Source organism: Rodentibacter haemolyticus, from assembly GCF_015356115.1.
Taxonomy (GTDB): domain Bacteria; phylum Pseudomonadota; class Gammaproteobacteria; order Enterobacterales; family Pasteurellaceae; genus Rodentibacter; species Rodentibacter haemolyticus.
In genome coordinates this window covers 2,418,606-2,476,276 of the sequence record NZ_CP063056.1, presented here as the reverse complement: position 1 = coordinate 2,476,276, position 57,671 = coordinate 2,418,606, and the positions used below count along the sequence as shown (strand labels likewise).

Here is a 57,671-nt window from a genome sequence, read left to right as displayed (position 1 = left end):
TCCCGTTAGAGGTATAAATATTATATTATCCCATTAAAAGGATATTTCTTGATTTATCCTTCAAGAGGTATAATATATCGAATATACCTCAGGGAGGATAAAATATGATCGTTACAAGCCCCAAAATGCTTTCTCACGTTATTCGTGAATTTCGCTATAAAGATAACATATCACAAACAGACATCGCTAAGCAGGTCGGAATCAAGCAAGCGACAGTCTCAAATTTTGAAAATACACCGGAAAGTACAAAAATTGAAACGTTGTTCAAAATTCTTGCTGCATTAGAATTAGAATTAGTTGTTCAACCTCGTCCTACATTAACAAAACATTCTTCCCCAAGTAGCCACAATCTTATTGAAGAACCAAGTGCAACTTATAACAGTGATGATGACGGAGAAATTTGGTGATGGATAATTCAATACTTAATGTTGCAATGAATGGTATTTTAGTTGGTTGGTGGCGACGTTTAAAAAATGGGGCTACAGAATTTCAATATGCCGAAAAATGGCTTTCGTCTGTCCGATCCCGCCCCATTTCGCTTTCATTGCCGCTTTCATCAAAAATTTATCGTGGTGATGAAGTATATAATTTTTTTGATAATTTATTACCTGATAACGAACACATTCGTTCTCGTATTCAACAGCGTTTTCAAACCAATACGAAAACACCTTTTGATTTGCTGTCCGCAATTGGGCAAGACTGTGTCGGCGCAATACAGCTTTATCAGCACAACACAGATTTTGTAAAAACAGTGTATGCTGAACCATTGTCTGAATTTGAAATTGAAAACACACTAAAAAACTACCGCACTTTTCCACTTGGAATGGAGCAGGAAGAAAACTTTCGTATATCCATTGCCGGTGCACAGGAAAAAACCGCTTTACTGAACTATAACGGGCAATGGATGCGCCCTTTATATACCACCCCAACCAGCCATATTTTTAAATTACCGATAGGAATGGTCGCTCAAAATCAACTCGATCTTTCCAACAGTTGTGAAAATGAATGGCTTTGTTTAAGAATTATGCAAGTTCTCGGATTAAAAGTCCCTTTTTCCGCTATTGAACATTTTGGGGAAATTAAAACGTTAATTGTCGAACGTTTTGATCGCCGATGGTCTGAAGATAGAAAATGGCTCATTCGATTGCCACAAGAAGATATGTGCCAAGCATTAAATACAGCCCCAGCCAGAAAATATGAAAGTGATGGCGGTCCCGGCATTTTACAAATTATGCAATTATTAAATGGTTCAGCAAATCCGAATGAAGATAGAAAACAATTCTTTAAAGCACAAATTGTCTTTTGGTTACTTTGTGCTATTGATGGACATGCTAAAAATTTTAGTATTTTTTTAGAGCCCAAAGGGCATTATCGTTTGACACCATTTTATGATGTCATATCCGCTTACCCTTTGATTAAAGCTCAGGGATTAGCCAAGCAAAAAGTCAAAATGGCAATGGCTTGGTATGGCGAAAATAAACACTATTTGTGGGATAAAATTCAACTTCGTCATATTTTTGCTACCGCTAAATTAGTCGGTTTGTCTAAAACTGTCGTTGAAGATATTCTTCAAGAAATTTTGACTTGTTTGCCGAAAATTGATCTCATTGCAATTTCTCACCTACCAAATGAAGTTAGTGAACCGATTTTAGTCGGGTTAAAAAAACAAGCTCAAAAAATTCTATAAAAATATTTTTAAAATCTTTTCTTGACTTATTTGCATTGTACTAGTTTAATAGTGCAAAAGTTCTTATAAAGGATTTCATTATGCAACACAACGCTTTTATTGCCGTCACCACGCAACCCGTGTCTTACCACTCAGATACCACGGCTATTTTTAACACGCTATGCCGCCATTCGAATACTCTTCTGCTCGACTCCGCTGAAATCGGTAGCAAAAACAGCTTACAAAGCCTTATATTGATTAATGCCGCAGTGAAAATTACTTGTTTAAGTCACAACGTCACGTTTAAAGCATTAAATGCAAATGGTAAACAGGTACTAGAAGAAATTTATCCGATTTTAACCGCACTTGGCAAAGTAAGTGCGGTCAGTTTTAACGATGAATTTTCAGTGAATTTCGCCCCACAGGATAATCAACTTGATGAAGATAGAAAATTGCAATCTCCTACCGTTTTCGATGGTCTGCGTGTGATTTCCAATCTTTATCGGCACAGTAATACACCTGTTTTTTTAGGTGGCTTATTTGCTTATGATTTGGTCGCTAATTTCATTCCGATGGATGGCATTGTACTCAAAGATGATCAAATCAACTGCCCCGATTACAGTTTCTATCTTGCAGAACACCTTATTACGATTGATCATCAAAACCAGCAAGCCACATTGAAAAGTTTCTGTTTCTCACAAGAAGAACAAGTAAATACAGCAAAAACCGCACTTTCTATCGCACAAAAATTAAAAAATATAGATAATGTGCTTTCGATTAAAGCAGCCGATGATGAAATTAAAACCAACTTTGAAGATCCCGAATTCATCAACATTGTGAAAGCATTAAAGCATCATATTAATATCGGCGATGTTTTCCAAATCGTACCATCCCGCCGCTTTTCGCTTGCTTGTCCGAACGCCCTTGCCGGTTATGCCCAACTTAAACAAAATAACCCTAGTCCTTATATGTTCTATATGAATGATGACGACTTTATTTTGTTCGGCGCATCACCTGAAAGTGCGCTCAAATATACGCCTGAAAATCGTCAGTTAGAAATTTATCCGATCGCCGGTTCACGTCCACGTGGATTTAATGCCCACGGTAATATCGATCCGGAATTGGATGCCCGGTTAGAACTTGAACTTCGTCTTGATCATAAAGAACAAGCGGAACATTTAATGTTGGTTGATTTGGCTCGGAATGATATCGCTCGTGTTTGCCAAAGCGGCACACGTAAAGTTGCAGAATTAATGCAAGTCGATCGTTATTCGCATATTATGCATTTGGTTTCACGTGTAACGGGTAAACTTAGACCGGAATTAGATGCGCTACACGCCTATCAAGCCTGTATGAATATGGGAACACTTACCGGTGCGCCTAAAATCAAAGCAATGCAACTGATTTATCAATTTGAGAAACAAAAACGCCATAGCTACGGTGGCGCGGTGGGTTATCTCACTTCTGACGGACGTTTTGATACCTGTATCGTTATTCGCTCCGCTTTTGTTCAAAATGGCATGGCTTATGTGCAAGCCGGTTGTGGTGAAGTATTAGATTCTGATCCGCAAATGGAAGCGGACGAAACCCGTCATAAAGCCGCAGCCGTGCTTAAAGCGATTCGCCAAATTAATACACAGGCCAAATAAGGAACACATTATGGCAAATATTCTTTTTTTAGATAATTTTGATTCCTTCACTTACAATTTAGTGGATCAATTTCGCGTGTTGGGACATCAAGTCAAAATTTACCGCAATGATTGTGATTTAGAACTGATTGTGGAAGCCGCATTGAATACACCGGAAACGATTCTAGCCCTTTCTCCAGGTCCCGGCACGCCTGCTGAAGCAGGGATTTTATTGCCATTAATTGAATGTTTGAAAGATCACGTGCCAATTATCGGTATTTGCTTAGGCCACCAAGCCTTAATTCAAGCCTTTGGCGGAAAAGTGGTTCATGCCGGCGAAGTGTTACACGGAAAAGTATCCAAAATCACTCACGATGGTAAAGCGATGTTTAAAAATCTGGCAAACCCAATGCCGGTGGCTCGTTATCATTCTCTAATGGGACAAGATTTACCGAAAGAGTTTGTTATTAATGCGGAATACAACGGCATCATTATGGCTATTCACCATCGCAATTTACCAATTTGTGCGTACCAATTTCATCCTGAAAGTATTTTAACTGTGCAAGGTTCACAACTGTTGCAGCAGTCTATTGAATGGTTGTTGAACAGATAAGAATTGAGATTTTAATATCAATGGCGGGCTGAAGTTCGCCCTCATATATCAAGGAAAAAACAAAATGATTACTGTATTCGGACTTAAATCCAAACTCATACCACGCCGAGAAATATTGGCTGAAGTTATTTATAACAGCCTTTACTTAGGTTTAGATATCCCAAAAGGCAAACACGCCATTCGCTTTCTAGGTTTAGAAAAAGAAGATTTTTACTACCCTTTCGACCGTAGTGATGATTATACCGTTATCGAAATTAACTTAATGGCTGGTCGTATGGAAGGCACCAAAAAACGTCTAATAAAAATGCTATTCAGTGAATTGGAATACAAGCTCGGTATTCGTGCCCATAATGTTGAAATTACTATCAAAGAGCAACCTGCGCACTGCTGGGGATTCCGAGGAATGACCGGTGATGAAGCGAGGGATTTGGACTACGATATTTATGTTTAGCAGGTAAAAGAGCTGCGTCCAAAAATAATAAAACAAGGAACGAACCATGCAACACGAGCAATTATTAGAGCAACTTTATGACGGAAATCAAATTTCAACCGAAGAAAGCACCGAACTTTTTAATGCCGTCATTCAGGGAAAGCTCTCGAATGAACAAATTTCAGCAATGCTTATTGCCTTAAAAGTACGTGGTGCTACGATTGATGAAATCAGCGGAGCCGTAGCGGCTTCATTACAAAATGCCAAAACATTTCCCCGTCCAAGCTACCCTTTTGCGGATATTGTCGGCACTGGCGGAGACGGACAAAATACCATCAATATTTCTACTGCAAGTTGCATTACAGCAGCTGCAATGGGCGTGAAAGTTGCCAAACATGGCAATCGTAGCGTTTCCAGCCGATCAGGGGCAAGCGATGTATTAACCGCTTTAGGGGTCAATGTGAATACTTCGGCGGAAAGTGCACGCCAAGCTTTAGATGAAATCGGTATATGTTTTTTATTTGCCCAGCAATATCATTCCGGTTTTCGTCACGTAGCACCAGTACGAGCCGCATTAAAAACACGTACAATTTTTAATATTCTCGGTCCATTAATTAATCCGGCACGTCCAAATTATAGCTTGTTAGGTGTTTACGCTCCGGAATTAGTGAAAAACTATGCCGATACCGCCCTAGCCCTTGGTCACGAACATACTTTTGTTGTGTATGGCTCAGGATTAGACGAGGTTGCGTTACACGGCGAAACTCAAGTAGCGGAAGTAAAAAATGGAAAAATTGATTACTTCACCTTAACACCGGAAGATTTCGGTTTAAAAACACAATCATTAGAAAGCCTACGAGGTGGTGAGCCACAGGAAAATGCCAAAATACTGACCGCACTTTTACAAGGCAAAGGCAAAACGGAACATGCCAATGCCGTTGCAGCCAATACCGCATTATTGCTAAAGCTATTCGGGCAAGAAGATCTCAAACAAAATACCCAAAATGTATTGGAAACTTTGGCGAGCGGTAAAGCATTTGAGACATTGCAAAAATTAATCCAATATTAACCTGAATTATAAATTACCGTATTCCCCACTATTAAAAGGCAACATAATGATTATTCAAGATTTCTCAAAACCTATAGATTCCGCCACGGTGCTACAAAACATCGTACTCGACAAAGCCGCGTGGGTAAAAGCGAAAGAAGCGGAATTTCCATTATGTGAATTTCAGCAAAATATCTCAAGATCCGACCGCTCTTTTTATGATGCCCTTGCCAAAGGTTCCCATAAAAAACCCGCTTATATTTTAGAATGTAAAAAAGCGTCACCCTCAAAGGGCTTGATTCGTGCTGAATTTAATTTAACTGAAATCGCCAACGTATATAAGCATTACGCTTCTGCAGTTTCCGTGCTGACTGATGAAAAATATTTTCAAGGTAATTTTGAATTTTTGCCACAAGTACGCCATATCGTGAACCAACCCGTATTGTGCAAAGATTTTATGATCAGCGAATACCAGGTTTATCTAGCCCGTTATTATCAGGCAGATGCTATTCTCTTAATGCTTTCTGTCGTAAACGATGACACTTATCGCGTGTTGGCGGATCTTGCCCATTCCTTAGGTATGGGCGTGCTGACGGAAACCTCGAATGAAAAAGAATTTGAACGCGCGCTTGCGCTTGGAGCAAAAATTATCGGGGTTAATAACCGCAATTTGCACGATCTCAGCGTAGATTTAAGCTGCGTAGTAACACTCACTGAAAAATATGCAGATCGTATTCCCGCCGATGTACGTATTATCAGCGAATCGGGTATCTATAATCATAAACAGATTCGTCAATTACAAAATGTGGCGCACGGCTTTTTAATCGGTAGTAGCCTAATGGGAAACAAAAATCTCAATAATGCGGTTCGTGCCGTTATTTTTGGAGAAAATAAAGTATGCGGTTTAACCCGAACTCAGGATGTTAAAAGTGCCTACGAAAATGGTGCGCTTTACGGAGGCTTGATTTTTGCAGAACATTCAAAACGCTGTGTGAGTTTACGTCAAGCGCAGGAATTAGTCACTGCGGCCCCACTTCGTTTTGTGGGGGTTTTCCAAAATCAAGAAATTGATTTTATTGTAAAAATAGCCCGACAATTACAACTTTATGCGGTACAGCTGCATGGTGCCGAAAATTCGGAATTTATCACTACTCTACGCACTCAACTTCCTGAATTTACCCAAATTTGGAAAGCCATTTCGGTGAATACGGAAGAAAAAAGTGCGGTCAATTTTATTGATGATCTAAATATTGCCCGTTATATTTTCGATAGTAAAACAGCAAATAAACAAGGCGGCACTGGCAAAACCTTTGATTGGTCTGTAATCCCTGAAAATTTGAAACACAAAATTATATTAGCCGGTGGTATTTCACTGGAAAATATCGAACAAGCGATTAAACAAAATTGTTTGGCTGTGGATCTTAATTCCGGAGTAGAAACCTCACCGGGTATCAAAGATGAAACAAAAGTGCGGTTGGTTTTTGAGAAGATTTTATAAATCAATGGACAACTGCACAATGAACACAAGGTCAAGTCAAATACAAAAAAATTGAGTGACATTTGACCGCACTTGGTCATTTACAGTGAATTAAAATGGATATAAAGCTGCAAACTTAAGGAGATAATATGTCTAGAATAGCATTAGTAACCGGTGCCACGGCCGGCTTTGGAGCGGCAATTTGCCGCACATTAATTGGAGCAGGATACCGTGTTATTGGTACGGGGCGCCGAACAGAACGTTTAACCCTTCTTCACACCGAACTGGGGGAGCAATTTCTTCCTCTCGCCTTTGATATTTCTGATCGTATCGCAACACAACAAGCGATCCAATCGCTATCAAAGGAATGGCAACAAATTGATTTATTGGTGAATAATGCCGGGCTTGCGTTAGGCTTGGAAACCGCAGATCAAGCAAATCTTGATGATTGGGAAAAAATGGTTGATACGAATATTAAAGGTTTAATCAATATAACCCGCTTTGTATTGCCGCAGATGGTGGAACGCAATACGGGGCATATCATTAATTTAGGTTCGATTGCCGGTAATTATCCTTATCCGGGCGGTAATGTATATGGCGGAACAAAAGCCTTTGTAAAACAATTCAGCTTAAATTTACGGGCGGATCTCGCCGGTAAAAATATTCGTGTATCCAATATTGAACCGGGACTTTGTGGCGGAACAGAATTTTCAAATGTCCGTTTTAAAGGTGATGATGAACGTGCCGAAAAACTTTATGAAGATGTCTCATATGTAACGCCACAAAACATTGCCGATATTGTGTTATGGCTCAACCAACAACCGGAACACGTGAATATCAATCGTATTGAAGTAATGCCGACAGCACAAACCTTCAATCCATTAAAAGTAACGAAAAATTCAGATTAAAAACAGCAAGGAAACACAATGTCAGAGACAATTTTAAATCCGTATTTCGGTGAATTCGGCGGTATGTATGTACCGGAAATTCTTGTGCCGGTGCTTAAACAACTCGAAAAAGCCTTTATAGAAGCGAAAGATAGTCCGGAGTTTCAACGTGAATTTCAGGATTTATTAAAAAATTATGCGGGCAGACCAACCGCCCTCACCCTTTGTCGTAATCTTGCTAAAGGCACAAAAGCAAAAATTTATCTTAAACGTGAAGATTTATTGCACGGTGGTGCCCATAAAACCAATCAAGTGCTTGGGCAAATCTTACTCGCCAAACGTATGGGGAAAACCCGTATCATCGCAGAAACCGGTGCGGGTCAACACGGTGTGGCCACTGCCCTCGCCTGTGCGATGCTGGATATGCCTTGTCGTGTTTATATGGGGGCAAAAGATGTGGAACGTCAATCGCCAAATGTATTTCGTATGCGTTTAATGGGAGCGGAAGTCATTCCTGTGCAAAAAGGTTCCAGCTCCTTAAAAGATGCCTGCTGTGAAGCAATGCGTGATTGGTCTGCGAACTATGAAACCACTCATTATTTACTCGGTACGGCGGCAGGCCCTCACCCTTTCCCAACCATTGTGCGAGAATTTCAAAAAATGATCGGTGAAGAAACCAAACGTCAGATTTTGGAATGTGAAGGCCGATTGCCTGATGCAGTGATTGCCGCTGTTGGCGGCGGTTCAAATGCAATTGGTATATTCACCGATTTTATTGATGAATCGAACGTACGTTTAATCGGTGTAGAGCCGGCAGGTAAAGGCATTGAAACTGGGGAACACGGCGCACCGCTAGGACACGCCAAAATCGGTATTTATTTCGGAATGAAATCGCCGCTAATGCAAACATCAGATGGTCAGGTGGAAGAATCTTATTCCGTTTCTGCGGGCTTAGACTTCCCTTCCGTTGGCCCTCAGCATGCTTATTTACAAAGCATTGGTCGTGCCGAATATCCATCTATCACTGACGATGAAGCCCTAAATGCGTTCCAAGAACTCGCGAAACACGAAGGAATCATTCCGGCTCTTGAAAGCGCTCATGCGCTTGCCCATGCATTAAAAATGATTCACCAAGACCCCAATAAAGAGCAAATTCTTGTTGTGAATTTATCCGGTCGTGGGGATAAAGATATTTTTACCGTAGATAAGATTTTAACTGAAAAAGGAATGAAATAATGAGCCGTTTTGAAACCCAATTTACTGCTCTCCAAGCAAAAAATGAAGGAGCATTCGTTCCTTTTGTCACATTATGTGATCCAACATTCGACCGCTCTTTTGATATTATTTGTACTTTAGTTGAAAATGGTGCGGATGCCTTAGAACTTGGCTTTCCATTTTCTGATCCGCTTTTAGACGGCCCGGTTATTCAGGCGGCAAACAATCGCGCATTGAATGCAGGTCACAGCACGGAAGATAGCTTTAAATTACTCGAAAAAGTGCGGTCAAAATATCCGGAGATTCCGATTAGCCTTCTTCTCTGCGCCAATCTTATTTTCGCAAAAGGTCTTGATAAGTTTTATCAACGTTGTGCTGAGGTCGGAGTGGATGCCGTACTTGTGGCGGATATTCCCCTGTTAGCAAAAGAGGATTACGTTCAAACCGCCAAAAAATATGGCATTCAACCGGTGTTTATTTGTCCTCCGAATGCGGATGAAAAAACAGTGCAAGGTGTGGCAAAAAATACGGAAGGTTACACTTACTTGGTTTCTCGTGCAGGCGTAACAAGCGCCGAAAATCAAGCCTATTCAACAAATTTAGATGCGCTTATTGAACAACTGAAATCCCATAATGCCCCACCAATCTTACAAGGATTCGGCATCGCACAACCGGCACAAGTAAAAGAAGCCTTAAAACTTGGAGCAGCCGGTGCAATTTCAGGTTCTGCAACTGTAAAAATTATTGAGCGAAATTTGGATAATCACCCACAATGTTTAAATGAATTAGCTGAGTTTGTAAAACGGATGAAAGAGGCGACAATCTAACTATCCATATAAAAAACCGCATATAAAATGTGCGGTTTTTCGTTTAATCTATAAAACTCATCGTATTTAAACTGACTTTACTAGTCGGCTCTTCTAAGAGATCTTTAATTGCCACTAAAAATGGTTGTGATAAATAATGTCTTCGCCGTCAATCGATGCATTGACTTCCAAATAACGTTTTAAGGTTTTGGCCAGCATTTTTACGTAGAAAGAAATAAACCCCAACCGTACAACCGTGTTGTTTTTCAAATTTATCGTCGTATGTTTGCGTAAACGGATCATCGGACAGCAGATAATCGCCACATCATTAAACACCGTTGCGGATAACAAAGATAACGAAAGTGCGGTCAAAATTTTCTTCATTTTTCAGTTTCTAATAACATTTAACGTTGAATAAAAATTGCAGAATTTCACCATAAAGGCGGATAAAAGCTAATAACCGACAGCTTTTATTACTAATTTCAATGCCTTGAAAACCTACCCAATTCCCCGAAAATAGCATATAATCTGCTGCTCATGGTAAATTTAGGCAACGGTTATGTTTGAAATCAATCTGATAAAAAGTAGAATGGACGACAGTGCCAATTTCTATGTGGATCTGTAATCGGGTTCAGTAGGCATAGTTGGACGAAAATGCTGCTAAGATTGTATTTCAGGGCGGAAAGTAAAGGCTTTAAAACCGAATTAATGAAAGCCGAAGCGACGCTGCCGATATTTCCGCCACAATTCATGCCCGACGAATATGCTTTCGGCTGCTTAAGGAACCGAAGCAAGCGTACACCGCTTAGTACGGAAAAGCCTGTTTGATTCCAACAACTGTTGCCATACCTCTTTCAGTGTCGCTTTCGTTTATCTTGAAATTGGAGCGGTGTTGTCATGCAATGCCAAAATGACCTTTCGCAACACAAAAATAAAGATAAATGTATGAAACAGCTTAAAACAAGGCTGTATGAAATTGAAATGATGAAGAAAAATACCGACAAGCAAGCGATGGAAGAAAGCAAATCAGACATCGGCAGGGGCCGCAAGTCCTCTTATGCGTTTTGGACTACAGCCGTACAAAGGTTTCCCCACAGGCGTTGAAAAGCGCAATACACAAACCTTACCGGATGGCGATCTTGATCGTTTTATTGAAACAAGTTTAAAAGTAGGACTATAAGGTGCTTAATTATTCTAATGACACATAAAAACCTAACAAACGTTATGCAACAAATAGATTATAAATCTCTTCGATTACTTGATTTGATTATTAAAGAGCAAGGCTTCGAAAAAGCATCAAATAAATTAAATATTACTCAATCAGCCGTATCTCAACGGATTAAACAACTTGAAAATGATTTTGGCGAGCTGTTAGTCACGCGTACAGTTCCGCCAAAACCGACCGAATTAGGAAAAAAGTTATTAAAACTGCTTTACCATGTTAATTTATTGGAGCACGATATTTTTGATAACGGCGGGTTAAATATTGAGAGTATTCCGCTGTCAATTAATGCCGACTCACTTGCCACTTGGTTTCTACCGGCAATCCAAGACATCTTGACCGATCCAACTTTACGTCTGAATATTAAAATTGAAGACGAAACCAAAACCTTGGATAGTTTAATCTCCGGAGATGTTGTTGCAGCCGTCAGTACTTACTCTAAGCCTATTATCAATGGAAAATGTGATTACATCGGTTCATTAGATTATATTTTGGTTTCTTCGCCAAATTTTGCAGAAAAATATTTTCCTCAGGGGGTTAATAAAGAGGCTTTACTTAAAGCTCCTATTGCAACTTTCTCTCAATCTGTTGATCAACATCATATTTTTTTGCAGGAATATTTTGGCATTAGCCCGGGCAATTTGGTCAGCCATGTTGTCCCCTCATCGGAAGCTTATGTTCAACTTATTTTACAAAATTCTGTTTGTTGTATGATTTCCAAACAACAAATTCGTAATGAATTAGAGAAAGGAAAAATTATCAATTTATTACCTGAACTAGTCCAACATAAAAAACTCTATTGGCACCGGTATAATTTAGAATCAGAACCCATCAAAAAGCTCAGTGTTTGTATTAAAGAAAAAGGAACATTGTTATTACAATAAATAATCACCCGATTGAACCAAACACCAATCGGGCGATTTTACTATATTAAGCTACATCGATAAGACTTTGACTTTATAACGTCCGTCATCTTGCCGATAAGCGCCGTGAATATCCGTTTCAAAGCCCGGATAATGAGATCCGATTTCACACAACATCATTAAGAAATCTAAAATAGATCGGCTTTCTTCGGTAATCATCTCTCCCGGCATAACTAAAGGAACACCCGGGGGATACGGAAGAATCATATTTGCATTGACTTTACCAATCATATTCTCCAAATAGCAGTCTTCTATTTTGCCATTTAATTCAAGTTGGAAAGCATTATTTGGCGTCATTACCATTTTTGGTAACACTTCAAACGCATTAAACATCAAATTTGGTAACTGATGTTTACAGATTAATTGATGAATACCCTGTGCTAATTCTTGAATTGTCATATTCACATAAAAATGTGGATCTTGGGCATAAATTTCTGGTAAAACCTTTTTGACAGATAAATTAGCATCATACATTTCTTTGAACTCATTTAAGCTTTGTAATAACCCCATTGCTTTCGTATCGTCAATACCGAAACTGAACAATACTAATAAATTATAAGGACCAGTTTTTTCAACAATAATCCCCCTTGAATCAAGGAATTTTGACACCAGTGTTGCCGGAATTCCCGTTTCTTCCAATTCGCCATTTTGATTCAACCCCGGCGTTAAAAGTGTTACTTTTATCGGATCAAGATACATATGTTGCGGATCAATATTGCTAAAGCCATGCCACATACTTTCAGGCTCTAGCTCCCAACATTCAATACAATCAATGTTTTGAGGTTGCCAAACATCGAAGTACCACGAATCAATCGCCTGTTTATGATTTTTAATTACTTTTCTAAATTTGACCGCTCTTTCTATTGCATCTCGCATTAAATGCTTACCGTTATTCCCTTTCATCATTGCCGCAGCAACTTCGGTTGAAGCAACAATGCCGTAATTCGGAGAGGTAGATGTATGCATCATATAGGCCTCATTGAAGGTTTCTTCATTAATCTCACCTTTAATATGAATCATTGACGCTTGTGAAAATGCTGCCAATAATTTATGAGTTGATTGCGTTTCATAAATCACTTTATCCGGCACACTTATTCCCCCCATACCGGTTTTTCCATTGTAAATCGGGCTAAAATTCGTATAAGGAACCCAAGCAGAATCAAAGTGAATCGATCTCACTGCTAAATTTTGCTTGATTTTATCAGTGTTATAGAACAAACCGTCATAAGTCGAATTCGTAATCACAGCATGTATAGGCCATTTCGCCCCTTTTATTTCGGCAATTTTTCGCTCAATTGATTGAGGTTCAAACTCAGATTCCGGAATACCACCAAGTAATCCGTAAGCATTACGGGTTGGTTTAAGATAAATCGGGATCACGTCACTCATCATCAGTAAGTGAGTCAAGGATTTGTGACAATTACGATCAATAAGAACCGTTTCCCCTGAAGGAACGGAATACATACCGACAATTTTATTGGCTGTCGATGTACCATTCGTCACAATATAACTGCGATCCGCATTAAAAATGTCAGCAATATATTTTTCCGCTTCCGCATGGGGACCAGAATGATCCAATAAAGAACCCAGTTCATTCATCGATACGGAAATATCGGATTTAAAACTGTTTTCACCAAAGAAATCATAAAAAATACTGCCTATCGGCGAGCGCTGAAACGCTGTGCCGCCCATATGACCCGGTGTACAGAATGTATATTTACTTTCATTAACGTAATGAAACAAGGCTTTGGTGAAGGGAGGTGTGATTTGATCAATATAATGCGAGATAGATTTGTCGATTTGTTTGATGACTTCCGTATGACTATACAAACTACTGTCGATATATTGCACACAATCATCAATGACATCAAAATCAATTTCTATACCACTTTCGTTTTCCTTGAGTACAAAAATCGGTAAATTTTCATTAATTTCAATAATTTTTTTCACCAACTCTTGATTGACAAAATCATCGTAGAAAAAATCCACCGTAAACAGAACCGCTGAAATTCGTGCATTATTTTTCAATAAGGAAAGTAATTCTCCCTGTCCGGTTGTTTGAATAACGGCATAATGGCTGTGTTCAATATGGTGGCTAAGTTCATTAAGATATTTTGTTTCTTTATTGTGCCCGATTAAAATTGTTTTCATAATATGCTCCTTAGATTGATTGTGAATTAGATTGTTGGTGCCCCAGTTTTTTTGCATAAAACGCAAAAATGGCTAATGAAACCAGAATCGTTGCAGTAATTTGATAATGTTCGGCACCAGCTAAAGCGATAAAACAAAATAAAATCGCTAGAATGGAAGCCAATAAACTTAATGTGCTTTTTGTAGTTACGCCTTCAAAACGAATTAAATTTATTGCGGAATAGAAATAAGGGAACATTGTCAGCATAACGGCAATACTTGTCAGTTGAGTAAATAAGTCTGCGGCATTCGAGCCACTTGCACTCATTACCGTGAGTAATAACATAAGAATCGTCATCATTGTTGAAGCGGCAATCAGCCCTTTTCTAGGCACACCGTTACGATCGGTTTCACCAAAGACTTTAGGGAAATTGCCATCACTTGCTGCTCTTAAGCCGGCTTGACCAACCAGCATCATCCACGAGCCCAAAGAAGTTAAACAGGCAATCGCAGTAAAGGCAGAAACAAAAGGTGATGCCCACTCACCTATAATTTTTGAAGCACTTAAAGCAAAAGGCGCCCCTGATGAAGCCACTTCCGCATTTGGAAACATACCGGAAATAACTTGAGAAGCCATAACATACACGATACCAGCCAACCCGGTTCCCAATAACGTAGCAAGCGGAACTGTTCTTTGCGGATCTTTTACCAAGCCACTACTGACTGAAGCGGATTCAACACCGACAAATGCCCATAGGCATAGTAAAACGGAATTAATCACAGCTTTGGAAGAACCCATTGATCCTTCAGCAATCCAGTTGGCTTGATAAATATCACGATCAAACCACGCCCAACCAAAAATCGCTGTACCAATAACAGGAATCAAAACTAAAATCAGACCAATTGAAGTTAATCGACTAACCCAAGCCCCTCCCAGCAAATTCACAAATGTGAACAACCAGACTGCAACAATCGCCGCTATCGCTGCGGGGATTGGTTCATTTAATATAGGAAAGAAAACGGATGAATAAGCAACTGCCGTTATCGCAATCGCTAAATTACCAATCCAATTCGCGTGATAATACAGAATTGAAGTTTGGTATCCCAACATTGGCGAAACTTCGCCAGCATAAGCAATAGGTCCGCCTTCTTGAGGATTTTTTGTACTCAGTCGTGCAAAAACATAAGCTAAAGCTAATGCCCCCAATGTTGCGATAATCCAACCGAAAATAGATATAGAACCTACTTTCGCTAAACTTGCAGGCAGCAATGCAATCCCGCTTCCCATCATGTTACCCGCAACAACCGCTATACAGGTAAAAAGACCTATCTTTTTGGATGGACTCATAAGATCACCTCTTTTAAGAAAAAATTAACCATTTAGATAATCACAAATTCAAATTATCTAATAAGATTATTGATCTAATAAGATAAACTTATATTGATCTATATCATAAATTTTATTTATTTTTGATGAAAAATAATTAATTATTCTTATAATCAAGGAGTATAAACATCATGGAAAAGGAGATAAATAAACAACGATTAAACGGATTTTCCCTACAAAACGCAGGAAATTGATTTATAACCACAAGGCTTCGTACTACTTTGGCCCGAATTTAACCCATGCTTATAATGGTAACCACTAACGATATTTAAGGAGCAACATCAATGGCAGAACAACAAACACCCGAATTAGATTTTCAAGGAGAAATGGCGGTACGCCGTGAAAAACTCGCTGCGTTACGAGCAAAAGGCAACCCATTTCCCAATACTTTTCGCCGCGATGCGTTAGCACTGGATTTACATCAACTTTATGATAACGCTGATGGCGAATTCCTAAAATCCACGGAAATCAATGTCAAAATCGCCGGGCGAATTATGACTCGCCGCATTATGGGAAAAGCCACTTTCGTGACGTTACAAGATGTCAGTGACCGTATTCAACTTTATATCGCCCGTGATAACCTCAACGAAGGCGAATATGCCGACAACGTAGGCAACTGGGATTTGGGTGATATTGTCGGCGTAAGCGGCACATTATTTAAAACCAAAACCAACGAATTGACCGTGCGTTGCAACCAAGTTGAGCTGCTGACCAAAGCACTTCGTCCATTGCCGGAAAAATTCCACGGCTTATCGGATCAGGAAACTCGTTATCGCCAACGTTATCTTGATTTAATTTCCAATGAACAGTCCCGTCGTACTTTTATTATTCGTTCTAAAGTCGTTGCCAGTATTCGTGAATATTTTATCGGTAAAGGGTTCTTAGAAGTGGAAACCCCAATGTTGCAAGCGATCCCCGGCGGTGCCTCCGCACGCCCGTTTGTCACCCATCACAATGCCCTTGATGCGGATATGTATTTGCGCATTTCCCCGGAACTTTATCTCAAACGCCTTGTAGTTGGCGGATTTGAGCGAGTATTTGAACTTAACCGCAATTTCCGCAATGAAGGTGTTTCTATTCGCCACAATCCAGAATTTACGATGTTGGAATACTACCAAGCCTATGCGGATTACCACGACTTAATGGATAATACCGAAGAATTATTACGTAAATTGGCATTAGATATTTTAGGCACAACCATTCTCCCTTACGGTAAATATGAATTTGACTTCGGCAAACCGTTTGAACGTATTACAATGCACGATGCCATTCTTAAATATGGTGCTGATAAAGGCATTGTCAAAGACGATTTATACGATTTCGGGCGAGCAAAAGTCATTGCTGAAAAATTGGGTATTGATATACAAAAATCTTGGGGTTTAGGCAGCTTAGTCAATGTGATTTTTGAAGAAGTGGCAGAGCATCATTTAATTCAGCCGACTTTCTTAATGGCACATCCAGCGGAAATTTCCCCATTGGCACGCCGTAACGATGAAAACCCGGAAGTCACCGATCGATTTGAATTATTTATCGGCGGACGTGAAATCGGTAACGGATTCTCCGAACTAAATGATGCGGAAGATCAAAATCAACGCTTTGATGATCAAGTTGCCGCCAAAGAAGCTGGAGACGATGAAGCGATGTTTAAAGATGACGATTTTGTTGTGGCACTTGAGCACGGTTTACCGCCAACTGCCGGCGAAGGCTTGGGTATCGACCGTTTGGCAATGTTATTCGCCAATGCACCGTCCATTCGAGATGTCATTCTTTTCCCAGCAATGCGAACCAAATAAAAGCGATAAATAACAATCCGCACATAACGCGTGCGGATTGTTATTTTACTTTAAGTAAAAAAACAGTTTCTCTCAAAGCATAAGCAAAGAAAACTTAATCCACTTGTGATTAAAATACCCTAAAAATTGACCGCACTTTCGTTATGGGTTATACCCTGTACACCACAGCTAACGGCGAAAGGTTTGGACAGTCGGCATCACTTCAATACGGTTAATGCGGTGCTCTTGGGGGATCAGATAATGTTCTGTCAATGTTTATTGTAGATACTACATATCCGGTATCTTTTAATGATTTTATATCTCCCGATATAAATCGACAAAATCTTGTCTTTTGGCAAAGCCAATAGATTGTTGATATAAAAGGTTGTTTGTTTGCATAATATTTTTTCGGCATTATGTATCAGTCGCACAAAGAGAATTTTATATCCAAATATTTATCGAGGGTAGAGTGCGTTAAGCTTTACGTAACATAGCATTTCATCATAAAACCCTCAATTGGTGCGTTACTGCTTTGCCTAACGGTACCCTACGATGATTTGTGCAAGTGCTAATACTATAAACTTTAAGTAACAAAATTGTTACATTTAGATTCTATACTAAAATATGCTTATTTCTTCCTAAAACTCTAGAAAAATCATAAAAAACAGACATCTTTAAATGCACCGAACCTATCAAAACCTAATTATTGATAGTTATATGTTATTCATTTGATAGATTGCTAAATTTTTAAGCCAAATTATAATCACGAACGAAATTTACTTACTAACTAATTTGGAGCAATCTTATGTCTGGAAAATGTCCATTTGATCATAACGCCTTAACGACCGCAGCAGGCTCTCCTGTTGTAGATAATGACAACACTATGTCAGCCGGTCCACGTGGCCCTTTATTATTACAAGATGTTTGGTTTCAAGAAAAATTAGCTCACTTTGCTCGTGAGCGTATTCCTGAGCGTGTCGTTCACGCTAAAGGTTCTGCCGCTTACGGTACTTTCACCGTAACTCAAGACATCACCAAATATACTAAGGCAGCCGTATTCAAGCCGGGAACACAAACCGAAGTTTTATTACGTTTTTCAACCGTTGCCGGTGAACGTGGTGCGGCTGATGCCGAACGTGATGTGCGTGGTTTCTCATTAAAATTCTATACCTCACAAGGTAACTGGGATTTAGTGGGTAACAACACCCCTGTTTTCTTTATCCGTGATCCATTAAAGTTCCCGGATTTTATTCACACTCAAAAACGTAACCCGCAAACCAACTTGCGTGATGCCAATGCAGCGTGGGATTTCTGGTCTCGCCACCCTGAGTCAATGCACCAAATTATGACCTTGTTCTCTGACCGTGGTATTCCACAAACCTTGCGTCATATGAACGGTTACGGCAGCCACACTTATAGCTTTGTGAATGAAGCCAATGAGCGTTTCTGGGTGAAATTCCACTTCAAAACTCAACAAGGTCATAAATTCTACACGAATGAAGAAGCAGCAAAAGTAGTGGGTGAGAACCGTGAATCCAGCCAACAGGATTTATACGAAGCGATTGAGCGTGGCGAGTTCCCACGTTGGACGGTTCAAGTACAAATTATGCCTGAAGCAGATGCTCATAAACATAACTATGCCTTCGACTTAACGAAAGTATGGCCGCACGCTGACTATCCGGTTATCGAAGTGGGTGTATTAGAGTTAAACCGCAATCCGCAAAACTACTTTGCCGAAGTAGAGCAAGCGGCATTTGCACCAAGCAATATTGTACCGGGAATTGGTTTCTCTCCTGACCGTATGTTACAAGGGCGTTTATTCTCTTACCAAGATGCACAACGTTACCGTTTAGGTGTGAACCACCATCAAATTCCGGTGAACGCACCAAAATGCCCATATCACACGACTCACCGTGATGGTGCAATGCGTGTGGATCACAACGGCGGTACTAACCCGAACTATGCTCCTAACCGTTTTGAAACTTATGTTCCAACCCACGATCAAGTGCCACTGCAAATTGAACGTGAAGCGGCGCACTTTAATTTCCGTGAATACGATGAAGATTACTATTCACAACCTGCGGCGTTATACAATATCTTCACTTGTGAAGAAAAAGACCGATTAGCAAGTAACTTTGCAGCAGGCCTTTCAGGTGTAACCGTACCGGAAATTGTAGAAAGACAATTAGCTCATTTTGAAAAAGTAAGCACAGAATTAGCGGATGCAATTCGTAGCAAATTAGCTAAATAATAAAATAAAAGTAAATGCCAAGGTATGAAAACCTTGGCATTTTTTATAGCTCCAATCATAGCTTATTCAAGCTAAATTCAGATAATAATTTGACCGCACTTTTACTCTAATTTTGTTGATTCTTTCTCTAAGCCCAACGTAATCGCCAGTGTTTGCACTAATGTCATTGTTGAGCATTGAGAACGAAATCCCAGCACCTGCGCTTCTTTAATAATAAAAGAAATATCACTAAAGGTAAGCAAAGGGCTAATTTGGCTATCCGTAATCGCAATTTGCCTTACCCCTTTCTTAGCGGCAATGCTGGCAATATTTAAGGTTTCATCCGCATAAGGTGAAAAACTGATAACAACGATAACATCTCCTTCTTTAATTTGACTAAGCTGCTCATCAAACATTCCCCCTAATCCGTCAATCACAAAAGAGCGACAATCTAAATGTAGTAAAGTATAATTGAAATAGCAGGCAACACTAAAAGAACGTTTCAAGCCTATAACAAAAATATTATTGGCTTGATTTAAAATTTTTGCTGCTGCACGAAGCTGTTGGGTATCGGTATTTGCTGCTAGCTGTTGAAGAGCGTGCCCGTTGGCTTGGGAAAAAATCGATAAAATATTTTCAACCGAGTTATTGTGCTGCTTATTAAGTTTGTGGGAAAGTTGTAACCGCTCCGTATAATTCGTGGTTTTTTCCATAAGATTTTCCCGAAAGATCTGTTTCATTTCATTAAAACCGGAAAAACCGAACTCTGCAGCAAAGCGAATGAGGGTTGAAGGAGGGACATTAGCCTTTTCTGAAATAACGGCTACCGTATCAAAAACAATACTATCGCTGTTATCTAAAACATATTGAGCAACCTGCTTTAAGCGTTTACTTAAACTATCATAACGTAATCGTATTTTATTTTGCAGATCTTTTAATTGCGTATTTTCTTCCATATTTACCTTTTTAACCGATTGAACGGAAAGGACTATCGTCAATAATAAAAAGAGTGGTGATTTTCTACTTTTTTATTTACAGCTATGCCGATGTGTCTTAATAATGCCCAAACAATGAGCAACTATTTTATATCAATATATTTTTTTAATAAAATCAAATCACTGGTTTAATACACTTTTTATTGAGCACACAAGAAAGCGATAATATGTCATATTCAATTTCGATGTTATGTAGTGGTTGTTTGAATAAAAACAGTAACAAGCACTATTCCCCCTCTATCTCATTAAGAGGATTGTGAATAACACCAATGAGCCGACATTAATCCTAATCTATCCCGGCTACATTGGTGTTCTCTTATTATTTTTCAAATTTTTTGGCATATTCAGGGGTATTTACCCAACTATGCTCTTTCTCCCAACTAAAACGCCATTGTCTTACGGGACCTGCCATCACATTTAGATAATAATTATTGTATCCAGCAATCGTTGCAACAGGGTGATAGCCTTTTGGAACTTGCACTACATCACCATCATAAACCGCCATACATTCATCTAAAGAACGATCATCAGTATAAACACGTTGTAATGCAAAACCTTGTGGCGGATCAAAACGATGATAATAAGTTTCTTCCAAATAAGTTTCCTGATCTGAATTTTTCTGATCGTGTTTATGGCTTGGAAAAGAACTCGTGCAACCTTCATCCGTAAAGACCTCAACCACTAATAATGCATCAGCCGCCTCTGTTTCGGGCAAAATGTTATGAACCAAACGTTTATTATTGCCATACCCTCTTTTTTCAACACTTATCTGTTCCGGTGTAATTAAACGTACGGGCAAATTCCCTTGACTTGGCGCCCGACACACGGCAATTTCTGCCTCAGTATCTGCAGTAATATGAATAATTTGGTTATGTGGTACATAAACCGCATAAGGCGGGACTTTTTCGAAAGGCGTTATCCGATTACCGATTTTATGGAACGTTTGTTCTGCAACGGCTACACTGGCTTTCCCTGCAACCATAACTAAACAAACTTCGGTTTTTTCAGTATCTAAAACTAAACTTTGTTGGTTTTTTAGATGATACATTTCAAAACCGACATACTCCCATTTAGCACTTTTCGGTGTAATTTTTTGTACTTCACCATTTTCTAACGGTGTATTTTTTCTGGATTTTGACAATAAATAACTCATATTTTCTCCTTACTTACTGAACATTCAAAATCATACGCTTTTAAACAATTTGGTCTAGAACATTTTTCCAAAAATTAGATCTAGCTCACAAAATGAAATTTTTATTTCAAATAATGGATATCCATATTGATTTTTTGGAATAAATATTTTACTTTGTGTGAGGTCAATATAGATATTTCACTAATTAAGTAAGGAGCAAATGATGGAAACCGTGCATAATTTCATTAATGGTAAACAAGTAGAAAGCCGAGGCGAAAGCATTTGGCCTATTTTTAACCCTGCAACTGGTGAACAAATTCGTCAAGTCCGAATGAGTACGGCAGAAGAAGTTAATGCAGCTACAGAAGCTGCCTATAACGCTTTTCCTGCTTGGGCAGCGACTTCCCCACTCAGACGGGCTAGAATTTTATTTAAATTTAAAGAATTGTTACAACGAGACTGGGATACGCTGGCACGCTTAATCACAGAAGAACACGGGAAAGTTTATTCGGATTCCTGCGGAGAACTAACGCGTGGATTAGAGGTGGTAGAGTTTGCCTGCGGTATTCCTCATTTATTAAAAGGTGAATTTTCAGAACAAGCGGGCAAAGGGATCGATATTCATTCAAGTATGCAACCTCTAGGGGTAACGATCGGTATTACGCCTTTTAACTTTCCTGCTATGGTACCAATGTGGATGTTTCCTATTGCTTTAGCTTGCGGAAACACCTTTATTTTAAAACCGGCAAAAGCCGATCCTTCTTTATCCATTCGTTTAGCTGAATTACTAAAAGAAGCCGGTTTACCTGACGGTGTATTTAATGTCGTCCATGGTGATCGTAAAGATAATGAAATTTTATTACGTGATCCGAGAGTACAAGCCGTCAGCTTTGTCGGCTCAACCACCGCAGCGGCCCATGTACATAAAATCGGTTCGGAACACGGAAAGCGGGTTCAAGCGCTGGGAGCGGCGAAAAATCACGGATTAGTTATGCCTGATGCCGATATTGATACAACGGTAAATGCAATTTTAGGTGCTGCGTTTGGTGCTGCCGGCGAACGCTGTATGGCACTACCTTTAATTGTGACAATTGATGATGATACGGCAGATAAATTAGTTGCCGCTCTTAAGCCGAAAGTCGAAAATTTACGCTTTGGTCCGGGAATAACACCGGAAGGTGAAAAAGAAATGGATTTCGGACCGTTAATAACCCAACAACATTTAAACAATGTTACCCGTTACATTGAGATAGGGATTGAAGAAGGCGCTACTCTGCTTGTTGACGGGCGAGGCAAAAAACCGGAGGGGTACGAAAAAGGATATTTTATCGGCGGTACGCTATTTGACAATGTAACGCCGGATATGACGATTTATAAAGAAGAAATCTTTGGTCCGGTTTTAGGAATTGTTCGGGCAAATAGCTTTGAACACGCAATGAAATTAATTAATGAACATCCGTTTGGCAACGGCACGGCAATCTTTACTGCCGATGGCGGAACTGCCCGTGAATTTGCTTATCATGTGCAAGCCGGTATGGTTGGTGTTAACGTACCGATTCCCGTTCCAATGGCATTTCACTGCTTTGGTGGTTGGAAACATTCTGCATACGGTGCATTGAATGTATATGGAACGGACGGCGTACGTTTTTATACGAAAATGAAAACCGTTACAACACGTTGGCCAAATAAATTCACTTTAGAGAATGCCGCTTTCAGTATGCCTACACTATAAGTGCGGTCAAAATAAAGGAAGATTTTTAAATCTTCCTTTTTTGTTATTCCTTGTATTTTCATAAAATTTATCACGTTAGTTTATTAAATATGATCAATTTATATTGATGATAACTTTAATAAGGAGTTAATGATGGAAATAATCCGTATTGGTTTAATCGGCACCGGGTATATAGGGCACTGTCATGCCATTGCTTATGCTCAAGCCCCAACAGTATTCGATTTAGAAGCAAAATTAGAGCGAGAATATTTGGCAGAGATTACGCCTGAATTAGCAGCACAAAAAGCAAAGGAATTTGGTTTTAATCGCTCAACGGGAAATTGGTTTGATATTGTGCAAGATCCGAATATTGATGTTATTGATATTTGTACACCTAATTTTCTGCATAAAGAAATTGCGCTAGCCGCAATTGCACATGGCAAACATATTTACTGTGAAAAGCCCCTCGCATTAACCTCAGCTGATGCGAAACAAATGTACGAAGCGGCTGAAAAAGCAGGCGTGAAAACTTTAGTTGGATTTAACTATATTAAAAATCCGACTACGCAATTGGCGCGAGAAATTATAGCGAATGGAGAAATCGGAGAAATCGTGCATTTCTACGGCACGCATAACGAGGACTATCTCGCTAATCCAAACACACCTTTAGATTGGCATTGCCTTAATGAAAAAGCAGGATTAGGCGCATTAGGTGATTTAGGCGCACATATTGTGCAAATGTCGCAATATCTACTAGGTAGCGACATTAAAGAGGTAATCGGCGATAAGCAAACCGTTATTCCACAGCGCCCTAACCCGAAAAATCTTGCGGAATATTTACCTGTAGAGAATGAAGATCAGGCAACGGCGATGCTCCGTTTTACAAATGGTTGTATGGGAACAATTGAAACATCACGCATTGCCTGCGGTAGGAAAATGGGGCTTAGCTATGTGATTACCGGAACCAAAGGCACAATTAGCTACACACAAGAACGAATGGCGGAATTAAAACTTTATTTACATGAAGAAAACCTGGCGCGCCAAGGCTTTAAAACTATTTTGACCGGCCCCTTACATCCCGATTATAAAAACTTTTGTATCAGTGCGGGGCATGGAATCGGTTTTAATGATCAAAAAACCGTTGAAATTCGAGATCTTATTCTCGGTATTGCCCGCAATAAAACGATGTATCCGGATTTTTATGAGGGATTTAAAGTTTCCCGTGTATTAGATGCGATAGCGCTTTCCTGCCGGCAAAAACGTTGGGTTACAGTTGATGAGTTGGGTTAAGGTTACACTATTTTTGGATTATTTATTCTAAAATGGCAATTCAAAAAATTGCCATTCTTCTATTTGGTAACAAGAAAAAACGGAGGCTAATTCAGAAAAAATGAGATCTATTTCACATAATAGTAACATCATTGTTGTGTGGTTTTATTTGCTATGCTACATTCAAAAATGAAATAAAAAATTCATTATTTCACATTTTGGAATTTATATTCATGAAGAGTGGTCGGTAATATAGCGGTATTTCAATCATATTATTTTATCTTTCACATCAAGGAGTAATTTATGAAAAAGACATTATTAACTCTATTATGCGCAGGTATATTATTCTCATCACAGAATGCAATCGCCAAAAATCTTGTGATTGGAGCTCCTATGCAATCTTTTGCGGATAAATGGCAAACCTATTTACAAGATGCTATTCGTGATTTTGATGCGCAGCATGATGATGTTGAAATCAAACTTTCTGATGCAAATAGTGATCCTGCCCGTTTATTAAATGATGTCGAAACTTTTATCGATCAAAAAGTCGATGCACTTTTAGTTGTACCGACAGACCCTAACATTGTCAAAGTCATTGCCCGTAAAGCCAAAAAAGCCAATATTCCGCTTATCATCGTTAATCGTAAACCTAATGATGAAGATATGCATTTAATCACAAGTTTTGTAGGTTCTGATGAATTGGAAGGAGGACGTATCCAAGCGGATTTTATTGTTAATCAACTGAATGGAAAACCTGCTGAAAGCATTATTTTGCTCGGCATTTTAGGCTTGGATGCAACGACAAAACGTACTCAAGGTAACAAAGAAGTATTTGAAAAACATAACAATATTAAAGTGATTGCAGAACAAGAAGGCAAATGGGAACGTGATCGCGGATTACAAATCGCCGAAAATTTAATTGCTGCGAATAAGAATTTAAACGTGATTGTAAGCAACAATGACGAAATGGCAATCGGTGCGATTCTAGCCAGCCGTAAACTCGGATTAAAAGACGAAGATGTACTCATTGTCGGGCTTGATGCAACACCGGATGCACTTGAATATCTCGGTAAAGGATTAGACGCAACAGTTTATCAGTCTGCTATTGGCCAGGGTACAACAGGGGCAGAAATCGCTTATGCTGCGGCTAAAGGCGAACAAGTGCCGCATGTAAAATGGGTGCCTTTTGAATTAGTTACCCCGGATAAGAAAGCGGAATATCAAGCAAAATATAAGAAATAACACGGAATATTAAGGTGGTGCGCGCCACCTTAATTAAAAAAAACTACTCAAAAAATTACCGCACTTTATGACAGAAATGTTGATTACAAGTGAAGGAGTAACAAATGGATTCAAACCGTTCCCCTTATATCTTAGAAATGCGCCGTGTGTCTAAAACTTTCCCCGGTGTTAAAGCACTGGATAATATTAATCTCAAAGTCAAGCGTGGTACTGTACATGCACTAATGGGTGAGAATGGCGCAGGAAAATCCACATTAATGAAAATTCTTTATGGTATCTATATCCCAGATGTCGGTAGCGAATTAATTTTAGATGGAAAACCCTTCAATCCGCACAGACCTATTGATGCCATTCGCAGCGGATTAACCATGGTTCCGCAAGAAATTTCACCGGCAGCCAATTTAACTATTGCAGATAATTTTTATCTAGGGCGTGAAATCACAACGAAAAAATTCTTTTTAAATCAAAAAGAAATGGATAAAAAAGCAACAGAAATTTTGTCTGAATTAGGCGTGCCTATGGATGTTACCGCAAAAATGTCAGATGTTTCTGTTGCAAAGGCTCAATTAGTGGCGATAGCTACCGCCGTATCTAACGATGCTAAAGTCATTATTATGGATGAGCCTACGACGGCATTAACGGAAAGTGAAGTAGAACAGCTCTATAAAATCATTAATACGGTAAAAAGTCGTGGTATTGCCATTATTTTTATCTCTCATAAATTAGATGAAGTTTTTCGAGTGTCAGACGAAATCACTGTGATTCGTGACGGGCAATATATTGATACGAAACCGATTGCCGATGTCACAAAAGAACAACTCATTTCGATGATGGTAGGACGAGATATGTCAGAAATGTTCCAACGTGAAGACTTACAACCGTCAGATGAAGTGGTGATTGAAATTAGAGATTTTTGCCGAGAGGGGCATTATCAGAATGTGAATTTTGCTGTACGTAAAGGGGAAATCTTTGGTATTGCCGGTCTTGTTGGAGCGGGACGTTCTGAAATTGTCGAGGGATTATTCGGTTATAAACCGGCAGATAGCGGTGAAATTTATATTCATGGAAAGAAAGCCGATATTAAAACTCCGCTTGATGCAATGAAACACAAAATCGGTTTTGTAACGGAAGATCGTAAGTTAACCGGACTTTTCCTAAATTTAAGCATTACCGACAATATGATTATGCCGCAAATGTCGCCGTATTTAGAAAACTTCCTACTCTCCGTTCAAAAAGCCCAAAAAACCGCTTATGAACAAAAAGCAAAATTAAAAATTAAAGCCCCTAATGTTGATGTGATTACCAATAACTTATCCGGAGGGAATCAGCAAAAAGTCTTATTGGCACGGTGGTTATTATTAGAACCGGACATTCTCATTCTAGATGAACCGACAAAAGGGATTGATGTGGGAGCAAAAGCCGAGCTTTATAAATTAATGGTGGAATTAGCCAAGCAAGGAAAAAGTATCATTATGATTACTTCGGATATGCTTGAATTATTGTCGATGAGTGATCGTGTAATAGTCATGCATGAAGGAAAACAAGTAGGCATTATTCCTCGAACAGAATTAACTCAAGAGCGAGTTTTAGCACTAGCTTCAGGTTAATTATTTCGTCATTAAAAATTTAATTTCATTGCTAAACATTTCAAAATAAGGACGTAATTATGTCAAATTCTACCTTAAAGAAACTGTTAAATACCTACGGAATGGTGCTAATTCTAATTCTATTATTTTTGAGTCTATCAATTTCAATAGATGGCTTTTTCTCTGCGCGTACGATATGGAGTATTATTGAGCAAGTTTCTATGTTTGGAATTATTGCTATTGGCGTAACTTTTATTATTATCACCACAGGGATTGATCTTTCATCAGGCTCCGTTGTAGCACTCGCTGCGGTATTATCCGCTTCTATTGTGACAGGCGGTGATTCGGTTTCTGCAGCATTGATCGCCTTTGGTGCATCAATCTTACTTGGTGCGGCACTTGGCGCAGTTAACGGAGGTTTAACGGCAATCGGCGGTATTCCACCATTCATTGCCACATTGGGAATGATGATTATCGCTCGCGGTGCTGCTCAGCTTTATTCTGATGGTCGCCCGATTGATGCTTCATCTGTGGCATTTACTTGGATTTCAGATGTAAATATTTTTAGCTTACCGGGCTTGGTATTGCTCTATATCATTATTGTTATAGGATCACATATTTTACTTAGCCGCTCGACCTTTGGACGTCACGTCTATGCCGTAGGTGGCAATTTAAATGCGGCGAAAATCTGTGGTATTAATACGACTAAAACGCTAATTGGAGTTTACGTACTTGGTGGGGCATTATCAGGATTGGCCGGTGCATTATTAGCAGCAAGAACCTACGCCGGTAACCCTTCATACGGGCTTTCTTGGGAACTGGATGCCATTGCCGCCGCTGTAATAGGCGGTGTATCTCTCAGTGGTGGTTTTGGTACTATTCCGATGTGTGTGATAGGCGCATTAATTATCGGAACAACGAATAAAGGGCTTAATATGCTCGGCGTAGATCCCTATTGGCAGCAAATTGTAAAAGGTGGAATTATTGTTGTGGCAGTATTATTGGATACCTTAAAACGCCGTAAAAAAAATTAGCCACTACTCTATTCAAACCAATCTTCTTACCTATATTAAAGCAAATATCCCGGTCATTTATTACCGGGATATTTTTTGTTAGGTAAACTTAAAATGTTTTTTCTCTGTAATTTAAACTGACTTAAGACTTCTTTATATGAGGAAATTAGGAAGATACTTTAAAAATTAAAAGTGCTGTAAAAAAACAGCCGTGTTATGTAGCACTTGCCAAATTATTAGGTGGTGTTTTAGGCGAAGCCGTAATGCACCATTAACAAAGTTTAATGATGAAATGATACGTTACGCAAAGCTAACGCAACCCTACTCAAATTATTAAATATTGGATATAAAATACTCTTTGTGCAACCGCTACATAATAATGGATAAATAAAGAGAATCCGAATACCAAATGAGAACCACAAATTTCTGCATTATATATCGTTGTAGGCTGTTTAAACTCATTTAGCTTGGGTTGTTTAGATAAAAAAACATCCTCTCTTTTGAGAAGATGTTTTGTTTTTTTGAGGTATCAATTTTTACGATTTCGCCATAAATGAATTAACCGGCGGTAGCGTTCTGAAACGGCATTGATGAGTTGCTGATCATCAATTTTTCCTGCCAACCAATCTGCCGAAGGTTGTCCGAAAATCGTTCTTCCTACAGCAAAACCTTTCACTAACGGTGCATTTGCGGAATGTTTAAATACTTTTTCAAAATGCGCCTCCGGAGCATCTAATCCAAGAATCAAAATACCACGGCAATAAGGATCATATTTTTCAATAATATGGCTGATAGATTGCCATATTTCAGCTGAAACGCCCGGTAATTTCCACCAGTCGGGCTTAATGCCTATTTGATAAAAATGTTCTATCATATCAGCATAATATTGCTCATTTTGTTCCATATCTGCGGGCAAAATGATTTCCAATAAAAGTTCATGTCCGGTACGACAGCAGGCTTGGTAAATTTCTTCGAGTTTATCATCTTGCGTGGATTTTAAATCGGTATTATCCGCCGGATGATAAAATACAAGGCATTTCACGATATGTTCTAATGGCCATGAAATTAATTGGCTACCCAAATCACCATGCTCGAGTGTCAAAGGGAGAGAAGAAGGCTGTTCAATAGGACGACCAATCCACCATTTTTTACCGGTAATTTCGTTTAATGCAGCTTGTCCGAAAGTAGTATCGGCTAAAATTCCGGATTGATTCGGCGCAAGCCCCTCCTGCCGTGCGGTTTGTTCTGCCGCTTTTAAGAGCAAATTTTTAAGTTTTGGAATTTGTTTCAAATTTGCACCGCACTTTTCTGCCATTTCAATTAATTGTTTGCGATGATCAAAAGCGAAAATGCAGAGCTCATCCCATTGAGTTTTACGGGTCGTTACACGGTGCAGATGATTAAGTTTTTCGTCTAAATCCGGGCGTAATACAGATTCTGCACGGGATAAATAATCATCCAATTCAATTTTGGTCGGCATGGCCGGTGCGCAGCCATGACGGGAAACAACCAATGCACCGCAAGCATTGGCATAACGACAGCATTGTTCCCAACTCTCACCGTTGATGTAACCGCGTAATAAGCCTGACATAAAGGCATCTCCGGCACCAAGCACATTAAGCACCTCAACTCGGACACCGTAAACATTTAAACCGCCATCTAAATCATCGGGGATTTCAGATTCAAAAACAGAGCATCCCTGTGCCCCACGTTTACATACTAAAACTGCTTTACTTACTTGACGAACGTTTTTCAATGCCGTTAATGTATCGGTTGAGCCTCCGGCGATATGAAATTCTTCTTCCGTACCAACAATCACATCAAAATGATGTAACACTTCCTGTAATGATTTTGTGACAGCGTTGGAATCAATATAACGGGTTTCACCGTCACCTAATGATGTTAACCCCCATAGTACGGGACGATAATCAATATCCAACAAGCGTTTAGTCTGATTACGCCCTGCATATTCTAATGCCGTAAGCACCGCTTCACGTGTATTAGGATGTGATAAATGCGTTCCTGTAATCGCAAGTGCCTTTGCCGAGGCAATATAATCTTCAGTAAAATCATCTTTAGTAATTGCCATATCGGCACAGTTATCACGGTAAAAAATTAATGGAAAGGTATCTTGGTCTTTAATCCCTAATATGACCAATGCCGTTAAACGTGCTTTATCGGTGATTAAATAACTAGTATCTACACCAACCCGTTGTAATTCTTCTCTTAAAAAACGTCCCATGTGTTCATCACCAACCCGAGCCAACATTGAGGACTTTATCCCTTGCACAGCTGTACCATAAGCAACATTACCCGAAGACCCACCAAGATATTTGGCAAAAGAAGCGACATCTTCCAATCGGGCACCGATTTGCTGTGCATATAAATCGACAGCAACCCTTCCTAAGCAAATCAGATCAAGTGTTTTTTTCATTTTTATTCCCCTAATTTAAAAATTTCATTTATTTCTGGATCACGTTATCACGCTTCGCTAACAATAAGCTTTCCATTTTTTCTAACGAAACGCCTTTTGTTTCCGGAACGTAACGAATAAGGAAGAAAAAACCAACGATACAACAACCAGCAAATAACCACATTGGAAATGCACCATGGAATTTCTCAAGAAGATATGGGTGCTCATTCATCATTGGGAAGCTTTGTGAAACAACAAAGTTAAAAATCCAGTTAAATGAAACGGCAATGGATAGTCCTTGTGCCCGCATGTGGTTAGGAAAAATTTCACCAATAAGTACCCACATACCAACGCCCCAAGAGAAAGCATAGAAAATCATAAAAAAGATCATACCGAATAACGCCAAATAACCCGGATTTTGAGTATATATTGCATAAGCCGTAACCAACAAGCCAAGCGCCGCACCAACGGCTCCAGTTTTCATTAAAGGTAAACGACCTAGTTTATCAAATAAAATGGCACCAATACCAATTCCTAGTAATTGTGCAATACCAATCCAAATAGTTTGGAACATCGCTGATTCCATATCGCCGGTAATGGTTTTTAACACGGTTGGGGCATAATACATCATCACATTTACCCCGCTTAATTGTTGAAATGTTGCTAATGCGCAAGCAATAAAAATGATAAATAACGCCCCTGGTCTTTTAAAGTCAATTTTTTGCTTTTGCAATTGACCGTTAATCATCATTGACTCTTTGATCTCCGCCAATAAATTTTTGGCGTGTTGCGGATTGGAAATTTTAGAAAGAGTAACGAGAGCGAGATCATCACGATTACGCATTGCGTCCCAACGTGGTGATTCGGGAATAAATCCTACAACTAAGCAAAATAGCACGCAAGGAATAACTTCTGAACCCAACATATAACGCCAACCTATATCGGCAAGCCAATCCTCCGTCATACCTTGCGCAATTTTATAGTTCACATAAAAAATCACAATTTGACCAAATACCAGAGCAAAATTATTCATTGCTGAGGCAGTACCCCGATAATCTTTCGGGGCGACTTCAGCAATATACATCGGTGAAACTGCCGCTGCGATCCCGACAGCCACCCCTCCAATCATACGATAGATAATGAACCAGAAGAACAAATCGGCTAATGCCGAGCCAATTGCACTGATAGTAAATAATATGGCCGCAATAACCAATGTTTTTTTCCGCCCAATTCGACGGGCAATTTCCCCAGAAAAAATAGAGCCGATCACGCAACCAATTACAACATTAGAAACTGCCCAACCGGTTTCTGCAGGAGAAAGTTGAAAATAGGTTTTCAATGCGTCAATCGCACCAGAAATAACCGAAGTATCATAACCAAATAGTAATCCACCCAGTGAAGCAACAGCACAAATCCGGATGATATAACTTAAGTTATGTTTTCTTGCTTTATCTTTCATTATAGGCTCCTATATTTGTATTGTTGAAAAGCGAGCTGTAATTTTGTAGTTAATTTAAAATAAATATTTCAAATAAATCAAATATGAAATTTTAATTTTGAGACAATGATCACATTTTTTTTACTTTTGACAAAAAATAAATGATATTGAGGAATATAGGCCATAGTCTCTAATCAAAAATGCGATCTATAAGTCAAAAATGTGATCTATAAGTCAAAAATGTGATCTATAAGTCAAAAATGTGATCTATGACTCAAAAATGAAATTTTTATTTTAAAAATATTTAATTTTGGAAAAAAACAACTATACTAAAATCAATAGATAGAAGAGTTAATAGAGGAAACATTATGAAAACCACACGCTTAACAGTTGCCCAAGCGCTGATCAAATTTCTCGATAACCAATATATTGAGCTCGATGGTAAAACCACAAAATTTGTAGAGGGGGTATTTGCCATCTTTGGACACGGTAATGTGCTAGGACTAGGGCAAGCCTTGTCACAATATCAAGGCGAGCTTGTTTTACGACAAGGGCGTAATGAACAAAGTATGGCGCACGCTGCTATCGGTTTTGCCAAACAAAAACAGCGTAAACAGATTTATGCTTGTACTTCCTCGGTAGGACCCGGTGCGGCAAATATGATAACAGCAGCGGCAACCGCCACCGCTAATCGAATACCACTTCTACTCTTACCCGGCGATGTTTTTGCCTCCCGCCAGCCCGATCCTGTTTTACAACAGATAGAACAATCTCACGATCTGACAATAAGTACCAATGATGCCTTTCGAGCAGTGAGCAAATATTGGGATCGGGTTCAACGTCCTGAGCAACTAATGACCGCTTGTATCAATGCAATGCGAGTGTTAACCGATCCGGCAGAAACCGGGGCGGTAACCCTTTGTTTACCTCAAGATGTGCAGGCTGAAGCCTATGATTTCCCTGATTATTTTTTACAAAAACGGATTCATCGTATTGAGAGAATACCCCCAACCGAATCAATGTTACAAGCCGCATTGCAACTGATTTGCTCAAAGAAAAAACCACTGATTATTTGCGGCGGTGGCGTTCGTTATTCGGAAGCTGCGGAACAACTAAAAATCTTTGCCGAAACTTTCCACATTCCTTTTGGTGAAACGCAAGCGGGTAAAAGTGCGGTTGTTTCCGCACATCCTTTTAACGTGGGCGGTATTGGAGAAACAGGTTGCTTATCAGCAAATTTATTAGCCAAAGAAGCGGATTTGATTATTGGGATAGGCACTCGATACACAGACTTTACTACCTCATCAAAATGGATTTTCCAGCATCCGAATGTATCTTTCCTGAATATCAATATCGCCCGTTTTGACGCTTATAAACTGGACGGTGTACAGGTTGTCGCCGATGCCAAAAAAACTTTAGAAAAATTGACCGCACTTTTACAGCAAAAAAATTATCAAGGACAATGGGGAGAACAAATTGCTGCTGCTAAACAACAATTTGCGCAGGAACTAAATCGACTTAATCGGATTACCTATCAAGGCAAAAATTTTATTCCTGAAATTAACGATAAACTCAATCGAGAAAAAGTTTTCGCCGAATTTATTGAATTAACCGGCTCTTGTTTAACTCAAAGCCGAGTTCTCGGTATTCTCAACGAGCATTTAGGCGAACAAGACATCATTGTCGGTGCAGCAGGCAGTTTGCCGGGGGATTTACAACGTACTTGGCAAACTAAAGGGGAAAATACCTATCATTTGGAATATGGTTACTCTTGTATGGGCTATGAAGTTAATGCCGCATTAGGCGTCAAAATCGCCGAACCGCAACGGGAAGTGTTTGCTTTATTAGGAGATGGCTCTTATTTGATGTCTCACGCCGAATTGGTAACTTCCATCCAAGAAAATAAAAAAATCAATGTCATTCTATTCGATAATATGGCAAACGGCTGTATCAATAACTTACAGATCGGACAGGGTATGGAGAGTTTCGGTACGGAGTTTCGCTTCCGTAATCCCCACAGCCAACAACTTGATGGCAATCTTATTCCGATAGATTTTGCAATGAATGCGGCTGCCTATGGCTGTAAAACCTATAAAGTAACAACCGAAGATGAACTGCGTATAGCCCTACTTGATGCTAAACAGCAACGGGTTTCTACGCTTATTGATATAAAAGTACTGCCTAAAACAATGGCACACGGCTATGGCAGCTGGTGGCATGTTGGTGTTGCCGAAGTTTCCGATCGGCAGGAAATTCAGCAGGCTTATAAAAATAACCTGCAACAACGTAACAAAGCCAGACGTTATTAATGCAAAATTCCACGACATAATGAGGAGAAAATGATGAAAGCGGAAAATATCAAATTAGGGATCGCCCCTATTGGTTGGACAAATGATGATTTGCCGGAATTAGGCAGCGAAAACACATTTGAACAATGTATTAGTGAAATGGCTCTTGCCGGGTATGTCGGGTGCGAAGTGGGAAATAAATATCCTCGTGATATTTCGTTACTTAAGAAAAAGCTTGCCCTTCGCAATATTCAAATTTGTAATGCGTGGTTCAGTACTTTTTTTGTAGAGGGTAAGAAACAGCAAACTATCGATGAATTTATTAAACATCGTGATTTTCTCGCTGAAATGGGTGCAAAAGTGATCGGTTGTTCCGAGCAAAGCCGGAGTATTCAAGGAACAACTAAATCGGTATTTAAAGAAAAGCCGGTTTTTACTGATGAAGACTGGAAGTTACTTGCCGAAGGCTATAACGAGTTAGCCAAACTTGCCGCTGAAAAAGGAATGAAAGTTTGCCTTCATCACCATATGGGAACAGGGATTCAGACTCCGGAAGAAATTGATCGTTATATGGAAGTCGTCAATGATGATGTATATTTATTATTTGACTCCGGTCATCTTTATTATTCCGAAGGTTCACAAAAAGCAATGCTGGCGGTGCTGGAAAAATATATTCATCGCATTATTCACGTTCACCTTAAAGACGTTAGAGATGAAATCGTTGCAGAGGTGAAAGCAAATAATCTCAGTTTCTTACAAGGCGTGAAAAAAGGCACATTTACCGTACCGGGTGATGGTGTAATTAATTTTAAACCGATTTTTGATGTGCTTGAAAAATACGATTATAAAGGCTGGATGGTGGTGGAAGCGGAACAAGATCCCGCCATTGCTAATCCATTTGAATATGCCTTAAAAGGTCGCCAATACATAAAACAAACAGCGGGGATTTAACCATGATTAAAATTGGAATTATCGGAGCCGGCCGAATCGGACGAGTACACGCCGAAAGTTTAACGAAATATGTCAAAGGAGCTGAAATCAAAGCCATTTCTGATGTTAATGTCACTGACGAATTAATAATTTGGGCAAAATCAAAAGGTATCCCTCAGATTTATACTGATTACCAAGCTATTTTGCAAGATCCTGACATTGATGCCGTACTGGTTTGTTCTTCAACTAATACCCACGCACTAATTTCCATTGAAGCGGCTCAAGCCGGTAAACATATCTTCTGTGAAAAACCGATTGATTCGGATATTGAGAAAATTAAGGAAGTATTATCCGAAGTAGAAAAAGCCAATGTGAAATTCCAAGTCGGCTTTAACCGCCGTTTCGATCATAACTTTAAAGCGATTAAAGAGCGTGTTTTGGCAGGCGATATTGGTGAACCGCATATTATTCGGGTAACCTCAAGAGATCCTGATGCCCCACCGATTGAGTATGTTAAAGTATCCGGCGGAATGTTCTTTGATATGACCATTCACGATTTTGATATGATTCGTTATTTATCCGGCAGCGAAGTGACCGAAGTTTATGCCTGTGGCGGAGTATTGGTGAATCCTGAAATTGGTAAAGCAGGTGATATTGATACCGCAGTCATTACCCTAAAATTAGCAAATGGTGCTATTGGCGTTATTGATAACAGTCGTAAAGCAGTATATGGCTACGATCAACGTGCGGAAGTCTTCGGTTCTAAGGGTACAGTGCAAACCCGTAATGATACGGATTCAACGGCGATTTATTCTTGTGCACAAGGAGTCATCGCGGAAAAACCGAAGTATTTTTTCTTAGAACGCTATATGCAATCTTTCGCCGACGAAATGCAATGTTTTATTGATGCAATCATTAATGATACCCCTACGCCGGTAAACGGCAATGACGGCTTACAACCCGTCTTAATCGCCATTGCGGCAAAACGTTCCTTAGATGAAGGGCGTCCGGTAAAATTAAATGAAATAGTATAAGTTTTAAAACTAAAAATATCCCGTAGAAATCTTTTTTACGGGATATTTTATTATAATCAAACAAAAGTCTAGTGATAACGAGAAGATTACCTTGTGTCAATTCTTGCTTCAATGGCATTTTGTTGTTTTGACTGACCGGAAACATTTCACACACTGGACATAGAATGGATATGGGACGTACCGCAGATATTTTATACAAAGATAAAAATCGTTGTAACGGATTGCTCTTCACCTTGTAGAAGGTCGATTTCAGTATGCCGACATTATAATTCTGCGGGTAAAAGCATTTCTGTAACTCTACCTTAAATTTCTTTACTATTTTGGAGTGATTTATTTTTTGCTTTTAATTATAGGAAAAATAGATCAATTAAAATTAGTTACCATAAAAATTAAATGTGACACCCATCACAAATTTAATAAAAATAAAATGACAATAATTAATTATATTGATATGGTGTTGAGGATATATTTTTATATCAATCGGTGGTTGTATTTCTATCAACTATTACACAATATAGGTAAATTTATGTTTACTTTAATCCTACTTACTCGCTCTTGGTTCGTTATCGATCCTAAACTCCGTTTCTATTTTCCATAAAATTTTCTTATCTCCCCTATTTGCCTTCATAGCAAGTATCTTTATAAGCTAAATTAATACGAACAATTTAGTAGTTTTTTTCTTGCGATGAAATACCCCTGTATTTATTTAATGATCACTTTTATTGTTTGACAAAAGTGCTACGTCTCTTTTTTAATTAAATTAAGGATTTTATTATGCAAAATTTTAAACATTTACCAGAACCTTTCCGTATTCGTGTCATTGAACCGGTTAAAAGAACAACAATAGAATATCGTGCCCAAGCAATATTAAATGCCGGAATGAATCCATTTTTATTAGATAGCGAAGATGTATTCATTGACTTATTAACTGATAGCGGTACCGGTGCAATAACGCAAGATATGCAGGCTGCAATGCTTAGAGGTGATGAAGCTTATAGCGGTAGTCGCAGTTATTACGCCTTAGCTAATACTGTCAAAGAAATTTTTGGTTACGAATATACAATACCAACTCACCAAGGACGTGGTGCCGAACAAATCTATATTCCTGTATTAATCAAAAAACGGGAACAGGAAAAAGGTTTGGATAGAAAAAAAATGACGGTATTTTCTAACTATTTTTTTGACACAACGCAAGGACATAGCCAGATTAATGGTGCAGCTGTTTGCAATACCTATACTAAAGAAGCCTTTGATACAAGCATTAATTACGATTTTAAGGGTAACTTTGATTTAGAAAAACTAGAACAAGGTATTTTATCAGTAGGTGCTGAAAACGTTCCTTATATTGTTTGTACAATTACCTGTAACTCAGCTGGAGGTCAACCGGTTTCCATTGAAAATATGAAAGGTATGTATGAAATTGCTAAAAAATACGATATTCCGGTTATTATGGATTCAGCCCGTTTTGCCGAGAATGCCTATTTTATTCAACAACGAGAAAAAGGATATCAAAACTGGAGTATAGAACAGATTACCTATGAATCATATCGTTATGCTGATGTATTAGCGATGTCAGCTAAAAAAGATGCGATGGTACAAATGGGAGGTTTATTATGCTTTAAAGACAGTACTATGGAAGATGTTTATAACGAATGTAGAACATTATGTGTTGTACAAGAAGGGTTTCCGACTTACGGAGGCTTGGAAGGTGGTGCCATGGAACGCTTGGCTGTTGGTTTACGTGATGGTATGCGTCAAGACTGGTTGGCTTATCGTATTAGTCAAATTGAATATTTGGTAAATGGGTTAGAAAAAATTGGCGTAGCTTGCCAGCAACCTGGAGGGCACGCAGCCTTTGTTGATGCCGGTAAATTACTACCGCATATTCCTGCTGATCAATTTCCCGCACAAGCTCTTTCTTGTGAACTCTACAAAGTGGCAGGAATAAGGGCGGTTGAGATTGGTTCATTTTTATTAGGGCGCGATCCAAAAACAGGATTACAATTACCCTGTCCGGCAGAATTATTACGCTTAACCGTTCCTCGAGCAACCTATACGCAAACCCATATGGATTTTATTATTGAGGCTTTTGCGAAAGTGAAAGAAAATGCAAAAAGTATTAAAGGCTTAACCTTTACTTATGAACCTAAAGTATTGCGCCATTTCACTGCTCGTTTAAAAGAAATTTAATAAATATCAACCGCACTTTATGAAGTGCGGTTTTTTATTATTCCGCAAATATCTAATATCTATGCTTTAGCATAGATAGGGAGTTTCTATGTCGAAAAAACCTTCTATTTTGGGTGGAGCCTGTATTATTGCCAGTGTATGTGTCGGAGCAGGAATGTTAGGACTACCAACCTCCGGGGCTGGCTCTTGGACAATTTGGTCAAGTCTGACCATCATTTTTACAATGAGCATAATGACATTATCAGGATGGCTTTTACTGGAAGCCTATAAAGATTTTGATCTTCGTGTTTCCTTTAGTTCCGTTACACAGCAAATTTTAGGACGAAAAATTAATATCTTAAATAATTTGGCAGTCTATTTTGTTGGAGGGATTCTGTTGTATGCTTATATTACTGCCTCCGGTAGAATTATTGATGAACTCACCGCTCAATATATTTCTCTAGGGCAATTCAGCAGCAGAATTTGGTCAGTTATTTTTGTCCTTATTTTCTCATTCTTCGTATGGCATTCTACACGTCTAGTTGACCGTGTTTCCGTTATTTTAATCATTTTTATGGGCATTACTTTCATTATCAGCTGCTATGGACTAACGTTAAATATTGATTTATCTACGCTATTCGATCTACAGACTGAAAATAGTCAATATGCGCCTTATGCTATAGCAATGTTACCTGTTGTATTAACCTCTTTTGGCTATCATCATTCGGTTTCGACAATGCGTGCCTATTACGGTGAAGAACAAAAAGCAAAGTATACGATTCTAGGTGGAACTTTAATCGCTTTAGCTTTCTATTTACTTTGGCTTTTTAGCATTTTTGGTAATTTACCCCGTGATCGATTCGTAGAAATTATAGCGAATGACGGTAATCTGGAAATTCTCTTAAATGCTCTCGGCTCTACAATAGAATCAGGTTCAATAAAGCAAGCTCTCAATGCCTTCTCTGTTTCGGCTATTTTATCTTCTTTTATTGGGGTTGGATTAGGTGTATTTGATTTTCTGGCTGATTTATTTAAATTTGATAATAGTCGTTACGGTAGAACAAAATCGTGGTTAGCAACATTCCTACCTCCGTTAATATTATCCGTCATATTTCCGCTAGGTTTCTTAAAAGCTATTGGCTATGCCGGTGCTATTGCTACTATTTGGGCTTGCATCATTCCTTCCGTCTTAGTCTATAAAGTAAGACAAAAAGAAACAAATAATCCCTTTATTGTATGCGGGGGAACTCCTTTACTACTACTTATTATTTTGTTTGGGATATTGACCGCACTTTTCCATTTTTTAGCAATGTTTAATTATTTACCTGTCTTTACAGGATAAAGACCTAAATTAATAGGCGTAGCGACTACGCCTATTACGATATTTAGCTATACAAAGTTTATAGCTATAAGAATATGTAAGGAATAATCCACAAAGTGCTTGTCAATTTTTCACGTTCCTCTTTAAGAAAATTAAGTCTAAGTCCTTATAGGATAAGCGAAAAACGTACGTTCTACGTGCGGATTCTTATTGAAAAAACATAGTTAAAATCAACCGCACTTCCCTAATGCAAGTATTGGTAATCTCCCATATGTTTCTCAAATAAGCGCTAATCAACAATTCTTAAATGTGATGCCGATTTAGTAATCGATTTCTTTTTCACCGCTTTTGGTTTATCTACAACTTCTGTAAAATCATTCGGTTGATCCGTATCCGGCTCACCATTTAATTCATCATAAATGGCTTCCGGTTCAAACATCACACCATCGCCGTTTTCACGAGCGTAAATAGCAAGCACGGCCCCCATTGGAATATAGAGCTCGCGAGATACACCTTTAAAGCGGGCGTTAAATTGAATGAAGTCGTTTGTTAATTGTAAATTTCCGGTAGCATTGGTGGAAAGATTTAATACAATCTGTCCGTCTTTCACATATTCACTCGGCACATTCACCCCCCAGTAGGTCGCATCTACGACGAGATAAGGTGTAAAATCATTATCAACGAGCCAATCATAATATGCCCTTAATAAATAAGGTCGCTTTGGAGAGAATTTATAATCCATTACTTATCATCCATTAAATTTTTAGGTGCGGCCTCACCGACTGATTGTAAAAACGAATCACGACTAAATACGCGATCCATATAACCTTTTAATGCTTTACTGCCCGCACCGGTAAATTCAATACCGAATTGTTTTAGTTTCCATAATAATGGCGCGACATAACAATCGACTAAGCTAAACTCTTCACTCATAAAATAAGGCATTTGTTGGAAAATAGGCGAAACAGCTAACAATTCTTCTTTTAAATGTTTTAAAATTTCTGCACGTTCTATTTCACTACCCTTTTCAGCTTTTAATAATGCCGGATACCAATCTTGCTCAATACGCAGCATTAAAAGACGGGTTTTACCACGGGCAATAGGATAAACAGGCATAAGCGGAGGGTGAGGAAAACGTTCGTCCAGATATTCCATAATAATACGTGAATTAAACAACACTAAATCACGATCAACTAATGTAGGCAAAGTACCATAAGGATTTAATTCCATTAAATCCTCTGATAAAGAATGCGGATCAACTTCTTCATTTTCATAAGCTACGCCCTTCTCCGCTAATACAATTTTCACTTGATGACAGTAAATATCATCTTTATTTGAAAAAAGTGTCATGATAGAACGTTTACTTGATGCATTGGACATTGATTCCTCCGAAGATCCAAACTTAAAAATAATAGATATTGCTAAAGGGCTGGCATTTTACCATAAATAGCGTTAAAAAAGCCAAGAAAATCTTTTTTTCTCTTTATATTCAGTATGTTATGAATATGTTTATTTTTGAACCATAAAAAAAGCAGAGAAAGATCTCTGCTTTTTGAAATAAAAATAAAAATTAACGTTTTGAGTATTGCGGACGACGACGTGCCTTGTGTAAACCCACTTTTTTACGTTCAACACGACGAGCATCACGAGTAACGAAGCCTGCAGCACGAAGTGCCGGGCGTAACGTTTCATCATACTCAATTAACGCACGAGTGATACCATGACGGATTGCACCCGCTTGACCGGAAACACCACCACCTTTAACTGTGATGTACAAGTCTAATTTATCAGTTAATTCAACCAATTCTAACGGTTGACGCACCACCATGCGCGCAGTTTCGCGACCGAAGTAAACGTCTAATTCACGTTGGTTGATAGTGATTTTACCACTGCCCGGTTTGATAAATACACGAGCTGAAGAGCTTTTGCGGCGACCTGTGCCGTAGTTTTGATTCTCTGCCATATTCTGAACCTCGTGATTAAATATCTAAAACTTGTGGTTGTTGTGCAGCGTGTTGATGTTCAGCACCTGCATATACTTTTAATTTACGGAACATTGCGCGACCTAATGGACCTTTCGGCAACATACCTTTAACCGCAATTTCAATCACTGCTTCAGGACGGCGTGCGATCATTTCTTTAAAAGTCGCTTGTTTGATACCACCTACATAGCCGGTATGCCAGTAGTAAAGTTTATCTGTTTCTTTACGACCGGTTACTGCCACTTTATCGGCATTGATAACGATGATGTAATCACCGGTATCTACGTGTGGAGTGTACTCAGCCTTGTGTTTACCACGAAGACGACTTGCTAATTCAGTCGCTAAACGACCTAAAGTTTTACCTGTCGCATCTACTACGTACCAGTCGCGTTTAACCGTTTCCGGTTTTGCTACAAAAGTTTTCATTAATTAATTACCAAAAATTAGTTTGATACCCAGTGTTCTTCTGAACACAACCGTTAATCTTAATCCTCACCCCTTCGAGTGTGATTTTCGATAAAATAATGCACGATGGGAATTCGTGCATTTACAGGGTCGGTGTATTATACATATTTTCCTAGCAAATGCTAATTTTTTATGCAAAAAACTCATAATATATCTATGAGTGTAATTAATGTATTTAATGAATTTATTCAAATTGACTAATACATAAAGTTATTTTATTTTGGAGCTACAACATCATTCAATTTCTAATAGGAAGAAAAAAATGAGCTATGCAAAAGAAATCAATAATTTGAATCAAAACATTGCTGACTTTAATAAAAAGATCAACATTTCTTTTGAATTTTTTCCACCCAAAAATGAAAAAATGGAAAATATGCTGTGGGAATCAATTCTACGTTTAAAAGTACTGGAACCTAAATTTGTTTCTGTCACCTATGGCGCAAATTCCGGCGAACGGGATCGTACACACAGCATTGTAAAAGCCATTAAACAGGAAACAGGGTTGGTCGCAGCCCCTCACCTGACCGGTATTGATGCAACGCCGGAAGAATTAAAACAAATTGCTAAGGATTATTGGAACAGTGGTATCCGTCATATTGTTGCCTTACGCGGTGATGAGCCGAAAGGTTATGAAAAAAAACCTTTTTATGCTTCAGATTTAGTAGAGCTACTCCGCTCTGTGGCTGATTTTGATATTTCCGTTGCAGCTTATCCTGAAGTTCACCCTGAAGCAAAATCCGCACAGGCAGATTTAATCAACTTGAAACGAAAAATTGATGCCGGTGCAAATCATGTTATTACTCAATTTTTCTTTGATATTGATAGTTATCTACGTTTCCGTGATCGTTGTGCTTCTATTGGTATTGAAGCTGAAATTGTGCCGGGTATCTTACCCGTTACAAACTTCAAACAACTTCAAAAAATGGCTTCTTTCACAAATGTAAAAATTCCGACTTGGTTAACAAAAGCCTACGAAGGATTAGAGGATGATCCCGCCACACGTAATCTTGTTGCGGCAAGTGTAGCAATGGATATGGTAAAAATTTTATCCAGCGAAGGGGTAACGGATTTCCATTTCTATACACTAAATCGAAGTGAATTAACCTACGCCATTTGCCATATGCTGGGTGTTCGTCCAAAATCTTAAAATACAAAAGTGCGGTTAATTTCAACCGCACTCTTCATTCCTAAATTCGTCTTACTTGCCAAAAAGTTTTATTCCAAAACGGTGAACTCATTGAGGAATAAATTACCCCGCCTTTTGTGGAAGCATGAAGAAATTTATCATCTTTCACATAAATCCCCACATGGTACCCATTTGGCCCGCGACCTGTTTTAAAGAAGATTAAATCACCGGTTTGAATATCTTCTTTACGAACTAACTTTCCATATTTAGCCTGATCTTTTGTGGTTCTAGGCAAGGTAATATTAAATCGATCAAAGAAGGTTTTTTGAACAAATCCCGAACAATCTACACCTTTACGGGACTTCCCTCCTAAAACATAAGGTGTTCCCGCCCATTCATATTGTTGTTCACTCAGCAAAGTAATTGCCATGATAGGATCATCAATCTGACCTTTATAATTAATTGCATAATTCTCTTGTTTGAAATTTCCAGAGGAACACGCAAATAATGTTACTAGACTTGATACAAAAAATAATATTTTTATTCGTTTCATCTTATTAACAAGGATAAAAAGTGCGGTCAAAAACAACCGCACTTTTTCATCTCCTAAATTATTGACTCACTTTCGCCTTTTCAACACGCGCCCGCAACTTCTGACCCGGTTTAAATGCAACAACCCGGCGCGCCGAAACCGGTATGCTTTCCCCTGTTTTAGGGTTACGACCCGGACGAGAAGATTTATCACGTAATTCAAAATTACCAAACCCTGATAATTTCACATCGTCGCCAGATTCCAGGGATAATCGAATTTCTTCAAAAAAATCATCCACCAGTCTCTTCGCTTCTAATTTCTGTAACCGATATTCTTCAATTAAAAATTCGGTTATATCCATCTTGGTCAGTGTCATAAGTTTAGTCTCTTAATTCAGCATTGAAACGTTGTTTAACTTCATTTAAAACAGCTGAAATAACCCTATTGATTTCATCATCTTCTAAGGTTTTTTCATTGTCTTGAATGGTTAAACTGATAGCAAGGCTTTTTGCACCACTTGGCACGCCAATGCCTTTATATACATCAAATAAATTCACCTGGGTGAGTTTCTCTCCTCCGGCTTTCTTACAAGCGTCAAGGACATCACCTGCTGAAATTTCGTCGGCAACAACCAAGGCTAAATCGCGACGGTTAGCAGGGAATTTTGAAATCTCCCTGGCTTGTACGACAGTACGATTTGCAATAGGTTTCCATAAAATTTCAAATACCACCACTTTTCCATTTAATCCCAATTTTTGAGAGATTAAAGGGTGAATCGTACCGATAAAGCCTATTTCTTTGCCATCTAATTCAATACCGGCAGATTGTCCCGGGTGCAAGGCATCAAATGTTTTTGCCACAAAACGTACGTTGCCGCCAACACCGGTTAAGGAAAGCAAACTTTCTAGATCACCTTTTAAATCAAAGAAATCTACAGGTTCCGCTTTACCATTCCAGCTTTCATTTTTAACTGAACCACTAATCACCGCACTGAGAACAAATTCTTGGCGAACACCAAATTCTGCATTCGCATCCGGAATAAAACGCAAACCGGTTTCAAATAAGCGCACACGGTTTTGTTGACGGTTTTGGTTATACAATACTGCCCCAAGTAGCCCGCTTAGTAATGACACTCTCATTGCCGACATTTCAATAGAAATCGGATTTGGCAACACGAGTGCTTCTTGATGAGGATGTAATAAAGATTGAACTTTTGGATCAACAAAGCTATAAGTAATGGCCTCTTGATAATCCGAGTCAACAAGTGCGGCTTTAATGCGGGCTAAATCTAAATCCGCTTCTTTATGTTCACGCATACGCAAATGCGCCAGCGGTGCATTGTTTGGAATACTGTTGTAGCCGTAAATACGAGCGACTTCCTCAATGAGATCTTCTTCGATTTCAATATCAAAACGCCAGCTTGCAGAAGTTACCGTCCAAACACCATTTTCATACTGTGTATTAAAACCAAGACGGTTAAAAATGTCGGTTACCGTTTCGGTTTCAATATGATGACCGAGTAACGCATCTAATTTTTCACGACGAAGCTGAACGTTTTTTACTTTCGGTAAAAATTCTTCATTTACCGCTTCACTAATTTCACCGGCTTCACCACCACAAATTTCAAGCAATAACGCTGTTGCTCGTTCCATTGCATTACGTGCTAATTCAAAATCAACACCTCGTTCAAAACGGTGCGAAGCATCAGTGTGCAAACCATACTGTCTTGCACGACCGGAAATCGCCAACGGTGCAAAGAAAGCCGATTCTAAAATAACATCTTTCGTTTCAGCGGTAACACCGCTCGCTTGCCCTCCAAAGATCCCTGCCATTGCGAGCGGTCCGTTTTGATCTGCGATAACTAATGTATTTGTTTGTAACTTTGCCGTTGAACCGTCTAATAAAATAAGGGACTCACCTTCTTTCGCTAAACGAACTTGCACCGGCTGTGCGACTTTTGCCGCATCAAAAGCATGCATAGGCTGCCCGAGTTCAAGCAAAATATAGTTTGTTATATCGACAATCGGATCAATAGAACGAATACCGCAGCGACGTAATTTTTCTTGCATCCAAATCGGTGATTGCGCTTTTACGTTCACATTTTTGATAACGCGTAATAAATAGCGCGGGCAAGCTTCAGGAGCTTTAAGCTCGATTTCAACTTTATCCGAAATGGTTGCAGGAACCGCTTCAAAGTGCGGTCGATTTACCGATAGTTTATTTACGACACCAATTTCACGGGCAATACCGGCAATACTTAAACAATCCGCACGGTTTGGAGTTAAACTGACTTCGATAGCCTGATCATTTAAATTTAAATAATCACGTAAATTTACACCAATCGGCGCATCAAGCGGTAATTCGATAATACCGTCTGTCTCTACATTAATGCCTAATTCGGAGAAAGAACAAAGCATTCCTTCCGAAGGTTGACCGCGTAATTTCGTTTTCTTAATTTTGAAATTTCCTGGTAACACTGCGCCTTCAATAGCGCAAGCGACTTTTAGACCTTGGCGACAATTCGACGCGCCACACACGATATCCAGTAATTTATCACCACCGACATTCACTTTAGTAACACGTAATTTATCTGCATCCGGATGTCGTGCACATTCAATAACTTCCCCAACCACGACACCGGTAAACTCTCCTGCTACATTTTCTACGCCATCAACTTCTAAACCAAGCATGGTAATTTGTTCACATAATTGCTCCGTAGAAATCGCCGGATTAACCCATTCTCTTGCCCATTGTTCACTAAATTTCATTATTCTTTATCCTTTAAATTTATTGCGTTCTCTTATTTGTGAAAATATCCGAAAAATAATTATTTAAATTGCTTTAAAAAACGTAAATCATTTTCAAAGAATGAACGTAAATCTGTGACGTTGTAGCGCAACATTGTTAAACGCTCAACGCCCATTCCCACAGCAAAGCCTGAATATTCATTCGGATCAATACCTACATTACGTAATACATTTGGGTGAACCATTCCGCAACCTAACACTTCAAGCCATTTGCCGTTTTTCCCCATTACATCCACCTCGGCCGAAGGCTCTGTAAATGGAAAATAGGAGGGGCGGAAACGTACTTGCAAGTCTTCTTCAAAGAAAGCGCGCAAGAAGTCATGCAACAATCCTTTTAACTCTGTAAAGTTTGCTTTTTTATCTACATAGAGTAATTCAATTTGGTGAAACATCGGCGTGTGGGTTTGATCGTAGTCATTACGGTAAACACGCCCCGGTGCCATAATGCGAATTGGTGGTTGCATTTTTTCCATGGTACGAATTTGCACGCCTGAAGTTTGTGTACGAAGCAATAATTCCGGGTTAAACCAAAAAGTATCGTGATCAGCACGTGCCGGGTGATGTTTTGGAATGTTTAACGCATCAAAATTGTAGTAATCGCTTTCTATTTCCGGCCCATTTTCTACTGAAAAACCAAGTTCTGAAAAAAATTGTGTTACCCGATTTATCGTTATCGTTACCGGATGTAGCCCACCTTTTTCCGTTCTTCTTCCCGGTAACGTCACATCCACACGCTCTTTTTCTAATTTCGCATTAAGCTCGGCATTTTCCCACTCTGCTTTTTTGGCGTTTAAAAATTCAATAGCAGCCTGTTTCGCTTCATTAATTTTAGCTCCTATTGCCGGACGTTCTTCCGCCGCAACATTACGAAGTTCTTGCATTAATTGAGTAAAATGACCCTTTTTCCCAAAATATTCGACACGAATTTCGTCCAGTGCAGCTAAACTCTTATCTTCGATCGAATCAATCGCCGATTTTGCTTTCTCAACAAGCTCTTTCAGATGTTGCATAATTTCCTCTGATTATTTTCTCTTCTCTAGTCTAAAAACGGTCTTAATGATAATACCAATACGCTAAAAAATCACGTACTTATTTGGATTCTCTGCATTTTATTATGCCCTTTTCAATCTAGGTAAATATTTAAAATTTTGACTCTCGTCACAGAAATTATTAAAAATTCTTTTAAAATAAATTTAAATGTTTTCTCTAGGAGGTGGCTATGTGGAAATCTATTTCTCAAGTATTGGCTGAGCAATTCGGTGCTTATTATTCAATTAAGAAAAAAGAATGTATTCATCGAGGAGAAATGCATAAAGCTTGGATAATTAGTGATGGTATTCAACCGGTTTTTGTTAAAGCGAATGAAAAATCCTATCGCTCGATGTTTCGTGCAGAAGCCGATCAACTAGAAATATTACGAAAAACGACCGCACTTAATGTCCCTATGGTTTATGGTGTGGGTTGCTCTCAAAATCATAGTTTTCTTCTTTTATAAGCCCTTGATATTCAGCAACAATCTTCCCTTACGGAAGAATTTGGTTACCAACTTGCTCAGTTACACCAAATTTCCGGCACAAAATTTTACGGACTAGATTTTGATACTTGGTTGGGTTCTGTCTATCAACCGAATAAATGGCATAGCAATTGGGCAAAATTTTTTAGTGAGCAACGCATCGGTTGGCAATTACAATTATGTAAAGATAAAGGCCTTGATTTTGGTAACATTGATGAGATCGTTCAATCCGTTGCTCAAAAACTGGCAAAGCATAACCCTAAGCCCTCGCTATTACACGGTAATTTATGGATTGAAAACGTTTGCATTGTAAGCAATCAAACTTTTACTTATGATCTTTCTTGTTATTGGGGGGATAGAGAGTGTGATCTTGCTTTTACAGAACTTTTCGAGCCGTTCCCTAAAAAATTCTATGCAAATTATGACCGCACTTTTCCTATTGATTGGGATGGTTATCAACAAAGAAAAAATCTTTATCAACTTTACTACTTATTGAATTTTAGTCATCGTTTTTTAGGAAATTACATTCATCTTACTCAAGAAACCTTGAATAAAATTTTAGCAAATTAATGTACAAAAACAAAAATAGCATAACGGGTTTGTTATGCTATTTTCGTTATCTTCAGTTAAAAACTATTTTTGATAAAGAGGTGTTGGGCCTTGAGTTCCGCCGTTAATCTCTCCACCTTCCTGCAATTTGAGTACAGAACCTGAAGAAGTAACTTCTACACGACGATTAGGACGTAAACAATCTTTTTCTTCTTGGCTTGCGTGGCGGAAACCCTCACATGCTTTAACCTGAGGATATTTACCGTAACCGATAGCTGTAATTTGAGCCGTTACACCCTCTTCAATTAAACGTGCTTTAACACGATTTGCACGGCGTTGAGAAAGATTCAAATTATAAGCATCAGAACCTAAACGGTCGGTATAACCTGCAACTTTAACATCTTTAGCTCCGGTTGTTTTTAATTGCGCCGCAACGTTATCAACAACTTCTTTACCACGTGGCGTTAAAACATCTTTATCGAAATCAAATAAGAAATCACCGCTTAATGTGAATGAAGCATTGCCGTTACATCCGTTCGGATACCAGAAGAAACTTTGCGCATTGTGATTTTTATCAAATAAAATTTTGTATTGGCAGATTTTATGTACACCGTTTTCGCGATAATTGAACGCGTAATCCCATTCTTCTACGCCATATAAACCTTCAGAAAAATGCGGGCGACCGATTAAGTTATATAATTGATCCTTATTCATACCGCGTTCAATCATACGCACGTTATCCCAGTTCGGCCAAGAACCGAATTGGCTACCATCGTGATTGAAACCCGAACTGTCGATTTTCGGCCACACCAGTTGCGGAACTTGGACACCATCGACATCTTTATATTCAGGCATACCTTCTGCGGTAATTTTGCTTAAATTACCGCAAGCTGCCACTGTCGCAACAGCAACAGCGGAAAATAAAATACGAGATAATTTCATGTTTCTTTTTACCTTTTGATTACTAAACTGTGTATTCCTAAAAAACAAGGAAACGGACAACTAAACTTTATAAATTCCAAGCAAGAAAACTATAAAAGTTTCGGACGCTTATACTAATCGTAAAACCTGATTTTGTAAATATTAAACTATATTGGATTTTTAATTCACAATTACTCTTTCATAGATTCAATGCAAGTTTAGCGAATAAAATCCTGTGAGTTTTTATTCATATATCTTTGTAAAAGCGCCGCTACGCTTTCTTCCGCTTGATGACCTAATTTTTGTAGTAACGGTTTCTTTACTTTATAACTGACACTAATGACAGATTTCTTCTCTTTCATTGCTTCAAGTAAAAGATCATCACTGGTCGAAATACCATCAACAAGCCCTAAATCAAGAGCCTGTGAACCAAACCAATGTTCACCGGTTGCGATCTTATCGATATCCAAGTGCGGTCGATTCTGACCCACAAATTGTTTAAATAGTAGATGAGTTTCCTCAAGTTCTTGCTGAAATTTTTGTTTTCCCTTCTCCGTATTTTCACCTAATACCGTCACCGTACGTTTAAATTCTCCGGCAGTCATGACATCCACATCAACGTCATGTTTTTTCAGTAAGCGATGAATATTTGGGATTTGAGCAACAACACCGATAGAGCCGATAATCGCAAAAGGGGCGGAAATAATTTTATCCGCAACACAAGCCATCATATATCCCCCGCTCGCCGCGACTTTATCAACCGCAACCGTAAGTTTAATTCCTTTTTTCCTAATACGTGCCAATTGTGAAGCCGCCAAGCCATAACCATGAACTACCCCGCCCGGGCTTTCTAAACGTAGCAAAACTTCATCATCCGATTTTGCAACATTAATAATCGCTGAAATTTCTTCACGAAGTGCGGTCGTTTGCGAAGCGGAAATATCGCCTTTAAAATCTAAAACATAAACGCAAGGCTTAGACTCATCAATCTTTTCACCTTTTTTTAGCTTTGCTTTCAAGGTTTTCGCTTTTTGCTTTTCCGCTTTTTTCTCAACTTTTGCTTGTTGTTTTAATTCTTCTTCAGATAAATGGAAATCACGCAAATGTTTCACCGTTTCTTCAAAATGCTCGGATAAATCCGTAACAACAAGTTCCCCCTGCACACCCGCTTTATGCTGGCGTGCAGAAATAATAAAAGCGGCAACGGCAGCAATGATAAGTAATAGGGTTAAAACCTCTAAAATAAAAATACCGTATCCGGTTAAAATATCTGACCACATAAAATGCTCTCCTCATGTTATAAGCCGTACATTCTACCCGACTCTGACTATAAGTCCTAACTTTCTTATGGAAAATTTTGTGATTTAAGGTAAACTAAGTGCGCTTTTTTCTACCTATTTTTATGCTTAGAGGTTTATATGTTTAAAATTGCATCTATTGCTGATGTACTACAAGAAAAAATCGCCATTGGCGAAACCGTTACTGTTCGCGGTTGGGTACGTACCCGCCGAGATTCTAAAGCGGGTTTATCATTTTTAGCCGTGTATGACGGCTCTTGCTTTGATCCGATTCAAGCAATTATCAATAACGATATAGAAAATTACGAAAGCGAAGTATTACGTCTAACAACAGGTTGCTCTGTTATTGTAACCGGGAAAATCGTTGAATCACCTGCGGAAGGTCAAGCTGTTGAATTACAAGCTGAAAAAGTGGAAGTGACAGGGTTTGTAGAAGATCCGGATACCTACCCAATGGCGGCTAAACGCCATTCTATCGAATACTTACGCGAGGTGGCACACCTACGTCCGCGCACAAATATTATCGGTGCGGTAGCACGTGTTCGCCACTGTTTAGCACAAGCTATTCATCGTTTCTTTCACGAACAAGGTTTCTACTGGGTTGCAACACCGCTTATCACGGCATCCGATACGGAAGGTGCCGGTGAAATGTTCAGAGTATCCACTTTAGATCTTGAAAATCTTCCACGAGATGAAAAAGGTGCGGTCGATTTCACTCAAGATTTCTTCGGCAAAGAATCATTCTTAACCGTATCAGGCCAGTTAAACGGTGAAACCTATGCCTGCGCGCTAAGTAAAATTTATACTTTCGGTCCAACCTTCCGTGCTGAAAATTCTAATACTACCCGCCACTTGGCTGAATTTTGGATGGTAGAACCTGAAGTTGCGTTTGCAACCTTAGCTGACAATGCCAAATTAGCGGAAGATATGTTGAAATATGTATTCCGTGCGGTATTGGCTGAACGTAAAGACGACTTAAAATTCTTTGAAAAACATGTAGACAAAGAAGTTATTACACGTTTAGAAAACTTTGTAAATTCTGACTTTGCTCAAATTGATTACACGGATGCCATTGATGTGTTGCTAAAATCAGGCAAGAAATTTGAATTTCCGGTATCTTGGGGAATTGATCTCTCTTCCGAACACGAACGTTATCTGGCAGAAGAATACTTTAAATCACCGGTTGTCGTGAAAAACTACCCGAAAGACATCAAAGCATTCTATATGCGTTTAAATGATGACGGTAAAACAGTTGCGGCAATGGATGTCTTAGCCCCGGGAATCGGTGAAATCATCGGTGGCTCACAGCGTGAAGAACGCTTAGAAGTATTAGATAAACGTATGGAAGAAATGGGCTTGAATCCGGAAGATTACTGGTGGTATCGCGATCTTCGCAAATATGGTACGGTACCGCACTCCGGTTTTGGACTTGGTTTTGAACGTTTGATTGTATATGTAACCGGAGTACAAAACATCCGTGATGTCATTCCATTCCCTCGTGCACCAAGAAATGCGAATTTCTAATCAACGTGAAGTGATGATCATTTAAAGGATGATTTATAAGCTCACTAACATCGAAAAAAGCAACATTCAAAATGTCGTTTTTATGGCCGCACATAAAAGTGCGGTCAAATTTTTCATTATTATTTAGCACTTGCACAAAACATTGGAAGGAGCATTAGTCGAAGCCGTAACGCACCAAGTAACAAGATTTAATAATGAACGGTGCGTTACGGCTTCGCCTAACGATACCCTACCCTAAGAAATCTCGGAGATAAAATTCTCTTTGTGCAACAGCTACATAATGGTGAAATTTTATATATTTTAAGGAAAGTAATATGAAAAAAATTGAGCAACTTTTTGCAAATAATTTAAGCTGGGCACAGCGAATGAAAGAGGAAAATTCAACCTATTTTAAAGAGCTTGCCGATCATCAAACCCCGCATTACCTTTGGATTGGCTGTTCTGATAGCCGTGTACCGGCAGAAAAGCTGACCAATTTAGAACCCGGTGAATTATTCGTTCACCGTAATGTTGCCAACCAAGTGATTCATACGGATCTCAACTGCCTTTCGGTTGTACAATACGCCGTTGATGTTCTCAATATTGAACATATTATTATCTGCGGACATACCAACTGCGGCGGCATAAAAGCGGCAATGGCAGATAACCAATTGGGACTAATCAATAACTGGCTTCTCCACATTCGTGACATTTGGTTTAAACACAGTCATTTACTTGGCAAACTCACACCGGAAAAACGTGCCGATATGCTCACAAAAATCAATGTGCTCGAACAGGTTTATAACCTTGGGCGTTCTTCCATTGTGAAAAGTGCTTGGGAACGAGGACAAAAACTCTCTCTCCACGGCTGGGTTTACGATGTCAATGATGGCTTTCTTGTGGATCAAGGTGTGGCAGCAACAAGTCGAGAAACCTTGGAAATATCTTACCGTAATGCCATCGCACGCTTATCAACACTGGATGAAGAAAACATTCTAAAGAAAGAACAAACTAATGAATAGCGGTATTATATCAGTTGCACAAAGAAAATTTTATCTCCGAAATTTCTTAGGGTAGGGTATCGTTAGGCGAAGCCGCAACGCACTGCTTCATTATTAAATATTATTACTTGGTGCGCCCCGACGATGATTTGTGCAAGTGTTACATAATACCGGAAAAGCTCGGCTTAGGTTGATTTTCTACAAAAGCCTGTTGAACTCGCCGCTTTACAAACTACAGTGCAACCGGCAACGAAAAAATACAAATTAATTATAAAAAATACCGAATTAGCCAATGCTACCAACAGCTAACCCCGAAAGAACACAAATATTAGCTTTGATTATACAGGGAGAAATCAATCGGCAAATTGCAAAACAGCTGAACATCACCATACGTACCGTGGAGATTCACCGCTCACATATTATGGAAAATATGCAAGCGGAAAGCTTGGCAGAGCTTATCGCTAAAATCAGTCTTTTAAAATAACATGAACCGAAGATATATCCTCTGGAATAGGTTTTATTTTACCTGTTCCGTTTGAACATACATCAAACGATCAATATTGGTGAGGTAATGGCCTAATTCTTGGCTTTCCGGTTTGTGGACATAAGGAATTTTTCCTAATAACGGCGCATCAATATTGTTTTCTAAAAAATCAACAATTTCAGCATAATGACTTAAAAGCGGATTAACCCGATTCGCCACCCAACCAAGTAGAGGCACGCCTAAACTACGAATAGCCTGAACCGTTAACAAGGCGTGATTAATGCAGCCGTCTTTTATTCCTACGACAAGTACAACCGGCATATTTCTATCTTTCACCCAATCACCGAAACTCTTTCCTTCCGCCATTGGGGTTAATAAGCCGAATGCCCCTTCTACAGCAACGGATTGATATTTTTGATTGAGTTTTTCAAGCGTTTTGTTGATTTTATCCAGTTTGATCCTTTTCTTTGCCTCAACCAGCATTGGTAACGTATGATTAAAAGTATAGCTATTGATCTCTTCGTAAAGTACATCTTGTGCGGTTGAATTCACTAATGTGACAACATCACTGTTTTCTTTATTATCATAATCAGACAAAAACTCTTGTCCCACGGGATAAGCACTTGGTTCAGCATTACAGGCAATAGGTTTAAAACCTACAATCTTGATACCTTTATCTTGTAGTGCTTGAATAATTGCACGGCATGCTGTTGTTTTACCAACATTTGTATCAGTCCCTGCAATAAAAAAGCTACTCATTCTATCTCCTTAAAATTCAATTTAATAGGCATAAAAACGACAGCACTAAAAGTGCGGTAGATTTTAAAGGAGTTTTTAAATAAAAAATTTGCGCTAACGCAAGATTTATTATTTTTAGGAGAAAAATAAAACAATTATTTGATCTCACTCAAACTATTAAATAAGCCATCATCTTGCTTCGACATTTGTAGATAAAAACCTTGCGATTCAATTTTCTCTCGAACCTCATTCTTATCGGCATTATGTAACAACTTATTACCAGCCAGATTAAACATCATCACAAGCTCAGGTTTACCAAAATGCGTTAATAATGCATCCGGCACGCTTGAAAAATCATCACGTTTTTGAATATAAAGATAACTCCCCGGCTTTTTCTTACTTCTATAAATCGTACATAACATTATTTTTATCCTTAAAAAAGAAAATCCCTACAGGAAATACCGGTAGGGATTATCAGATTTTAATCTGATCATTTGGTTGCTTCTTTTACTGCATCCATCGCTTCTGAGGCTTTCTCAGTCGCTTGTTCTTTCATTGAAGACATTGCTTCTTTTGCTTCATCCATTTTTTCTGCCGCCGTCTCTTTCATTTCGGTAGCTTTATTTGTTGCTGCATCTTTCATTTCTGCCATGCTGCTTTTCATTTCTTCGACTTTAGAAACCGCAGCGTCTTTTGCTTCTTCAACTTTTGCTTTCGCAGCTTCTTTCACTTCCTCAACTTTTTCTACAGCGGCATCTTTCATTTCAGCCGCTTTTTCCATTGCTTTATCTTTAGCCTCTTCAGCAGTAGATTTTGCCGAGTCCATTGCATTCACAGCCGCTTCTTTTACATCTGATGCCGCTTGTTTTGCGGAATCTTTCACATCTGTCGCCGCATTTACTGCCGCATCTTTTACATCAGCAGCCGCGTTAGTTACCGCATCTTTTGCAGCCTCAACTTTTTGAGAGGTCTCCTGTTTGTCAAAACAGCCTGTTACCGCTAAACTTGCACCTAGTACTAATGCTGCTAATACTGATTTTTTCATTTTTTATCTCCTATAAAGGGTTAAGTAGATTTCCAAAGCTTACCTGCTTTGCACACAATAGTTTACGAAAAAAAATCTAAAAGAAAATACCTTACAACAAAATTTACATTTTATAAAAAAATAAAATTCATGATAAGAAAGTCAATTTATTGTCAACCTATTGAAATATCAGAACTTATAAAAAATTCCCTATTTTAAATTTATTTTTTTGTAAAGATGGAAAATTAAACTAAAGATTATATTTTAACCAAGATTAAAGTATTTCCGGGGGATAATGATAACTAATAATTTCCCCTTTTCCATCTTTCCATTCAAGTTGAGCAATCGTTGCAGGATAAAAATTAATCGGGTTTCGTTTACCATAAAGTTCAGCGACAATTTCACCCACTAAGGGCAAATGTGAAATAATCAGTACAGAGTTGATTCCTTCACTTTTCAATACGGAAAGATAATCCGTAGCCAACACAGCTGAACCATAAGGTGTAATCCCCTCCCAAATTTCAAGATTTGCCTTTAAAATCTCATCAAAAGCCTGATTTACCTGCTCAAAAGTCTCTAACGCACGGACATAAGGGCTAACCAAAACACGTTGAAATGAATTTGTGAACAATTTTAGCCGCTCGCCTTGTGCAAAAGCCTGCTTCTTACCATAAGAGGTGAGATGACGGGCTTTATCTGTTTTTGCTATCACTTCGGATTCACCATGGCGCATAACAAAAATTCTCATATTGCTTTCCTTAGTTACAATAAAAAACGACCACTCTAAAAAAAGAGCGGTCAAAAATCAGTTAATTTGCTTTTACAGCTTCTGCGATTTCTTCGGCACATTGTTGTGCAAGTTCAGCATCTTGACATTCCACCATAACCCGAATTAATGGCTCGGTGCCCGATTTGCGTAATAAAATACGCCCTTTGCCGACTAAACGTTTTTCGACTTCTGCCGCAATAGTTTTTACCGCCTCACTTTCTAATGGATTTGCACCACCGGCAAAACGTACATTAATTAAAACTTGAGGGAATAATTTTACCGCTCCGGCAAGTTCATTTAAAGAAAGTTTATGCTGAACCATTGCCGCTAACACCGCCAATGAAGCAATAATGCCATCACCTGTGGTATTCTTATCAGAAATAATAATGTGGCCGGAATTTTCACCACCAAGTGTCCAACCGTGCTCAACCATTTTTTCCAATACGTAACGATCACCCACATTTGCCCGCACAAAAGGAACGCCTAGCATTTTTAGCGAAACTTCAAGGCTCATATTGCTCATTAATGTGCCGACCACACCACCTTTTAATTGTCCCGAGCGTAATGCTTCACGGGCAATAATAAACAGGATTTGGTCACCATCAACTTTATTGCCAAGATGATCCACCATCATAATTCTGTCGCCATCACCATCATAGGCTAAACCGACATCGGCGTTTACCTCTAACACCTTTTCCTGTAATGCACGCACATCCGTTGCACCACATTTGTCATTGATATTCAGCCCGTTCGGGTTCGTGCCGATCTCAATCACTTCAGCACCCAATTCACGCAAGACATTCGGGGCGATGTGGTAGGTCGCACCATTTGCACAATCGACAACAATTTTATAGCCTTCTAAACCAAGGTGTGCCGGAAATGTGCTTTTACAAAATTCAATATAACGACCGGCAGCATCATTAATACGACTAGCCTTACCCAACTCTGCGGATTCAACACAATCCATCGGTTGTTCAAGCATTG

The 57,671-nt window shown here is 38.9% G+C and carries 49 protein-coding genes and 2 pseudogenes (1 of these 51 only partly in view); 29 read left to right on the top strand and 22 right to left on the bottom strand.

Annotated elements, in window-relative coordinates:
- The first annotated feature begins 104 nt into the window (after nt 1–104).
- The 10 genes from IHV77_RS11720 (at nt 105) to trpA (ending at nt 9,791) form a co-directional block, all read left to right on the top strand.
- Nucleotides 105–407, top strand: coding sequence for a helix-turn-helix domain-containing protein (locus IHV77_RS11720; RefSeq protein ID WP_194812114.1), 303 nt, complete (start codon nt 105–107; stop codon nt 405–407).
- Nucleotides 407–1,687, top strand: coding sequence for a type II toxin-antitoxin system HipA family toxin (locus IHV77_RS11715; RefSeq protein WP_194812113.1), 1,281 nt, complete (start codon nt 407–409; stop codon nt 1,685–1,687). The genes IHV77_RS11720 and IHV77_RS11715 overlap by 1 nt, the downstream gene beginning before the upstream one ends.
- An 80-nt stretch (nt 1,688–1,767) precedes the next feature.
- Nucleotides 1,768–3,315: an anthranilate synthase component I gene (trpE, locus tag IHV77_RS11710; protein WP_194812112.1), complete on the top strand. Its 1,548-nt coding sequence runs from the start codon at nt 1,768–1,770 to the stop codon at nt 3,313–3,315.
- A 10-nt stretch (nt 3,316–3,325) separates the two neighbouring features.
- The gene (locus IHV77_RS11705; RefSeq protein WP_194812111.1) at nt 3,326–3,907 is read left to right on the top strand and encodes an aminodeoxychorismate/anthranilate synthase component II; all 582 of its coding nucleotides are present in this window, start codon (nt 3,326–3,328) and stop codon (nt 3,905–3,907) included.
- Between the two features lie 64 nt (nt 3,908–3,971).
- Complete coding sequence (locus IHV77_RS11700) at nt 3,972–4,358, top strand: tautomerase family protein (protein ID WP_194812110.1); 387 nt, start codon at nt 3,972–3,974, stop codon at nt 4,356–4,358.
- 46 nt (nt 4,359–4,404) lie between these two features.
- Nucleotides 4,405–5,406 carry an anthranilate phosphoribosyltransferase gene (gene trpD, locus IHV77_RS11695; protein WP_194812109.1) on the top strand — a complete coding sequence of 334 codons (1,002 nt, stop codon included), beginning with the start codon at nt 4,405–4,407 and terminating at the stop codon, nt 5,404–5,406.
- A 46-nt stretch (nt 5,407–5,452) separates the two neighbouring features.
- Complete coding sequence (gene trpCF, locus IHV77_RS11690; protein ID WP_194812108.1) at nt 5,453–6,883, top strand: bifunctional indole-3-glycerol-phosphate synthase TrpC/phosphoribosylanthranilate isomerase TrpF; 1,431 nt, start codon at nt 5,453–5,455, stop codon at nt 6,881–6,883.
- Nucleotides 6,884–7,011: 128 nt separating this feature from the next.
- Complete coding sequence (locus tag IHV77_RS11685; protein ID WP_194812107.1) at nt 7,012–7,770, top strand: SDR family oxidoreductase; 759 nt, start codon at nt 7,012–7,014, stop codon at nt 7,768–7,770.
- A gap of 18 nt (nt 7,771–7,788) precedes the next feature.
- Nucleotides 7,789–8,985, top strand: coding sequence for a tryptophan synthase subunit beta (trpB, locus tag IHV77_RS11680; protein WP_194812106.1), 1,197 nt, complete (start codon nt 7,789–7,791; stop codon nt 8,983–8,985).
- Nucleotides 8,985–9,791 carry a tryptophan synthase subunit alpha gene (gene trpA / locus IHV77_RS11675; RefSeq protein ID WP_194812105.1) on the top strand — a complete coding sequence of 269 codons (807 nt, stop codon included), beginning with the start codon at nt 8,985–8,987 and terminating at the stop codon, nt 9,789–9,791. Before trpB ends, trpA begins: the two co-directional genes overlap by 1 nt.
- Before the next feature lie 114 nt (nt 9,792–9,905).
- On the opposite strand, the gene IHV77_RS11670 is transcribed toward trpA, so the two are convergent.
- Nucleotides 9,906–10,154: a 2-oxo acid dehydrogenase subunit E2 gene (locus IHV77_RS11670; RefSeq protein ID WP_194812104.1), complete on the bottom strand. Its 249-nt coding sequence runs from the start codon at nt 10,152–10,154 to the stop codon at nt 9,906–9,908.
- 261 nt (nt 10,155–10,415) lie between these two features.
- Here IHV77_RS11670 and IHV77_RS11665 point away from each other — a divergent pair.
- Both IHV77_RS11665 and IHV77_RS11660 read left to right on the top strand, forming a co-directional pair.
- A pseudogene (locus IHV77_RS11665) lies at nt 10,416–10,950 on the top strand (PCRF domain-containing protein); the annotation flags it as partial.
- A gap of 17 nt (nt 10,951–10,967) precedes the next feature.
- Nucleotides 10,968–11,876: a LysR family transcriptional regulator ArgP gene (locus IHV77_RS11660; RefSeq protein ID WP_228550018.1), complete on the top strand. Its 909-nt coding sequence runs from the start codon at nt 10,968–10,970 to the stop codon at nt 11,874–11,876.
- A 51-nt stretch (nt 11,877–11,927) separates the two neighbouring features.
- Here the strand turns inward: IHV77_RS11660 and IHV77_RS11655 are convergent, their stop codons facing one another.
- Complete coding sequence (locus IHV77_RS11655; RefSeq protein ID WP_194812103.1) at nt 11,928–14,066, bottom strand: lysine decarboxylase LdcC; 2,139 nt, start codon at nt 14,064–14,066, stop codon at nt 11,928–11,930.
- A gap of 10 nt (nt 14,067–14,076) precedes the next feature.
- Nucleotides 14,077–15,393: a cadaverine/lysine antiporter gene (gene cadB / locus IHV77_RS11650; RefSeq protein WP_194812102.1), complete on the bottom strand. Its 1,317-nt coding sequence runs from the start codon at nt 15,391–15,393 to the stop codon at nt 14,077–14,079.
- Nucleotides 15,394–15,716: 323 nt separating this feature from the next.
- Here cadB and lysS point away from each other — a divergent pair, with 323 nt between their 5' ends.
- Together lysS and IHV77_RS11640 are read left to right on the top strand one after the other, a co-directional pair.
- Nucleotides 15,717–17,225 (top strand): lysine--tRNA ligase, encoded by a 1,509-nt coding sequence (lysS, locus tag IHV77_RS11645; RefSeq protein ID WP_194812101.1) that lies wholly within the window; start codon nt 15,717–15,719, stop codon nt 17,223–17,225.
- Between the two features lie 784 nt (nt 17,226–18,009).
- Nucleotides 18,010–19,455 carry a catalase gene (locus IHV77_RS11640; protein WP_194812100.1) on the top strand — a complete coding sequence of 482 codons (1,446 nt, stop codon included), beginning with the start codon at nt 18,010–18,012 and terminating at the stop codon, nt 19,453–19,455.
- 101 nt (nt 19,456–19,556) lie between these two features.
- Here IHV77_RS11640 and IHV77_RS11635 read toward each other — a convergent pair whose 3' ends face one another.
- Both IHV77_RS11635 and iolB read right to left on the bottom strand, forming a co-directional pair.
- Nucleotides 19,557–20,390 carry a MurR/RpiR family transcriptional regulator gene (locus IHV77_RS11635; protein ID WP_194812099.1) on the bottom strand — a complete coding sequence of 278 codons (834 nt, stop codon included), beginning with the start codon at nt 20,388–20,390 and terminating at the stop codon, nt 19,557–19,559.
- A 358-nt stretch (nt 20,391–20,748) separates the two neighbouring features.
- Nucleotides 20,749–21,582 (bottom strand): 5-deoxy-glucuronate isomerase, encoded by an 834-nt coding sequence (gene iolB, locus IHV77_RS11630; RefSeq protein WP_194812098.1) that lies wholly within the window; start codon nt 21,580–21,582, stop codon nt 20,749–20,751.
- A 202-nt stretch (nt 21,583–21,784) separates the two neighbouring features.
- On the opposite strand from iolB, the gene IHV77_RS11625 reads away from it, so the two are divergent.
- The 5 genes from IHV77_RS11625 to IHV77_RS11605 all read left to right on the top strand — a co-directional run bounded on the left by IHV77_RS11625 (nt 21,785) and on the right by IHV77_RS11605 (nt 28,403).
- Nucleotides 21,785–23,293 (top strand): CoA-acylating methylmalonate-semialdehyde dehydrogenase, encoded by a 1,509-nt coding sequence (locus tag IHV77_RS11625; RefSeq protein ID WP_194813299.1) that lies wholly within the window; start codon nt 21,785–21,787, stop codon nt 23,291–23,293.
- Between the two features lie 132 nt (nt 23,294–23,425).
- Complete coding sequence (locus IHV77_RS11620) at nt 23,426–24,562, top strand: Gfo/Idh/MocA family protein (RefSeq protein ID WP_194813298.1); 1,137 nt, start codon at nt 23,426–23,428, stop codon at nt 24,560–24,562.
- A 282-nt stretch (nt 24,563–24,844) separates the two neighbouring features.
- Nucleotides 24,845–25,783 carry a substrate-binding domain-containing protein gene (locus IHV77_RS11615; protein ID WP_194812097.1) on the top strand — a complete coding sequence of 313 codons (939 nt, stop codon included), beginning with the start codon at nt 24,845–24,847 and terminating at the stop codon, nt 25,781–25,783.
- A gap of 104 nt (nt 25,784–25,887) precedes the next feature.
- Nucleotides 25,888–27,390 (top strand): sugar ABC transporter ATP-binding protein, encoded by a 1,503-nt coding sequence (locus IHV77_RS11610; protein WP_194812096.1) that lies wholly within the window; start codon nt 25,888–25,890, stop codon nt 27,388–27,390.
- A gap of 59 nt (nt 27,391–27,449) precedes the next feature.
- A complete protein-coding gene (locus IHV77_RS11605; RefSeq protein ID WP_194812095.1) occupies nt 27,450–28,403 on the top strand; it encodes an ABC transporter permease in 954 nt (317 codons plus the stop codon).
- A gap of 508 nt (nt 28,404–28,911) precedes the next feature.
- Here IHV77_RS11605 and IHV77_RS11600 read toward each other — a convergent pair.
- Nucleotides 28,912–30,816 carry a bifunctional 5-dehydro-2-deoxygluconokinase/5-dehydro-2-deoxyphosphogluconate aldolase gene (locus tag IHV77_RS11600; RefSeq protein WP_408635269.1) on the bottom strand — a complete coding sequence of 635 codons (1,905 nt, stop codon included), beginning with the start codon at nt 30,814–30,816 and terminating at the stop codon, nt 28,912–28,914.
- 28 nt (nt 30,817–30,844) lie between these two features.
- Nucleotides 30,845–32,254 (bottom strand): sugar porter family MFS transporter, encoded by a 1,410-nt coding sequence (locus IHV77_RS11595; RefSeq protein WP_194812094.1) that lies wholly within the window; start codon nt 32,252–32,254, stop codon nt 30,845–30,847.
- Between the two features lie 347 nt (nt 32,255–32,601).
- On the opposite strand from IHV77_RS11595, the gene iolD reads away from it, so the two are divergent.
- The 5 genes from iolD to IHV77_RS11570 all read left to right on the top strand — a co-directional run bounded on the left by iolD (nt 32,602) and on the right by IHV77_RS11570 (nt 39,996).
- The gene (gene iolD / locus IHV77_RS11590; RefSeq protein WP_194812093.1) at nt 32,602–34,542 is read left to right on the top strand and encodes a 3D-(3,5/4)-trihydroxycyclohexane-1,2-dione acylhydrolase (decyclizing); all 1,941 of its coding nucleotides are present in this window, start codon (nt 32,602–32,604) and stop codon (nt 34,540–34,542) included.
- A 33-nt stretch (nt 34,543–34,575) separates the two neighbouring features.
- Nucleotides 34,576–35,472: a myo-inosose-2 dehydratase gene (iolE, locus tag IHV77_RS11585; protein ID WP_194813296.1), complete on the top strand. Its 897-nt coding sequence runs from the start codon at nt 34,576–34,578 to the stop codon at nt 35,470–35,472.
- A gap of 2 nt (nt 35,473–35,474) precedes the next feature.
- Entirely contained in the window at nt 35,475–36,485 is a 1,011-nt protein-coding gene (gene iolG / locus IHV77_RS11580) for an inositol 2-dehydrogenase (RefSeq protein WP_194812092.1), read from the top strand.
- A 774-nt stretch (nt 36,486–37,259) separates the two neighbouring features.
- Complete coding sequence (gene tnaA, locus IHV77_RS11575; RefSeq protein WP_194812091.1) at nt 37,260–38,675, top strand: tryptophanase; 1,416 nt, start codon at nt 37,260–37,262, stop codon at nt 38,673–38,675.
- Nucleotides 38,676–38,763: 88 nt separating this feature from the next.
- Nucleotides 38,764–39,996, top strand: coding sequence for an aromatic amino acid transporter (locus IHV77_RS11570; protein WP_194812090.1), 1,233 nt, complete (start codon nt 38,764–38,766; stop codon nt 39,994–39,996).
- Between the two features lie 268 nt (nt 39,997–40,264).
- On the opposite strand, the gene IHV77_RS11565 is transcribed toward IHV77_RS11570, so the two are convergent.
- From IHV77_RS11565 to rplM, 4 genes are all read right to left on the bottom strand, one after another.
- On the bottom strand, nt 40,265–40,717 hold the full coding sequence (locus IHV77_RS11565) for a ClpXP protease specificity-enhancing factor (RefSeq protein ID WP_194812089.1): 453 nt from the start codon (nt 40,715–40,717) through the stop codon (nt 40,265–40,267).
- Complete coding sequence (sspA, locus tag IHV77_RS11560; protein ID WP_194812088.1) at nt 40,717–41,355, bottom strand: stringent starvation protein SspA; 639 nt, start codon at nt 41,353–41,355, stop codon at nt 40,717–40,719. Before sspA ends, IHV77_RS11565 begins: the two co-directional genes overlap by 1 nt.
- 190 nt (nt 41,356–41,545) lie before the next feature.
- Nucleotides 41,546–41,938 carry a 30S ribosomal protein S9 gene (gene rpsI / locus IHV77_RS11555; protein ID WP_194812087.1) on the bottom strand — a complete coding sequence of 131 codons (393 nt, stop codon included), beginning with the start codon at nt 41,936–41,938 and terminating at the stop codon, nt 41,546–41,548.
- A 16-nt stretch (nt 41,939–41,954) separates the two neighbouring features.
- Nucleotides 41,955–42,383 (bottom strand): 50S ribosomal protein L13, encoded by a 429-nt coding sequence (rplM, locus tag IHV77_RS11550; protein ID WP_194812086.1) that lies wholly within the window; start codon nt 42,381–42,383, stop codon nt 41,955–41,957.
- A gap of 301 nt (nt 42,384–42,684) precedes the next feature.
- Here rplM and metF point away from each other — a divergent pair, with 301 nt between their 5' ends.
- On the top strand, nt 42,685–43,569 hold the full coding sequence (gene metF / locus IHV77_RS11545) for a methylenetetrahydrofolate reductase (RefSeq protein WP_194812085.1): 885 nt from the start codon (nt 42,685–42,687) through the stop codon (nt 43,567–43,569).
- Nucleotides 43,570–43,609: 40 nt separating this feature from the next.
- Here the strand turns inward: metF and IHV77_RS11540 are convergent, their stop codons facing one another.
- Genes IHV77_RS11540 through pheS form a run of 4 tightly spaced genes read right to left on the bottom strand, consistent with a single transcriptional unit; the run spans nt 43,610 to nt 47,897 of the window.
- The gene (locus IHV77_RS11540) at nt 43,610–44,101 is read right to left on the bottom strand and encodes a C40 family peptidase (protein ID WP_194813295.1); all 492 of its coding nucleotides are present in this window, start codon (nt 44,099–44,101) and stop codon (nt 43,610–43,612) included.
- A 58-nt stretch (nt 44,102–44,159) separates the two neighbouring features.
- On the bottom strand, nt 44,160–44,456 hold the full coding sequence (locus IHV77_RS11535; protein WP_194812084.1) for an integration host factor subunit alpha: 297 nt from the start codon (nt 44,454–44,456) through the stop codon (nt 44,160–44,162).
- Nucleotides 44,457–44,460: 4 nt separating this feature from the next.
- The gene (pheT, locus tag IHV77_RS11530) at nt 44,461–46,848 is read right to left on the bottom strand and encodes a phenylalanine--tRNA ligase subunit beta (RefSeq protein WP_194812083.1); all 2,388 of its coding nucleotides are present in this window, start codon (nt 46,846–46,848) and stop codon (nt 44,461–44,463) included.
- A gap of 59 nt (nt 46,849–46,907) precedes the next feature.
- Entirely contained in the window at nt 46,908–47,897 is a 990-nt protein-coding gene (gene pheS, locus IHV77_RS11525; RefSeq protein WP_194812082.1) for a phenylalanine--tRNA ligase subunit alpha, read from the bottom strand.
- A 209-nt stretch (nt 47,898–48,106) separates the two neighbouring features.
- On the opposite strand from pheS, the pseudogene IHV77_RS11520 reads away from it, so the two are divergent.
- Nucleotides 48,107–48,970, top strand: a pseudogene (locus IHV77_RS11520) (fructosamine kinase family protein).
- Nucleotides 48,971–49,033: 63 nt separating this feature from the next.
- On the opposite strand, the gene IHV77_RS11515 reads toward IHV77_RS11520, so the two are convergent.
- Together IHV77_RS11515 and sohB are read right to left on the bottom strand one after the other, a co-directional pair.
- The gene (locus tag IHV77_RS11515) at nt 49,034–49,891 is read right to left on the bottom strand and encodes an OmpA family protein (protein ID WP_194812081.1); all 858 of its coding nucleotides are present in this window, start codon (nt 49,889–49,891) and stop codon (nt 49,034–49,036) included.
- Between the two features lie 197 nt (nt 49,892–50,088).
- Entirely contained in the window at nt 50,089–51,150 is a 1,062-nt protein-coding gene (gene sohB, locus IHV77_RS11510) for a protease SohB (protein WP_194812080.1), read from the bottom strand.
- A gap of 138 nt (nt 51,151–51,288) precedes the next feature.
- Here sohB and asnS point away from each other — a divergent pair, with 138 nt between their 5' ends.
- From asnS to IHV77_RS11495, 3 genes are all read left to right on the top strand, one after another.
- On the top strand, nt 51,289–52,692 hold the full coding sequence (asnS, locus tag IHV77_RS11505; RefSeq protein ID WP_194812079.1) for an asparagine--tRNA ligase: 1,404 nt from the start codon (nt 51,289–51,291) through the stop codon (nt 52,690–52,692).
- A gap of 314 nt (nt 52,693–53,006) precedes the next feature.
- The gene (can, locus tag IHV77_RS11500) at nt 53,007–53,693 is read left to right on the top strand and encodes a carbonate dehydratase (RefSeq protein ID WP_194812078.1); all 687 of its coding nucleotides are present in this window, start codon (nt 53,007–53,009) and stop codon (nt 53,691–53,693) included.
- A 271-nt stretch (nt 53,694–53,964) separates the two neighbouring features.
- Nucleotides 53,965–54,156: a LuxR C-terminal-related transcriptional regulator gene (locus IHV77_RS11495; RefSeq protein ID WP_228550017.1), complete on the top strand. Its 192-nt coding sequence runs from the start codon at nt 53,965–53,967 to the stop codon at nt 54,154–54,156.
- A 33-nt stretch (nt 54,157–54,189) separates the two neighbouring features.
- Here IHV77_RS11495 and bioD read toward each other — a convergent pair whose 3' ends face one another.
- The 5 genes from bioD to glmM all read right to left on the bottom strand — a co-directional run.
- On the bottom strand, nt 54,190–54,915 hold the full coding sequence (gene bioD, locus IHV77_RS11490; RefSeq protein ID WP_194812077.1) for a dethiobiotin synthase: 726 nt from the start codon (nt 54,913–54,915) through the stop codon (nt 54,190–54,192).
- A 134-nt stretch (nt 54,916–55,049) separates the two neighbouring features.
- Nucleotides 55,050–55,316, bottom strand: a complete 267-nt coding sequence (locus IHV77_RS11485) for a YcgL domain-containing protein (protein WP_194812076.1) — start codon at nt 55,314–55,316, stop codon at nt 55,050–55,052.
- 68 nt (nt 55,317–55,384) lie between these two features.
- Nucleotides 55,385–55,939, bottom strand: a complete 555-nt coding sequence (locus IHV77_RS11480) for a histone (RefSeq protein WP_194812075.1) — start codon at nt 55,937–55,939, stop codon at nt 55,385–55,387.
- Nucleotides 55,940–56,192: 253 nt separating this feature from the next.
- Complete coding sequence (gene sixA / locus IHV77_RS11475) at nt 56,193–56,666, bottom strand: phosphohistidine phosphatase SixA (RefSeq protein WP_194812074.1); 474 nt, start codon at nt 56,664–56,666, stop codon at nt 56,193–56,195.
- A gap of 61 nt (nt 56,667–56,727) precedes the next feature.
- Nucleotides 56,728–57,671: the 3' portion of a phosphoglucosamine mutase gene (gene glmM / locus IHV77_RS11470; protein WP_194812073.1), read on the bottom strand. 391 nt of this gene lie beyond the right edge of the window; only the last 944 of its 1,335 coding nucleotides appear in the window; its start codon lies beyond the right edge, outside the window; the stop codon is at nt 56,728–56,730.

Excerpts from the sequence above, each read along its gene's own strand:
- IHV77_RS11720 (WP_194812114.1), top strand. The coding sequence starts at position 105 with ATGATCGTTACAAGCCCCAAAATGCTTTCTCACGTTATTCGTGAATTT.
- IHV77_RS11540 (WP_194813295.1), bottom strand. The coding sequence starts at position 44,101 with ATGAAACGAATAAAAATATTATTTTTTGTATCAAGTCTAGTAACATTA.
- IHV77_RS11685 (WP_194812107.1), top strand. The coding sequence starts at position 7,012 with ATGTCTAGAATAGCATTAGTAACCGGTGCCACGGCCGGCTTTGGAGCG.
- IHV77_RS11605 (WP_194812095.1), top strand. The coding sequence starts at position 27,450 with ATGTCAAATTCTACCTTAAAGAAACTGTTAAATACCTACGGAATGGTG.
- IHV77_RS11625 (WP_194813299.1), top strand. The coding sequence starts at position 21,785 with ATGGAAACCGTGCATAATTTCATTAATGGTAAACAAGTAGAAAGCCGA.
- metF (WP_194812085.1), top strand. The coding sequence starts at position 42,685 with ATGAGCTATGCAAAAGAAATCAATAATTTGAATCAAAACATTGCTGAC.
- IHV77_RS11700 (WP_194812110.1), top strand. The coding sequence starts at position 3,972 with ATGATTACTGTATTCGGACTTAAATCCAAACTCATACCACGCCGAGAA.
- trpB (WP_194812106.1), top strand. The coding sequence starts at position 7,789 with ATGTCAGAGACAATTTTAAATCCGTATTTCGGTGAATTCGGCGGTATG.
- iolG (WP_194812092.1), top strand. The coding sequence starts at position 35,475 with ATGATTAAAATTGGAATTATCGGAGCCGGCCGAATCGGACGAGTACAC.
- IHV77_RS11535 (WP_194812084.1), bottom strand. The coding sequence starts at position 44,456 with ATGACACTGACCAAGATGGATATAACCGAATTTTTAATTGAAGAATAT.
- IHV77_RS11705 (WP_194812111.1), top strand. The coding sequence starts at position 3,326 with ATGGCAAATATTCTTTTTTTAGATAATTTTGATTCCTTCACTTACAAT.
- IHV77_RS11600 (WP_408635269.1), bottom strand. The coding sequence starts at position 30,816 with ATGAAAAAAACACTTGATCTGATTTGCTTAGGAAGGGTTGCTGTCGAT.
- rpsI (WP_194812087.1), bottom strand. The coding sequence starts at position 41,938 with ATGGCAGAGAATCAAAACTACGGCACAGGTCGCCGCAAAAGCTCTTCA.
- iolD (WP_194812093.1), top strand. The coding sequence starts at position 32,602 with ATGAAAACCACACGCTTAACAGTTGCCCAAGCGCTGATCAAATTTCTC.
- sspA (WP_194812088.1), bottom strand. The coding sequence starts at position 41,355 with ATGTCCAATGCATCAAGTAAACGTTCTATCATGACACTTTTTTCAAAT.
- IHV77_RS11570 (WP_194812090.1), top strand. The coding sequence starts at position 38,764 with ATGTCGAAAAAACCTTCTATTTTGGGTGGAGCCTGTATTATTGCCAGT.
- IHV77_RS11595 (WP_194812094.1), bottom strand. The coding sequence starts at position 32,254 with ATGAAAGATAAAGCAAGAAAACATAACTTAAGTTATATCATCCGGATT.
- trpCF (WP_194812108.1), top strand. The coding sequence starts at position 5,453 with ATGATTATTCAAGATTTCTCAAAACCTATAGATTCCGCCACGGTGCTA.
- trpA (WP_194812105.1), top strand. The coding sequence starts at position 8,985 with ATGAGCCGTTTTGAAACCCAATTTACTGCTCTCCAAGCAAAAAATGAA.
- trpD (WP_194812109.1), top strand. The coding sequence starts at position 4,405 with ATGCAACACGAGCAATTATTAGAGCAACTTTATGACGGAAATCAAATT.
- iolE (WP_194813296.1), top strand. The coding sequence starts at position 34,576 with ATGAAAGCGGAAAATATCAAATTAGGGATCGCCCCTATTGGTTGGACA.
- IHV77_RS11660 (WP_228550018.1), top strand. The coding sequence starts at position 10,968 with ATGACACATAAAAACCTAACAAACGTTATGCAACAAATAGATTATAAA.
- pheT (WP_194812083.1), bottom strand. The coding sequence starts at position 46,848 with ATGAAATTTAGTGAACAATGGGCAAGAGAATGGGTTAATCCGGCGATT.
- IHV77_RS11670 (WP_194812104.1), bottom strand. The coding sequence starts at position 10,154 with ATGAAGAAAATTTTGACCGCACTTTCGTTATCTTTGTTATCCGCAACG.
- pheS (WP_194812082.1), bottom strand. The coding sequence starts at position 47,897 with ATGCAACATCTGAAAGAGCTTGTTGAGAAAGCAAAATCGGCGATTGAT.
- IHV77_RS11485 (WP_194812076.1), bottom strand. The coding sequence starts at position 55,316 with ATGTTATGTACGATTTATAGAAGTAAGAAAAAGCCGGGGAGTTATCTT.
- lysS (WP_194812101.1), top strand. The coding sequence starts at position 15,717 with ATGGCAGAACAACAAACACCCGAATTAGATTTTCAAGGAGAAATGGCG.
- asnS (WP_194812079.1), top strand. The coding sequence starts at position 51,289 with ATGTTTAAAATTGCATCTATTGCTGATGTACTACAAGAAAAAATCGCC.
- can (WP_194812078.1), top strand. The coding sequence starts at position 53,007 with ATGAAAAAAATTGAGCAACTTTTTGCAAATAATTTAAGCTGGGCACAG.
- IHV77_RS11715 (WP_194812113.1), top strand. The coding sequence starts at position 407 with ATGGATAATTCAATACTTAATGTTGCAATGAATGGTATTTTAGTTGGT.
- sixA (WP_194812074.1), bottom strand. The coding sequence starts at position 56,666 with ATGAGAATTTTTGTTATGCGCCATGGTGAATCCGAAGTGATAGCAAAA.
- iolB (WP_194812098.1), bottom strand. The coding sequence starts at position 21,582 with ATGAGTTATTTATTGTCAAAATCCAGAAAAAATACACCGTTAGAAAAT.
- IHV77_RS11495 (WP_228550017.1), top strand. The coding sequence starts at position 53,965 with ATGCTACCAACAGCTAACCCCGAAAGAACACAAATATTAGCTTTGATT.
- IHV77_RS11610 (WP_194812096.1), top strand. The coding sequence starts at position 25,888 with ATGGATTCAAACCGTTCCCCTTATATCTTAGAAATGCGCCGTGTGTCT.
- IHV77_RS11635 (WP_194812099.1), bottom strand. The coding sequence starts at position 20,390 with ATGGAAGAAAATACGCAATTAAAAGATCTGCAAAATAAAATACGATTA.
- IHV77_RS11615 (WP_194812097.1), top strand. The coding sequence starts at position 24,845 with ATGAAAAAGACATTATTAACTCTATTATGCGCAGGTATATTATTCTCA.
- bioD (WP_194812077.1), bottom strand. The coding sequence starts at position 54,915 with ATGAGTAGCTTTTTTATTGCAGGGACTGATACAAATGTTGGTAAAACA.
- IHV77_RS11565 (WP_194812089.1), bottom strand. The coding sequence starts at position 40,717 with ATGGATTATAAATTCTCTCCAAAGCGACCTTATTTATTAAGGGCATAT.
- IHV77_RS11640 (WP_194812100.1), top strand. The coding sequence starts at position 18,010 with ATGTCTGGAAAATGTCCATTTGATCATAACGCCTTAACGACCGCAGCA.
- cadB (WP_194812102.1), bottom strand. The coding sequence starts at position 15,393 with ATGAGTCCATCCAAAAAGATAGGTCTTTTTACCTGTATAGCGGTTGTT.
- IHV77_RS11620 (WP_194813298.1), top strand. The coding sequence starts at position 23,426 with ATGGAAATAATCCGTATTGGTTTAATCGGCACCGGGTATATAGGGCAC.
- IHV77_RS11655 (WP_194812103.1), bottom strand. The coding sequence starts at position 14,066 with ATGAAAACAATTTTAATCGGGCACAATAAAGAAACAAAATATCTTAAT.
- IHV77_RS11480 (WP_194812075.1), bottom strand. The coding sequence starts at position 55,939 with ATGAAAAAATCAGTATTAGCAGCATTAGTACTAGGTGCAAGTTTAGCG.
- sohB (WP_194812080.1), bottom strand. The coding sequence starts at position 51,150 with ATGTGGTCAGATATTTTAACCGGATACGGTATTTTTATTTTAGAGGTT.
- rplM (WP_194812086.1), bottom strand. The coding sequence starts at position 42,383 with ATGAAAACTTTTGTAGCAAAACCGGAAACGGTTAAACGCGACTGGTAC.
- tnaA (WP_194812091.1), top strand. The coding sequence starts at position 37,260 with ATGCAAAATTTTAAACATTTACCAGAACCTTTCCGTATTCGTGTCATT.
- trpE (WP_194812112.1), top strand. The coding sequence starts at position 1,768 with ATGCAACACAACGCTTTTATTGCCGTCACCACGCAACCCGTGTCTTAC.
- IHV77_RS11515 (WP_194812081.1), bottom strand. The coding sequence starts at position 49,891 with ATGAAATTATCTCGTATTTTATTTTCCGCTGTTGCTGTTGCGACAGTG.